The 57,671-nt window shown below is 40.0% G+C and carries 54 protein-coding genes (2 of these 54 only partly in view); 31 read left to right on the forward strand and 23 right to left on the reverse strand.

The genetic code is table 11. The annotated features are described in order from the left end of the window. The 5 genes from aceF to ampD all read right to left on the reverse strand — a co-directional run. On the reverse strand, nucleotides 1–1,555 hold the 5' portion of the coding sequence (gene aceF, locus ALFOR1_RS14350; RefSeq protein WP_104643359.1) for a pyruvate dehydrogenase complex dihydrolipoyllysine-residue acetyltransferase. The gene continues 356 nt to the left of window position 1, outside the view; 1,555 of the gene's 1,911 nt are visible here — the first part of the coding sequence; its start codon is at nucleotides 1,553–1,555; its stop codon lies beyond the left edge, outside the window. Nucleotides 1,556–1,565: 10 nt separating this feature from the next. Further along, nucleotides 1,566–4,232, reverse strand: a complete 2,667-nt coding sequence (gene aceE / locus ALFOR1_RS14355; protein ID WP_104643360.1) for a pyruvate dehydrogenase (acetyl-transferring), homodimeric type — start codon at nucleotides 4,230–4,232, stop codon at nucleotides 1,566–1,568. 90 nt (nucleotides 4,233–4,322) lie between these two features. Then, entirely contained in the window at nucleotides 4,323–5,072 is a 750-nt protein-coding gene (gene pdhR / locus ALFOR1_RS14360) for a pyruvate dehydrogenase complex transcriptional repressor PdhR (protein WP_058549407.1), read from the reverse strand. A 407-nt stretch (nucleotides 5,073–5,479) separates the two neighbouring features. After that, on the reverse strand, nucleotides 5,480–6,331 hold the full coding sequence (gene ampE / locus ALFOR1_RS14365; RefSeq protein ID WP_104643361.1) for a beta-lactamase regulator AmpE: 852 nt from the start codon (nucleotides 6,329–6,331) through the stop codon (nucleotides 5,480–5,482). 13 nt (nucleotides 6,332–6,344) lie between these two features. Beyond that, the gene (ampD, locus tag ALFOR1_RS14370) at nucleotides 6,345–6,899 is read right to left on the reverse strand and encodes a 1,6-anhydro-N-acetylmuramyl-L-alanine amidase AmpD (protein WP_104643362.1); all 555 of its coding nucleotides are present in this window, start codon (nucleotides 6,897–6,899) and stop codon (nucleotides 6,345–6,347) included. Nucleotides 6,900–7,138: 239 nt separating this feature from the next. Between ampD and nadC the strand changes: the two genes are divergently transcribed. The 7 genes from nadC (at nucleotide 7,139) to yacG (ending at nucleotide 14,137) form a co-directional block, all read left to right on the forward strand. Then, nucleotides 7,139–7,990, forward strand: coding sequence for a carboxylating nicotinate-nucleotide diphosphorylase (gene nadC, locus ALFOR1_RS14375; RefSeq protein ID WP_104643363.1), 852 nt, complete (start codon nucleotides 7,139–7,141; stop codon nucleotides 7,988–7,990). A gap of 498 nt (nucleotides 7,991–8,488) precedes the next feature. Continuing rightward, a complete protein-coding gene (locus ALFOR1_RS14380; RefSeq protein ID WP_269459735.1) occupies nucleotides 8,489–8,941 on the forward strand; it encodes a pilin in 453 nt (150 codons plus the stop codon). A gap of 120 nt (nucleotides 8,942–9,061) precedes the next feature. After that, nucleotides 9,062–10,291 (forward strand): type II secretion system F family protein, encoded by a 1,230-nt coding sequence (locus ALFOR1_RS14385; RefSeq protein WP_104643364.1) that lies wholly within the window; start codon nucleotides 9,062–9,064, stop codon nucleotides 10,289–10,291. Between the two features lie 217 nt (nucleotides 10,292–10,508). Continuing rightward, nucleotides 10,509–11,402 (forward strand): prepilin peptidase, encoded by an 894-nt coding sequence (locus ALFOR1_RS14390; protein ID WP_104643365.1) that lies wholly within the window; start codon nucleotides 10,509–10,511, stop codon nucleotides 11,400–11,402. Between the two features lies 1 nt (nucleotide 11,403). After that, nucleotides 11,404–12,045, forward strand: coding sequence for a dephospho-CoA kinase (gene coaE, locus ALFOR1_RS14395; RefSeq protein WP_104643366.1), 642 nt, complete (start codon nucleotides 11,404–11,406; stop codon nucleotides 12,043–12,045). Between the two features lie 126 nt (nucleotides 12,046–12,171). After that, nucleotides 12,172–13,848 carry a type IV-A pilus assembly ATPase PilB gene (gene pilB / locus ALFOR1_RS14400; RefSeq protein WP_104643367.1) on the forward strand — a complete coding sequence of 559 codons (1,677 nt, stop codon included), beginning with the start codon at nucleotides 12,172–12,174 and terminating at the stop codon, nucleotides 13,846–13,848. 58 nt (nucleotides 13,849–13,906) lie between these two features. After that, entirely contained in the window at nucleotides 13,907–14,137 is a 231-nt protein-coding gene (yacG, locus tag ALFOR1_RS14405) for a DNA gyrase inhibitor YacG (protein ID WP_058549398.1), read from the forward strand. A gap of 73 nt (nucleotides 14,138–14,210) precedes the next feature. Here yacG and ALFOR1_RS14410 read toward each other — a convergent pair whose 3' ends face one another. Further along, nucleotides 14,211–14,702, reverse strand: a complete 492-nt coding sequence (locus tag ALFOR1_RS14410) for a Spy/CpxP family protein refolding chaperone (RefSeq protein WP_104643368.1) — start codon at nucleotides 14,700–14,702, stop codon at nucleotides 14,211–14,213. Between the two features lie 175 nt (nucleotides 14,703–14,877). Between ALFOR1_RS14410 and ALFOR1_RS14415 the strand changes: the two genes are divergently transcribed. From ALFOR1_RS14415 to ALFOR1_RS14425, 3 genes are read left to right on the forward strand one after another with little or no spacing between them, the layout of a single operon-like run. Beyond that, nucleotides 14,878–15,570 carry a response regulator transcription factor gene (locus tag ALFOR1_RS14415; protein ID WP_058549396.1) on the forward strand — a complete coding sequence of 231 codons (693 nt, stop codon included), beginning with the start codon at nucleotides 14,878–14,880 and terminating at the stop codon, nucleotides 15,568–15,570. Next, complete coding sequence (locus ALFOR1_RS14420) at nucleotides 15,548–16,963, forward strand: ATP-binding protein (RefSeq protein ID WP_104643369.1); 1,416 nt, start codon at nucleotides 15,548–15,550, stop codon at nucleotides 16,961–16,963. Before ALFOR1_RS14415 ends, ALFOR1_RS14420 begins: the two co-directional genes overlap by 23 nt. A gap of 3 nt (nucleotides 16,964–16,966) precedes the next feature. Then, a complete protein-coding gene (locus ALFOR1_RS14425) occupies nucleotides 16,967–17,914 on the forward strand; it encodes an alpha/beta fold hydrolase (protein WP_104643370.1) in 948 nt (315 codons plus the stop codon). Here the strand turns inward: ALFOR1_RS14425 and ALFOR1_RS14430 are convergent. Beyond that, a complete protein-coding gene (locus tag ALFOR1_RS14430; RefSeq protein ID WP_104643679.1) occupies nucleotides 17,887–18,756 on the reverse strand; it encodes a cation diffusion facilitator family transporter in 870 nt (289 codons plus the stop codon). The two genes, ALFOR1_RS14425 and ALFOR1_RS14430, sit on opposite strands and share 28 nt — an antisense overlap. A gap of 154 nt (nucleotides 18,757–18,910) precedes the next feature. Between ALFOR1_RS14430 and trmL the strand changes: the two genes are divergently transcribed. Next, nucleotides 18,911–19,375: a tRNA (uridine(34)/cytosine(34)/5-carboxymethylaminomethyluridine(34)-2'-O)-methyltransferase TrmL gene (gene trmL, locus ALFOR1_RS14435; RefSeq protein WP_104643371.1), complete on the forward strand. Its 465-nt coding sequence runs from the start codon at nucleotides 18,911–18,913 to the stop codon at nucleotides 19,373–19,375. Nucleotides 19,376–19,445: 70 nt separating this feature from the next. Here the strand turns inward: trmL and gpsA are convergent, their stop codons facing one another. From gpsA to ALFOR1_RS14455, 4 genes are read right to left on the reverse strand one after another with little or no spacing between them, the layout of a single operon-like run. Next, the gene (gene gpsA, locus ALFOR1_RS14440; protein ID WP_104643372.1) at nucleotides 19,446–20,453 is read right to left on the reverse strand and encodes an NAD(P)H-dependent glycerol-3-phosphate dehydrogenase; all 1,008 of its coding nucleotides are present in this window, start codon (nucleotides 20,451–20,453) and stop codon (nucleotides 19,446–19,448) included. Between the two features lie 3 nt (nucleotides 20,454–20,456). After that, the gene (gene secB / locus ALFOR1_RS14445) at nucleotides 20,457–20,942 is read right to left on the reverse strand and encodes a protein-export chaperone SecB (RefSeq protein WP_058549391.1); all 486 of its coding nucleotides are present in this window, start codon (nucleotides 20,940–20,942) and stop codon (nucleotides 20,457–20,459) included. A gap of 36 nt (nucleotides 20,943–20,978) precedes the next feature. Beyond that, entirely contained in the window at nucleotides 20,979–21,236 is a 258-nt protein-coding gene (gene grxC / locus ALFOR1_RS14450; protein WP_104643373.1) for a glutaredoxin 3, read from the reverse strand. Between the two features lie 31 nt (nucleotides 21,237–21,267). Beyond that, nucleotides 21,268–21,699, reverse strand: a complete 432-nt coding sequence (locus ALFOR1_RS14455) for a rhodanese-like domain-containing protein (RefSeq protein ID WP_058549389.1) — start codon at nucleotides 21,697–21,699, stop codon at nucleotides 21,268–21,270. 532 nt (nucleotides 21,700–22,231) lie between these two features. Between ALFOR1_RS14455 and gpmM the strand changes: the two genes are divergently transcribed. Genes gpmM through ALFOR1_RS14475 form a run of 4 tightly spaced genes read left to right on the forward strand, consistent with a single transcriptional unit; the run spans nucleotide 22,232 to nucleotide 27,040 of the window. Continuing rightward, nucleotides 22,232–23,776, forward strand: coding sequence for a 2,3-bisphosphoglycerate-independent phosphoglycerate mutase (gpmM, locus tag ALFOR1_RS14460; RefSeq protein WP_104643374.1), 1,545 nt, complete (start codon nucleotides 22,232–22,234; stop codon nucleotides 23,774–23,776). A 3-nt stretch (nucleotides 23,777–23,779) separates the two neighbouring features. Further along, nucleotides 23,780–24,919 carry a murein hydrolase activator EnvC family protein gene (locus ALFOR1_RS14465; protein WP_104643375.1) on the forward strand — a complete coding sequence of 380 codons (1,140 nt, stop codon included), beginning with the start codon at nucleotides 23,780–23,782 and terminating at the stop codon, nucleotides 24,917–24,919. A 35-nt stretch (nucleotides 24,920–24,954) separates the two neighbouring features. Further along, nucleotides 24,955–26,220, forward strand: a complete 1,266-nt coding sequence (locus ALFOR1_RS14470; protein ID WP_104643376.1) for a S41 family peptidase — start codon at nucleotides 24,955–24,957, stop codon at nucleotides 26,218–26,220. 58 nt (nucleotides 26,221–26,278) lie between these two features. Then, on the forward strand, nucleotides 26,279–27,040 hold the full coding sequence (locus ALFOR1_RS14475) for a divergent polysaccharide deacetylase family protein (protein WP_104643377.1): 762 nt from the start codon (nucleotides 26,279–26,281) through the stop codon (nucleotides 27,038–27,040). A 260-nt stretch (nucleotides 27,041–27,300) separates the two neighbouring features. Here ALFOR1_RS14475 and rpoH read toward each other — a convergent pair whose 3' ends face one another. From rpoH to ftsY, 4 genes are all read right to left on the reverse strand, one after another. Further along, nucleotides 27,301–28,164, reverse strand: coding sequence for an RNA polymerase sigma factor RpoH (gene rpoH, locus ALFOR1_RS14480; protein WP_058549384.1), 864 nt, complete (start codon nucleotides 28,162–28,164; stop codon nucleotides 27,301–27,303). Nucleotides 28,165–28,460: 296 nt separating this feature from the next. Next, nucleotides 28,461–29,447, reverse strand: coding sequence for a permease-like cell division protein FtsX (ftsX, locus tag ALFOR1_RS14485; protein ID WP_104643378.1), 987 nt, complete (start codon nucleotides 29,445–29,447; stop codon nucleotides 28,461–28,463). Next, a complete protein-coding gene (gene ftsE / locus ALFOR1_RS14490; protein ID WP_058549382.1) occupies nucleotides 29,444–30,121 on the reverse strand; it encodes a cell division ATP-binding protein FtsE in 678 nt (225 codons plus the stop codon). The genes ftsX and ftsE overlap by 4 nt, the downstream gene beginning before the upstream one ends. A gap of 87 nt (nucleotides 30,122–30,208) precedes the next feature. Further along, on the reverse strand, nucleotides 30,209–32,290 hold the full coding sequence (gene ftsY / locus ALFOR1_RS14495) for a signal recognition particle-docking protein FtsY (RefSeq protein ID WP_104643680.1): 2,082 nt from the start codon (nucleotides 32,288–32,290) through the stop codon (nucleotides 30,209–30,211). Between the two features lie 206 nt (nucleotides 32,291–32,496). On the opposite strand from ftsY, the gene rsmD reads away from it, so the two are divergent. The 14 genes from rsmD to ALFOR1_RS14565 all read left to right on the forward strand — a co-directional run bounded on the left by rsmD (nucleotide 32,497) and on the right by ALFOR1_RS14565 (nucleotide 48,334). After that, complete coding sequence (gene rsmD, locus ALFOR1_RS14500; RefSeq protein WP_104643379.1) at nucleotides 32,497–33,102, forward strand: 16S rRNA (guanine(966)-N(2))-methyltransferase RsmD; 606 nt, start codon at nucleotides 32,497–32,499, stop codon at nucleotides 33,100–33,102. Between the two features lie 145 nt (nucleotides 33,103–33,247). Continuing rightward, nucleotides 33,248–33,463, forward strand: coding sequence for a 30S ribosomal protein S21 (gene rpsU, locus ALFOR1_RS14505; protein ID WP_002957797.1), 216 nt, complete (start codon nucleotides 33,248–33,250; stop codon nucleotides 33,461–33,463). A gap of 19 nt (nucleotides 33,464–33,482) precedes the next feature. Then, nucleotides 33,483–33,929 carry a GatB/YqeY domain-containing protein gene (locus ALFOR1_RS14510; RefSeq protein WP_007376027.1) on the forward strand — a complete coding sequence of 149 codons (447 nt, stop codon included), beginning with the start codon at nucleotides 33,483–33,485 and terminating at the stop codon, nucleotides 33,927–33,929. Nucleotides 33,930–34,183: 254 nt separating this feature from the next. After that, complete coding sequence (gene dnaG, locus ALFOR1_RS14515; RefSeq protein WP_104643380.1) at nucleotides 34,184–35,935, forward strand: DNA primase; 1,752 nt, start codon at nucleotides 34,184–34,186, stop codon at nucleotides 35,933–35,935. Nucleotides 35,936–36,059: 124 nt separating this feature from the next. Next, nucleotides 36,060–37,907: an RNA polymerase sigma factor RpoD gene (rpoD, locus tag ALFOR1_RS14520; RefSeq protein ID WP_058549379.1), complete on the forward strand. Its 1,848-nt coding sequence runs from the start codon at nucleotides 36,060–36,062 to the stop codon at nucleotides 37,905–37,907. 66 nt (nucleotides 37,908–37,973) lie between these two features. Next, the gene (gene prmA / locus ALFOR1_RS14525; RefSeq protein WP_104643381.1) at nucleotides 37,974–38,855 is read left to right on the forward strand and encodes a 50S ribosomal protein L11 methyltransferase; all 882 of its coding nucleotides are present in this window, start codon (nucleotides 37,974–37,976) and stop codon (nucleotides 38,853–38,855) included. A 280-nt stretch (nucleotides 38,856–39,135) separates the two neighbouring features. Next, nucleotides 39,136–40,107, forward strand: coding sequence for a tRNA dihydrouridine synthase DusB (gene dusB / locus ALFOR1_RS14530; protein ID WP_171038382.1), 972 nt, complete (start codon nucleotides 39,136–39,138; stop codon nucleotides 40,105–40,107). Nucleotides 40,108–40,126: 19 nt separating this feature from the next. Beyond that, nucleotides 40,127–40,417 carry a DNA-binding transcriptional regulator Fis gene (fis, locus tag ALFOR1_RS14535; RefSeq protein ID WP_002957804.1) on the forward strand — a complete coding sequence of 97 codons (291 nt, stop codon included), beginning with the start codon at nucleotides 40,127–40,129 and terminating at the stop codon, nucleotides 40,415–40,417. A gap of 325 nt (nucleotides 40,418–40,742) precedes the next feature. Continuing rightward, on the forward strand, nucleotides 40,743–42,329 hold the full coding sequence (purH, locus tag ALFOR1_RS14540; RefSeq protein WP_104643382.1) for a bifunctional phosphoribosylaminoimidazolecarboxamide formyltransferase/IMP cyclohydrolase: 1,587 nt from the start codon (nucleotides 40,743–40,745) through the stop codon (nucleotides 42,327–42,329). 101 nt (nucleotides 42,330–42,430) lie between these two features. Continuing rightward, complete coding sequence (locus tag ALFOR1_RS14545; RefSeq protein ID WP_104643383.1) at nucleotides 42,431–43,252, forward strand: class I SAM-dependent methyltransferase; 822 nt, start codon at nucleotides 42,431–42,433, stop codon at nucleotides 43,250–43,252. Nucleotides 43,253–43,268: 16 nt separating this feature from the next. Further along, nucleotides 43,269–44,552, forward strand: a complete 1,284-nt coding sequence (gene purD / locus ALFOR1_RS14550) for a phosphoribosylamine--glycine ligase (RefSeq protein ID WP_104643384.1) — start codon at nucleotides 43,269–43,271, stop codon at nucleotides 44,550–44,552. A 109-nt stretch (nucleotides 44,553–44,661) separates the two neighbouring features. Continuing rightward, nucleotides 44,662–47,202 (forward strand): EAL domain-containing protein, encoded by a 2,541-nt coding sequence (locus ALFOR1_RS14555; protein WP_104643385.1) that lies wholly within the window; start codon nucleotides 44,662–44,664, stop codon nucleotides 47,200–47,202. 22 nt (nucleotides 47,203–47,224) lie between these two features. Beyond that, entirely contained in the window at nucleotides 47,225–48,034 is an 810-nt protein-coding gene (locus ALFOR1_RS14560) for a DUF2797 domain-containing protein (RefSeq protein ID WP_104643386.1), read from the forward strand. 6 nt (nucleotides 48,035–48,040) lie between these two features. Continuing rightward, on the forward strand, nucleotides 48,041–48,334 hold the full coding sequence (locus ALFOR1_RS14565; protein ID WP_058549371.1) for a hypothetical protein: 294 nt from the start codon (nucleotides 48,041–48,043) through the stop codon (nucleotides 48,332–48,334). Between the two features lie 13 nt (nucleotides 48,335–48,347). On the opposite strand, the gene ALFOR1_RS14570 is transcribed toward ALFOR1_RS14565, so the two are convergent. The 6 genes from ALFOR1_RS14570 to ALFOR1_RS14595 form a co-directional block, all read right to left on the reverse strand. Then, nucleotides 48,348–49,265, reverse strand: a complete 918-nt coding sequence (locus ALFOR1_RS14570; protein WP_104643387.1) for a histone deacetylase family protein — start codon at nucleotides 49,263–49,265, stop codon at nucleotides 48,348–48,350. 93 nt (nucleotides 49,266–49,358) lie between these two features. Further along, on the reverse strand, nucleotides 49,359–50,900 hold the full coding sequence (locus ALFOR1_RS14575) for a serine hydrolase (RefSeq protein WP_104643388.1): 1,542 nt from the start codon (nucleotides 50,898–50,900) through the stop codon (nucleotides 49,359–49,361). A gap of 11 nt (nucleotides 50,901–50,911) precedes the next feature. Beyond that, a complete protein-coding gene (locus ALFOR1_RS14580) occupies nucleotides 50,912–51,406 on the reverse strand; it encodes a gamma-glutamylcyclotransferase family protein (protein WP_058549368.1) in 495 nt (164 codons plus the stop codon). A gap of 22 nt (nucleotides 51,407–51,428) precedes the next feature. After that, on the reverse strand, nucleotides 51,429–52,055 hold the full coding sequence (locus ALFOR1_RS14585) for a LysE family translocator (protein ID WP_104643389.1): 627 nt from the start codon (nucleotides 52,053–52,055) through the stop codon (nucleotides 51,429–51,431). Nucleotides 52,056–52,066: 11 nt separating this feature from the next. Continuing rightward, nucleotides 52,067–52,840 (reverse strand): hypothetical protein, encoded by a 774-nt coding sequence (locus ALFOR1_RS14590; RefSeq protein ID WP_104643390.1) that lies wholly within the window; start codon nucleotides 52,838–52,840, stop codon nucleotides 52,067–52,069. 9 nt (nucleotides 52,841–52,849) lie between these two features. Beyond that, nucleotides 52,850–53,332 (reverse strand): CreA family protein, encoded by a 483-nt coding sequence (locus ALFOR1_RS14595; protein ID WP_058549365.1) that lies wholly within the window; start codon nucleotides 53,330–53,332, stop codon nucleotides 52,850–52,852. Nucleotides 53,333–53,511: 179 nt separating this feature from the next. Here ALFOR1_RS14595 and ALFOR1_RS14600 point away from each other — a divergent pair, with 179 nt between their 5' ends. Continuing rightward, nucleotides 53,512–53,841, forward strand: a complete 330-nt coding sequence (locus ALFOR1_RS14600) for a 5-carboxymethyl-2-hydroxymuconate Delta-isomerase (protein ID WP_058549364.1) — start codon at nucleotides 53,512–53,514, stop codon at nucleotides 53,839–53,841. A 61-nt stretch (nucleotides 53,842–53,902) separates the two neighbouring features. On the opposite strand, the gene ALFOR1_RS14605 is transcribed toward ALFOR1_RS14600, so the two are convergent. Together ALFOR1_RS14605 and ALFOR1_RS14610 are read right to left on the reverse strand one after the other, a co-directional pair. Further along, complete coding sequence (locus ALFOR1_RS14605) at nucleotides 53,903–55,783, reverse strand: methyl-accepting chemotaxis protein (protein WP_058549363.1); 1,881 nt, start codon at nucleotides 55,781–55,783, stop codon at nucleotides 53,903–53,905. 170 nt (nucleotides 55,784–55,953) lie between these two features. Next, nucleotides 55,954–56,907 (reverse strand): LysR family transcriptional regulator, encoded by a 954-nt coding sequence (locus ALFOR1_RS14610; RefSeq protein WP_104643391.1) that lies wholly within the window; start codon nucleotides 56,905–56,907, stop codon nucleotides 55,954–55,956. A gap of 149 nt (nucleotides 56,908–57,056) precedes the next feature. Here ALFOR1_RS14610 and ALFOR1_RS14615 point away from each other — a divergent pair, with 149 nt between their 5' ends. Continuing rightward, nucleotides 57,057–57,671, forward strand: the 5' portion of a protein-coding gene (locus ALFOR1_RS14615) for a DUF4437 domain-containing protein (RefSeq protein ID WP_104643392.1). The gene runs 207 nt beyond the window's last position; the window shows 615 of its 822 coding nt (coding positions 1–615); its start codon is at nucleotides 57,057–57,059; the stop codon falls past the right edge of the window.

Below are 57,671 nucleotides of genomic sequence, written 5' to 3' on the forward strand. Positions count from 1 at the left end.
CTTTAAATACCGGAACAACTAAGCCATTAGGCGTATCTACTGCAACACCTACGTTTATGTACTTCTTAAGAATTAAGCTTTCGCCATCTTCAGAAAGTGATGCATTAAACGTTGGGAATTCAGCAAGTACTTTAGCTACCGCTTTCATCACAAATACAAGAGGAGTGATTTTAACGCCAAGCTTTTTCTTCTCGCTTAACACGTTTTGCTCTTTACGGAATACTTCAAGGCTTGTGATATCAGCTTCGTCAAACTGTGTAACATGTGGGATTTGTACCCAGTTACGGTGTAAGTTTTTACCCGATAGCTTTTGAATGCGAGATAGTTTCTTCTCTTCAATTTCGCCAAACTTAGCAAAATCTACTTTAGGCCACGGAATTAAACCAAGCTCGCTACCGCCCGCATTGCCTTTACCTGCTAGTAATTGGCCAGATTCAACTTGCTTAACTAAGTTTTTAACATAGTTTTGCACGTCTTCTTTTACTACACGGTTTTTACGACCTGAGCCTTTAACGTTTGCTAGGTTAATACCAAACTCACGCGCTAAACGGCGAACAACTGGCGATGCATGGGCATATGCGCTGTTGTTTTCAAAACCTTCATCGCTTGCTTTAGCCGAAGGTGCAGCTTGAGCTGGCGCAGACTCGGTTTTTGCAGGTGCTGCAGCTGGCTTTTGCTCTGCAGGTGCAGAAGCTTTTGCAGGTGCACTGCCGGCAACTTCAAATACAAAAATAAGCGAACCTGTTTTTACTTTATCGCCCGCTGCAATTTTAATTTCTTTAACTATGCCTGCAAATGGGGCTGGTACTTCCATTGCTGCTTTGTCGCCTTCAACGTTTAAGATAGATTGCTCTTCTTCTACGCTATCGCCAACAGCAACCATGATTTCAGTTACTTCAACTTCATCATCGCCAATATCAGGTACATTTACTTCTTTTGTGCTTGGCTGTGCACTTTGAGCAGTTTCTGCTGGTGCAGACTCTTGCTTAGGTGCATCTGATGCTGGAGCACTTGAACCGGCAACTTCAAAAACAAACACTAAAGAGCCTGTTTTTACTTTATCGCCCGAGGCTACTTTAATCTCTTTTACAGTACCAGCAAATGGTGCTGGTACTTCCATTGCGGCTTTATCGCCTTCAACGTTTAAAATAGATTGTTCTTCTTCAACAGTATCGCCAACGGCAACCATGATTTCTGTTACTTCAACTTCGTCGTCACCAATATCTGGTACCGTGACTTCTTTAGTTGAAGAACCTGAAGCCTCTGCAGGTGCAGCAGCTTCAGTTTTAGCCGGCGCTTCTGGCTCGCTTTGTGAACCAGTCTCTTCGCCTTCAAAAATCATAATTAGCGTGCCTGTTGTAACAGTGTCGCCTTCGCTTACTTTAATTTCTTTAACTGTACCTGCTTGTGCAGCAGGTACTTCCATTGAGGCTTTGTCGCCTTCAACGGTTAGTAGCGATTGATCAACATCTACTTTGTCGCCAACACTTACTAAGATTTCGGTTACTTCAACTTCATCGCCACCGATATCTGGTACATTAATTTCAATACTCATTGCAAACCTCTTATGCGTACAGTGGATTTAGTTTATTTGTGTCAATGTCGAACTTTTTAATCGCTTCAACAACCACTGACTTTTCAACTTCACCGCGTTTAGCAAGTTCAGATAACGTAGCAACAACAACGTAGCTTGCGTTAACTTCAAAGTGACGACGTAAGTTTTCACGGCTATCAGAACGTCCGTAACCATCTGTACCAAGCACCTTATAGTTGCTGCTTGGAATAAATGAACGTGCTTGTTCTGCGTAGTTTTTCATGTAATCAGTTGCGGCTACAGTTACTGAGTCGTTTAATACGCTCGTAATGTAAGCTGTTTTTTGCTCGCTTTCTGGGTTAAGCATGTTGAAACGTTCAACATCTTGACCATCACGCGTAAGCTCATTGAATGACGTTACAGAGTAAACGTCTGATGCAATTCCGTAATCATCACTTAAAATTGCAGCAGCTTTACGCACTTCAGTCATGATAGTACCTGAGCTTAATAGCTGTACGTTGGCTTTTTTACCTTCGTAGCTTTCAAGTTTGTAGATACCTTTACGAATACCTTCTTCAGCGCCTTCTGGCATAGCTGGCTGATGGTAGTTTTCGTTCATAAGCGTTAGGTAGTAGTAAATGTTTTCTTGGTCGTCACCGTACATACGACGAATACCATCTTGTACAATTACTGCTACTTCAAATGCGTAAGTAGGATCGTAAGAAATACAGTTAGGAACAGTGTTTGCAAGAATATGGCTGTGACCATCTTCGTGCTGTAGACCTTCACCATTTAGCGTAGTACGACCGGCAGTAGCACCTAATAAGAAACCACGTGCTTGTTGATCCCCCGCCATCCATGCCATGTCGCCAACACGTTGGAAACCAAACATAGAATAGTAAATGTAGAATGGAATCATTGGTAAATCGTTAGTGCTGTATGATGTTGCAGCAGCTACCCATGACGACATTGCACCTAGCTCGTTAATACCTTCTTGAAGTACTTGCCCTGATGTAGCTTCTTTGTAGTAAGAAACAATATCACGGTCTTGAGGGGTGTAGTTTTGGCCATGTGGGTTGTAAATACCGATTTGGCGGAATAAACCTTCCATACCAAATGTACGCGCTTCATCGGCAATAATTGGTACGATGTTTTTACCAATGCCTTTATCTTTTAATAAGATATTAAGTGCACGAACAAAGCCCATTGTTGTAGAAATATCACGCTTTTGCTCTTCAAGTAGCGGCTTAAATGCATCTACTTCTGGCAATTGTAATTTTTCGCTAAAGCGAGGAATACGAGTAGGCGTGTAACCTTTAAGCTCATCACGACGTGCGTGTAAGTACTTGTATTCTTCTGAACCTTCTTCAAGCGTTAAGTACGGAAGATCTTTAATTTGCTCTTCAGATACTAAGTCTTGTAAGCCTAAACGGTCACGTAAGTGTTCAACATGGCTCATGTCCATCTTTTTCACTTGGTGCGCAATGTTTTTACCTTCTGCTGCTTCACCCATGCCGTAACCTTTAACAGTTTTAGCAAGAATTACAGTAGGACGGTCGTTAGTTTGCTCGGCCTTTTTAAATGCAGCATAAAGTTTTGATGGCTCATGACCACCACGCTTAAGTGCAAAAATTTCGTCATCCGTCATATCTGCAACAAGTGCTGCTGTTTCTGGGTAACGACCAAAGAAATGCTCACGTACATACGCGCCATCTTTAGCTTTATATGTTTGGTAATCGCCATCAATTGTTTCGTTCATCAATTGTAGTAATTTACCTGTTGTATCTTTAGCAAGAAGGATATCCCAACCGCTACCCCATACAACTTTAATTACGTTCCAGCCAGCGCCTTTAAATAGGCCTTCTAGTTCTTGAATAATTTTACCATTACCCATTACTGGGCCATCTAGACGCTGTAAGTTACAGTTAATTAAGTAACATAGGTTGTCTAGCTTTTCACGTGCAGCAAACGAGATTGCGCCACGTGATTCTGGCTCATCCATTTCACCGTCACCTAAAAACGCATATACACGTTGGTTTTTAGTTTCTTTTAAGCCTCGTCCGTCTAAGTATTTTAAGAAACGCGCTTGGTAAATAGACGCGATAGGACCTAAGCCCATTGATACTGTAGGGAACTGCCAAAATTCAGGCATTAATTTAGGGTGAGGGTATGAAGGTAAGCCTTTACCATCTACTTCTTGGCGGAAATTATCTAGTTGAGCTGCGCTTAAACGCCCTTCAACAAACGCACGCGCGTAAATACCAGGAGAAATATGGCCTTGGTAATAAACTAAGTCACCGCCGTCTACGTCATTTGGTGCTTTGAAAAAGTGGTTAAAACACACTTCATAAAACGCAGCAGATGATTGGTAAGACGCCATATGGCCGCCTAAGTCGAGATCTTTTTTCGATGCACGTAGAACGATCATAATCGCGTTCCAACGTATGATCGAACGAATACGGCGCTCTAGGTTAACATCACCTGGGTAAGCCGGTTCTTGATCTACTGGAATAGTATTAACGTAGTTCGTGGTAATACCCGTTGGCATATCAACGCCGTCTAAACGGGCTTGCTCTAACACTTGCTCAAGTAAATACTGAGCTCGTTCAACACCTTCTTCGCGCACAACTGATTCAAGAGCTTGTAACCACTCTTGTGTTTCTAGCGCGTCTACGTCAATTTTATTGACTTCAGACATATGGAGGTTTCCTTATGTTTAAAATACGAATGTTGTTAATTTAATACAACGTATACTTAATTTTGTGTGTTCTAAGTACAGCGTATTAGCTTAATTTTGTTTTGTGCGTCTTAAACTACGTTCAATTCGCGAATGCTCTTTACCTGCTTCAAGTAATGCTTCTTCAATAAACGCTAAGTGCGCATTACTTGCTAAGCGGGCTTGTTCTGGATTGCCATCAATAACGGCATCCATTAATAAACGCCTGTGTTGGGCTAACTGACTGCTTATATCTGATTTTTTTAATAAAACAGTTAAATTTTGCAGTACATTTTGCTCAAGCAGCGCTTGCATACCTCTAACCAAATGCAATAAAACAACATTGTGCGAAGCTTCTGCAACGCTAAAATGAAAGGCATTTATTGCTTTTGCTTTTTGCTGTAAATCGTCATTAACTAAAGCAATTTTATCAAAGCTTTGTTTTACTTTGGTAAAGTCGGTGCTGGTTCCGCGCAGCGCTGCATAGTAAGCAGCAATGCCTTCGAGTGCATGACGAAATTCTAGTAAATCAAATTGCGATTCAGGATGTTTACTGATCAGTTCAAATAACGGATCGGTTAGCCCTTCTTCAAGCTGATTTTTTACAAACGTACCGCCACCTTGGCGACGCGTAACTAAACCTTTAGCTTCAAGTTTTTGGATTGCCTCACGCAATGACGGACGAGACACTTCAAACTGCTTTGCTAGTTCACGCTCTGGTGGCAACTTTTCACCTGGTGCTAAAGAGCCTTCAAGAATCATGTTCTCGAGTTGCTGTAAAATAACATCAGATAATTTTGCTGCTTTAATCTTTAAAGACATGAATCAACGTCCGCGTTGTATAAATACCAAAAGCCCTAAAAACATGGCGTAGAGTTGGATGACTTGCCCAAAAGGTAAATTGGTCATACCAAAAATTTTCAATAAGGTATCAAAAACCCTAATAGCTGTCAATTTACAGCCAGCTTGAGCAATTAAAGTAGCGTAACGCATTTTGAACGAAGATCAAACAATGCACAATTGAGGTCAACTTCCCTAAAAGTTAATAAGATGAAAACAAATGGTCTGACCAGAAAGAGTAGAGTTTTAGCTCTAGTTGAATTTATTAAAGAAATTAGTAGCAGGATGAAGTAACGAGGAGGCTGCAGTTATTTATACACACCTGATTACCTAAGAGTAAAGCAGCATGCGCGATATAATAGATGCGGGTTTACCCCGCATCTAATTATTTAAGATAGGCCGCCAAATAATGTAAGCAGTGCAATAAGTACTAAATAAAAGAGCACGTTACGCTTAACGAGCTTGATCATGCAGGTTGCCTCGTAAGTGCAACCGTAATAACGTTTTTCAACTTGTTCTGCAGCGAGGGCTGTACACGTTACAACTTCACGATTTGGTGATTTAAAGTTAAGTACATAACGTAGCCAGCAACTGGTACCTTTATTAAAATTACCAATGACTAAATAACCAAAGCTTGTAACTCTTGCCGGTAACCAATCAAGCCAAAATAATAATTTATGAATAAGCTTAAAGCGATTTGCAAAAATAACCTTGTGGTCTTCTCGTACTAAGTCGGCAAATGTTCGTACTAATGCATAAAGTACAGCACCTGGTGCACCTAATAATACAAACCAAAAAATTACCGCGCAGTAAAATCTAAAGTTTACCCACGCAAGTGTTTGCCCAAAAGTTTCGCCGCCTTCTTCATTTTCTAAATGTTTTTGCCCTATTTGTAATGCATACAATGAAGCCGCTGCTTGGTCATCACGTGTTAATGCATTTAAATACGACTTATATAAAGCACGCTGTTTAGCACAGCCAAAACAAACTAGTAATACCGCTATATTTACAGCCAATTGCCACAACACAAAATCAGATAGTAAATAAATAAGCCCGATGGCTATAACCGGTAAAAATAACCACACTAAAAAACCAGTGGCTGAACCAAATAAACCTTTTTCATCAAATAGCTTAGTAGAACGTTTTAAATAACCATTGGCGTAATAACTTATTTGCCAATAGTTAGACCGTGCACCTAAGCGCTCGAGTATTAGTGCAATTATTATTGAAACTAAAATCATGGAAATAACTCTCTTAACTTGGTTGCTGGAGCATATTTAAAAACAATTGCCAGTTAAAACTCTCGCCAGGGTCGGTTTTGCGCCCAGGTGCAATATCGCAATGCCCTACAATTCGCGAAGGTGTAATTTTTGGGTAGCGCTGCATTATAGCTTTACTAATAAGCGCCAATGTTTTGTACTGAGCACAAGTATATGGCGTTGTATCGGTGCCCTCAAGCTCAATACCAATACTAAAATTATTACATGCCGTAATACCATCAAATTCAGATTGTCCCGCATGCCAAGCACGCTTTGCAAAAGGTACGTATTGTATAATTTCGCCGGTGCGTTTAATAAAACAATGCGCCGACACGCGAAGCCCTTTTAAATCACTAAAACTCGCATGAGCATCACAATTAATAACCCCCATAAAAAGATCATCAACATAGGGGGTACCAAACTGCCCTGCGGGCAGTGAAATATTATGAATAACCAACAAAGAAATATCGGCTTCATCAAGGCGCTCATCAAAGTGTGTACAAGGGCGCTGCGCTATAGAAGTAACAACACCGTTTAAATCTATTCTCATAATACGCTTGTTAGTTAAATCCCAAAATATATAAGGTTGATGCTAAAGGAATTATATAAATAATGATAGCGCACTGCGCTTTGCGTAAATAAGCTAACTTAGCGCACTCATCCATCTAAATTTTATTAGTCATATTAAATAAGCAGCTTAATAAAAAACCTTCTCAGCTAAAAGCACTTCTATTAGTTATTTAAACATAGTAAAATTTGCTTAATTTATTAACACTTATGAGCCTTCATATGTCTATTTCGCACACGCTTATTACCCAACTTGTTTCTCTCGCCTTAGATGAAGATTTAAATTACCAAACTGCGCAAGATGGCGATATTACCGCTCAGCTGATCCCACAAAATGAGCAAGCAAACGCCAAAGTAATAACTCGCGAAGATTGTGTTTTTTGCGGCAAAGACATCATTATTGAAGTTTTTAAACAAGTAGACCCAAGTGTTGAACTGAACGTGCTTATAAATGATGGCGATACTGTTACAGCTAATAGCACTTTATTTACTGCCAAAGGTTCTGCTCGTGCAATATTAACAGCAGAACGTACCGCTCTTAACTTTGTACAAACCTTATCGGGCACAGCTACTACAACCGCTCATTATGTAAAAGAGCTAAGCGGCACCACTACACAATTACTCGATACCCGCAAGACAATACCCGGCCTTAGAGCACTTCAAAAATACGCAGTAAAATGTGGTGGCGGCGCAAATCATCGTATTGGCCTGTTCGATGCGTTTTTAATTAAAGAAAACCACATAGCAGCGTGCGGCGGTATTGATAAAGCAGTGGCTCAAGCTAAACAAAACCACCCAAACAAACCGGTAGAAGTAGAAGTAGAATCACTCCCAGAACTTAAACAAGCTATTGAAGCCGGCGCCGATATAATTATGCTCGACAACTTTAGCGTAGAACAAATTAAACAAGCTGTAGTTTTAACCAATAAACGCGCCAAATTAGAAGTTTCAGGCAACATGACCCTAGAAACGCTCAAAACTTACTCGCAAGCGGGTGTAGATTTTATATCAAGCGGCGCATTAACAAAAAACTTACAATCGATCGATTTATCTATGCGTTTTGAGCAATTTTAAAGCTATATTTAAATTTTAATAATGCTAATTAATTGACAAGCTAAGCAAAAAGACATTTAATAATCCGAAAGGCTTACTTTGTAACATTTTGTTAAATAAAATAGCTTTTTTAGGAAAAGTAATGTGCTAATTCCTAAAATAAAATGATACACTAATCCTGTTGTAGTATTTTATTAAAAAAAACAATCATAAATAATTAGATTTAAAAATCAGCCTAAATTTTTAAAAAAAAGAATTAAAAACTTAAGCAACTAAACTATTTTATTTATGTCTATACTGATTGTTGCTGCAACTAGCAGCAAATTTAGTAATGTTTATGTAATTAGTACTAAACATAATGAATTCACACCTAGCTTTTGTGTTTCATACCCTAAAGCTAAAGTGCAATAAAAATTTATTTTAAGTAAAACTGTAAAGTAAATCAGATAAATTAAGTTTGGTTGTTTTAACCACTTAACTGATTTAACTTACAAAAATCTATCCTTTAGGAGAGGAAACATGAAAACAATGACTCAAAAACAACAGGGTTTCACCCTAATCGAATTAATGATTGTAGTAGCAATCATCGGTATTCTTGCTGCAATTGCATTGCCTGCATATCAAGATTACACTGCTCGCGCACAAGCAACAGAGGGTTTAAGTGCTACATCAGGGCTACGTTCAGATATTGGTGTTTATATGTCTGAAAACGGTGGTGCAACCGGCATAGAAAATGATGCTGCCATTGGTGCGCAAGCAGATGCATTAGCTGGACGTTACTTTGCAGCTGAAGGTGTTGCTGTAGTTGCTGATGGTGTTGTTAACATTACTTTCAATGATGGCGCTCACTCAGGTGAGACTATGGCTTTGACACCTACAGTTGAAAATAGTGGTCAAATTTCACGTTGGGTTTGTAGTGGTTTAGATGCTCAATACCTACCTTCTGCATGTAGAGCTGCTGCTGTTGAATAAGTATATGTTTGTTTTTATAATTTAATTAAGAACATTAAACATTATATAAGAGAAAAACTTTAGAGTTTTTCTCTTATTCGATTTTATTACCTTTTAATATTGATTATGTTCAGGTCCATTATGTCAAAAAAACAAGAAAGGAAAGGACTCGATACGTTTTCATGGATTGGTGTAAGCGCCAGAGGTAAGCGACTTGAAGGTGAACTTACAGGTAATAGTGTTGCATTAGTCAAAGCACAACTTCGTAAACAAGGTATAACCCCCTCAAAAGTAAAACGTAAAGCAAAACCACTGTTTGGTATTCAAAGTGTTCAAAAAATCACCCCTAAAGATATCGCGCTAATTACGCGTCAGATTGCAACTATGCTGATGGCGGGAGTGCCACTTATTCAATCAATTGAAATGATTGGTAGTGGCTCCACCAACAAAAGCGTTACTAAGTTAATGGAAACGATAGGTGATGAAGTTAAAGCAGGTCAGCCACTTAACCAAGCGCTTAGAAAACACCCCCGTTATTTTGATGATTTATATTGCGATTTAGTAGCATCAGGCGAGCAATCCGGTGCGCTTGATAAAATATTTGACCGTGTTGCACTTTATAAAGAAAAGTCTGAAGCGCTGAAATCAAAAATTAAAAAAGCGATGTTCTACCCAATTGCAGTTTTGATTGTTGCACTTATTGTGACATCAATACTTCTTATATTTGTAGTGCCTCAATTTCAGGATATTTTTGAGGGGTTTGGCGCACAACTTCCCGCATTTACTCTATTTGTAATTGGTATATCTGAATTTATGCAGGAGTATTGGTGGGTAGCATTAATTACTATTGTTGCGGCCGGTTGGGCTTTTAAAGAAGCCAAGCTCAGAAGTTTAAAACTCAGAGATGCAACCGACAGAACTATATTAAAACTGCCAGTAATTGGCATGATTTTAAATAAAGCAGCCGTTGCGCGTTATGCTCGTACGCTTTCTACAACCTTTGCAGCTGGTGTACCACTTGTTGATGCGCTGGACTCAGCAGCAGGTGCATCCGGTAACGCAGTTTACCGCTATGCAATACTAGATATAAAAGCTGAGGTTAGCTCTGGTAACCAAATGAACTGGGCAATGCGTAACTCTAAAATATTTCCTGATATGGTTATTCAAATGGTAGCGATTGGCGAGGAGTCAGGCTCTTTAGATGGCATGCTTGCTAAAGTAGCCACTATTTATGAGCAAGAAGTTGATGATGCAGTAGACGGCCTTTCAAGCTTACTAGAACCACTTATTATGGCTGTTCTCGGTGTGTTAGTTGGTGGCTTGATTATCGCAATGTACTTGCCTATTTTCCAACTTGGCGCTGTTGTTTAATACCTTTAAAAAATATAAACACCTATTTAAAAACACACGTAGTCGCGAATTTACATCGCGCAGTAATTGTAACCGTCGCAGGGTAATAGTAACAGTCGCGGGGTAAACCAGCTGCTACGCTACCGTGGTATAAACTGCGTAGTCGCGTTTTTAATTACGATTTTATATCGCGCCCTCTTAATTGTATTATTAAAAAATTTTAGTTTCAGGTAAATAAATGCAAAGTATTATTGAAGTAATGCAAAGCCAATTGTGGTTTTATTTAACCACCGTTGGCTTAGTCAGTTTATGTGTAGGCAGTTTTTTAAATGTGGTTATTTACCGCTTACCACTCATGATGCAACGCGAATGGCAAAGCGAATGTAGGCTACTACTAGAAGATGAACTTACTGCCAATAAATCTAAGCAAGCTAACACCAGTGAGCCTTTTAACTTAGTAAAACCTAACTCTACCTGCCCAAAATGTAAAACAGCCATTAAACCTTGGCAAAATATTCCTGTTATTAGCTGGCTTTTGCTAAAAGCTAAATGCGCGAGTTGTAGTAACCCTATTTCAGTTCGTTACCCTGCTGTTGAGGCAATTACAGCCATACTAAGCCTTATTGTTGCTTATAGCTTTGGTGCTACAGAGCAAGCCCTTTTATATATTTTTGTAACATGGATTTTAGTAGCGCTAACCTTTATCGATATTGACCACATGCTGCTACCCGATCAGCTAACTTTACCGCTTGTTTGGCTGGCACTTATTGCCGCTGTTGCCGGAATTACAATTACGCCAAGAGATGCAATTATGGGTGCCGCTTTTGGCTATTTAAGCTTATGGAGTGTGTTTTGGTTATTTAAGTTACTAACCGGCAAAGAAGGCATGGGTTATGGCGATTTTAAACTACTCGCTGTATTTGGCGCACTTCTTGGTTGGCAATCACTTTTAACTATTATTCTGCTTTCGAGCGTAGTGGGTGCAATTATAGGTATTGCCCTTTTAAGCATTCAAGGTAAAGACAAAGCCACACCAATCCCTTTTGGCCCTTATTTAGCAATAGCGGGTTGGATAACACTATTGTGGGGCAGTCAAATTCAAAATATGTATTTTAATTTAATTGGCTATTAGTATGGGTGAGCAAACAGCTAAAATAAATAACTGGGTGCTAGGCTTAACGGGCGGTATTGGCTGCGGTAAAACAGCCGTTAGCAATATGTTTGAAGAATTAGCTATTACTGTTGTTGATGCCGATATAATTGCTCGTGAAGTAGTAGAGCCAAATAGTGAAGGGCTAAACGCTATTATCGCGCACTTTGGTAAAGATATTTTACTGCCCGATGGCACATTAAATAGAGCAGCACTGCGCACTAAAATTTTTACTAATCATGAAAATAAAAAATGGCTAAACGCACTGCTTCACCCACTTATTCGAAAAAAAATATTGGCCGATTTAAATAATGCAACAAGCCCTTATGTTGTATTAGTAGCCCCTTTATTATTTGAAAATAACCTCGATAGATATTGCAACCATACCTTACTTATTGATGTACCAACCTCTGTACAAATTGAGCGTACGGCAAAACGCGATAATACAACAATTGAGCAAGTAAAAAGTATTATTACTGCGCAAATGTCTCGTGAAGATAAACAGCAAAAAGCAGATGACATTCTAAATAATGACCGCGATTTAAAGCTCGTTCATGCAGAACTTGTTGTTCTTCATAAAAATTACCTACACTATGCTTTAAACAGTAAAACTAAATCCCATTAATAGTGTCATAACTCATATAAACTTATATTTTAGTTAGTAAAATCGCAGCAAAGAACGAAAGATAATGTAATCCCCTTCTTGTTTCTGATAAATTGCTTACTATTGAAGGAATAAAACAGGTGCGCAATGAATATTAACTCACCGTTATTGAGAAAATTTATTACCCTTGGCCGTATTGATGCCGACACGGTTAAAGCAAAACAAAACGAATTTGCCTCAACTGCTGAGCTTATTTCTAAATGCGGAAAAATCGATAGTCTAGATTTAGCTGAGCAATGTATTGATTTGTTCCGCGTACCCTATTTTGATTTAAAAGACTTTGACCCTGCATCTATTCCAGCTGATCTTGTAAAAGAAAAGCTGATCCGTAAGCACCATATTTTACCGCTTGTTCAAAAAGATAGAAAAGTATACATTGCCGCCTCAGATCCTACTGATTACGGTGCCTTTGAAAACTTTGAATTTAGTACGGGTTTATCGTGTGAAGTGGTGGTGGTTGATTACATTCAACTCGACAATAAAATAGAGCAGTTACTAGATGCCACTGGTAGCTTAAATTTAAGTGATGATGAGTTTAAAGAGTTTGCCGATTTAGATACAGAAAGCGCAAAAGAAACCGCTCCTAAAGATGATGACAAAGACGATGCGCCAATCATTGTTTACATCAATAAAATTTTAATGGATGCCATTAAAAAAGGCGCGTCAGATTTACACTTTGAACCGTACGAGCATAAATACCGCATTCGCTTTCGTATAGACGGAATTTTGCATGAAGTAGCCAGCCCACCTAATACGCTTTCTACTAAGCTTTCTGCACGTATAAAAGTAATGTCGAGGCTCGATATTGCTGAAAAACGTAAACCGCAAGATGGCCGGATTAAATTAAAAATTACTGAACGAAAAAGTATCGATTTTCGTGTAAGTACTATGCCGACCCTTTGGGGCGAAAAAATAGTAATGCGTATCTTAGACTCATCAAGCGCTATGCTAGGCATTGATGTACTCGGCTATGAAGAAGAGCAGAAAAAACTCTACATGGATGCCCTTGCTCAGCCACAAGGCATGATACTAGTTACAGGTCCTACAGGTTCTGGTAAAACAGTATCACTTTATACAGGCTTAAATATTTTAAACCAGCCAGAGCGAAATATTAGTACCGCAGAGGATCCCGTAGAAATAAACCTCGAAGGGGTTAACCAAGTACAAATAAACCCTAAAGCCGAGATGACTTTTGCAAACGCACTGCGTGCATTTTTACGTCAAGATCCTGATGTAGTAATGGTAGGTGAAATACGTGACCTTGAAACCGCTGAAATATCAATTAAGGCAGCGCAAACGGGTCACTTAGTGTTATCAACACTGCATACAAACTCTGCTCCCGAAACCATTACACGTTTATTAAATATGGGCGTACCAGCTTATAACGTGGCAAGCTCTATTAGCTTAATTATAGCCCAGCGATTAGCGCGCCGATTATGTCCTAAGTGTAAAACGCCAGAGCAACTACCGAGTGAAGAACTGTCTCGCCAAGGTTTTACAGCTAAGCAAATTGAAGATATGACACTCTACGCACCTAAAGGCTGTGATAGTTGTACCGATGGCTATAAAGGCCGTGTAGGTATTTATGAAGTAATGCAAATTACGCCAGAAATTGCACAAATTATTATGCGTGGTGGTAACTCACTAGAAATAGCAGAGGTTTCCCTTAAAGCTGGGTTTAATAATTTACGCCTATCGGGTTTACGAAAAGCCGCCGATGGTTTAACGCCTCTGGCTGAAATAAACCGCGTAACTAATATGTAAGTGTATAGCTCTAAGGGTTGCCTTTAGAGCTATAAATAAAAAATTTAGAGAGTAAAGTATGCCAACTATTGTTAACTGTCCAACGTGTAAAAACAAAGTTGAATGGTCTGAGCAAAGCCCACACCGCCCTTTTTGTTCAAAACGTTGCCAACTTATTGATTTAGGTGAATGGTCGTTTGAAAATAACAAAATTTCAGCGCCAATCACTTCGGCTGAACAGTTTAGCCAAGACATGATTGAAGATATTGAAGCCATGATGGCAAAAAATGAAGACGAGTTTTTTAAATAAGTTTAAGTGATTATATTGATAGAAAAAGCCAGCATTAAGCTGGCTTTTTAGTGTTTAATCTATAATTAAACGATTAGTCTCTTTGCTTACGGTGCTTTTTGCCCATGCGTTTTTGCATTTTAGCAAATTTTTCTTTTTGCTCTGCGTTAAGTACTTGCAGTACTTGGTGCTGAGTTTTTAGCTTAATTAAGCCAAACTGTTCGCCTTTATCGTGGCGAGCATTTAACAGCTCTTTTGCTGCATTTTCATCAAAGGTTGCCGCTGAAAGTAGCGCATCCATTTTAGCTTTATGTGCTTCGCGCATCGCTTTACGTGCTTCTTTATCGTCGCCTCGCAATGCTTTCATTTGCGTTTTTTGCGCTTCAAATATAGCTTCGAGCTTAGTTTGCTGCTCATCGGTTAAATCAAGCTTTTCGGCACCGCGCTCAGAAAGTAAAAAACGCGCTGGGGAATGGCCTTGCTTGTCATGCATGCCGCCTTTAGCTAATACGCTGCCTGCGCCAAGTGTAGCCGTTGCTAGACCACAAATAAGTACTAATTTTGAAAGTGTATTTACTTTAGTCATAATCATCACCTTAATATTGGATGGATTGAATTTGGTTGTGACTGCTAAGCCAGTGAGTTAACTATACATAACTCAACGCAAAGTAACGCAAAGCAGTGTAAAGGTTGTGTAAAGATTCACTTTTGCACAATTTTAGAAGTAAAATAACAATATGAGAATTGCCTAAGGGTTTGAAATGAAACTATTAATGATTGACGACGACACTGGCCTTTGTGAGCTTTTAAGTGAGTACTTGACTGCGCAAGGCTTTGAAATTCAAAGCGTACACGACGGTGCTCAAGGTCTAAAGTTAGCTCAAACAAACGACTACGCACTTATATTATTAGATGTAATGCTACCTACACTTGATGGTTTTGAAGTACTTAAACAACTTAGGCAAACAAAGCTTACACCGGTCATAATGCTTACCGCTAAAGGCGAAGACTTCGACCGCATTTTTGGCTTAGAGCTTGGCGCCGACGATTATATACCTAAACCTTTTAACCATCGTGAGCTACTAGCCCGTGTTAAAGCAATAACCCGCCGTATAGAGCATATTAATAGCTTAAGCGTACCCACTACCAATAATAAGCTGCTTGTTAATGGGATTACCGTAAACCTTGCTGCGCGCGAAGCTTCAATTAATAACTCCACACTGACTCTTACTGGCACCGAGTACGAAATTTTAGCGCTATTATGTAAAAACGCTGGCGAAGTTGTGAGTAAAGAACAAATAAGTGAGGAAGTTTTAGGCCGGCGCCTAGCCTCTTTCGACCGCTCTATTGATATGCATGTAAGTAATATACGTAAAAAAATAGCAGAGCATATACAAGCCGAGCGAATTAAAACCATGCGAGGTACGGGCTATGTCTTTATCCAAGGCGAATAATAACGTGTATTTTGCTTGGCTAAAACACCCTAGGCATTACTTATTTTTTAAAATATTTTTTTGGTTTTGGCTAACTATAATTGGCACTGTAGCGGCTCTTGTATTTTTGAGTAACATAACCGCAATTAATGCTGTAACCAACGAGCCACTATCTGGCCCGATGAAAAAAAACCTAATATACACAGCCAAAAGTGTAGAGCGATCAGTAATAAAGCATAAACGCAGCTTAAACGAAATATTAGTACATCCAAGACTCACAAAACGTAAGCTTTTATATTTAAGCGCTGCGCAAGGCGAAGATGCCCGCAGCAATAAAGAAGTACCGGAAAATATAGATCTTAGTTTATTAAACTTTACTCAAAATATGTCTCCACAAGTTATTTTTACCGAAAAATACCAGGCGTTCGGGCCTGTAAATATAAATGTGCCGGAAGGAAGTTTTTATCTATACGAAATAGATATAAACCATCAACCACCGCTACTTTTACGCTTTAAACTAATGCCTAATTGGATGAAGATATTTATTGCAATTGCGGCCTCACTGGTTTTGAGCTTTGTATTTAGCCGTAACTTAATCGCTCCTATAAATAGCCTAAAAAAAGCCGCTATAAAATTATCTGCCGGCGACTTAACCGCCAGGGCCGATATTCCATTAAACCGTAAAGATGAACTAGGCGTTCTTGGACGCGATTTTAACAGTATGGCTAATCAGTTAGAGCTACTTATTAGCTCACAAAAGCGTTTACTTGCCGATATATCGCATGAACTTCGCTCACCTCTAACACGTTTAAAAATGGCTACAGGGCTTGCACAAATGCAGGCTAACGAACCCAGCCAATCGTATTTATTACGTATAGAAAAAGAAGCAAACCAGCTTGATAAAATGATAGCCGACGTATTACAGGTTTCTCGTTTAGAGGCAAAAAGCCAAGCGCTTTCGCTGCAAAAGCAGTCTTTACAAGTTATTGTCGATCACGTAATTAATGATGCTCAATTTGAAGCTAAACAAAATAATAAACAGCTAAAAGTTACGGGTAGTGTGGCTGTAAATATTAATTGCGATGAGGCACTAATAGCCAGCGCGCTTGAAAACTTACTTCGTAATGCGATTAAATATGCTCAACACACCATTAGCATAACCCTAAAGCATTCAAATGCCATTTATATAGAAATATGTGACGATGGGTCAGGTGTACCTAATGAGCAGCTAAGCAAGCTTTGTGAACCGTTTTTTAGACAATCAGATGCTCGCGATCGCGTAAGTGGAGGGACTGGCCTAGGGCTTGCTATTGCTAAAAATGCCATTACCGCGCATGGCGGAAATTTAGTCTTATCGAATAAAGAACAAGGTGGCTTGTGTGCTAATATAACCTTGCCATTAATCAAAGAGTAAAACATGTTTTATAGTTCAGAAGCCCAGCTTGAGAGTAATCAAGAGGCCATTAATGTTTTTTATACTTCACATTTAACTAAAAGCTACTTAGATACACCTGCAGGAAAGCTATTTTACGCATACGCAATCCCTGACAATGCTGCAACTGCTGTAGTAATTAGTACGGGCCGTGTTGAAGGCCTAGAAAAGTATAAAGAACTGATATGGGAGCTGTATTGTAATAATTTTGCTGTGTTTATTATGGATCATCAAGGTCAAGGGCGCTCTTACAGGCATCTTAAAAATAAGCATAAAGGCTTTGTAAAACACTATAATAACTACAGCAGTGACCTAAATAACTTTGATCAGCAAATAGTTTCAAAGCATTGGCAGGGTAAAAAAGTCATGCTGGCTCATTCAATGGGTAGCGCGATAGCGATTGATTACTTAGCAAAATTTGAAAACAGCTATAAAGGCGTGTTTTTGTCTGCGCCTATGTTTGATATTTTTACAAAAGACGTACCAAAAATACCAACGCAATTTATTGTTAAGTTAGCCACTTTGCTTGGCCTACACTCTTTTTATGCTTTTGGACAAGGCAACTATAATCCAATTCCATTTACTGAAAACGTACTTACTAGCAGCGAGGAACGTTACACCTACTTTAGGCAAACCTATAAATTAGAACCTAACATACAATTAGGTGGCGTTACGTTTGGCTGGCTAGCAGCTACGATAGCGTTTTTAAAGTCTATTGATAAGCTAAACGTACCAATCCCTTTGTTTATAGCAAGTGCAGCTAGCGATACAGTGGTTAATAACGAAGCACAGTATAGCCTTGCAAAAAGGCATGCTCATGCAACAATCGAGAGTTTTGAAGATGCAAAACACGAGCTACTTTTTGAACGTGACGAGATTCGAAAGCCGCTATTAACTAACTTTTATCAGTTTTGTGAGTCTGTTACTTCTTGAACAGTGCTAGGATTTACTAAAACAGAAAGTGGATCGAGGTGGATGAGTATATCTACCTCAGATTCAAAACGTGCACTTATCATGGCTTCCACTTCATCAGCCACATTATGGGCACGTATTAAACTTAAGTTATCATCTAGCTCTAAATGCATTTGGATGAACTTAATTTTCCCGCCTTGGCGAGTTCGAATACCGTGTACACCATGCACATCGGCATGTTCTTTAGCTATATCGAATATGCTTTGCTTTTCATCATCTGGCAGCTCTTTATCCATTAAATGATCGGCACTATCACGCGCTATATCCCAACTGTTATAAAGTAAGTAGCCCGCCACCCCAATTGCAAAAAGGGGATCGGCATAAAGTACGCCATAATAAGCGAGTAAAATAGCCAATAGCACGGCAGCATTTAATATTAAATCGCCTTTGTAATGTACTGAATCGGCTTTTATAGCAATAGAGTCGGTGTACTTAACTACTTTATTTTGTACAAATACAATTACCAGCGTACACACAATTGCAAAAATACTTACCCATACGCCCAATAAAGAATGCGTTAACTGTATTGGATTAAATAAGCGTTCAATACCATGAAATGCAAGTAAACAACCTGATCCTGCAATAAATGCTGCCTGCCCTAATCCTGCAAGCGCCTCAGCTTTACCATGCCCAAAACGGTGATCGTCATCGGCTGGTCGCAGTGCATAACCTAATACCAAAAAACTCATGGCTGTGGCTGTTATATCCATTAACGAATCAGTCAATGAGCCAAGCATTGAAGCAGAGCCTGACGCAAGCCATGCCCATGTTTTTGCGCCAATCATTAAGCTCACCATAACCATGGTGACAATACTTGAGGTTTTAACCCAAAATTCGTAGCTGCGGTTGTGCACGCGTATATCCGTTAATCACTGTATTCAATGCATTGAGTATATCATTTTTTTAAAAGGTTTCGTGTATACTGCTGCGCTCAACCGATTACTAAAAAGGCTCATTATGCTGGATATTGTTTTATACCAACCTGAAATTCCACCTAATACAGGTAATATTATTCGCCTATGTGCAAATACAGGCTATGCGCTGCATTTAATTGAGCCTTTAGGGTTTGAGTGGGACGACAAGCGTGTAAAACGTGCAGGCCTTGATTACCACGAATTTAGCCACGTACAGCGTCATGCATCATTTGAAGCCTACCTAGAAAAGTGCAAGCCAAAAAAAGTGTATGCATGTACAACTAAAGGCAGCCAGTTTCATCATGAAGCTAGCTACGAAGCGGGAGATTGTTTAGTCTTTGGCCCTGAAACACGTGGCCTGCCTGATGAAATGATTCAAGCATTGCCAAACGATCAACGCGTACGCATTCCGATGCAGCCAAACAGCCGCAGCATGAACTTATCTAACGCGGTCGCCGTATTTGTGTATGAATCTTGGCGCCAGTTGGGCTTTCCTAACGCGCAATAAACACCTTGTACCAAACAACAAAAAACCGACATAACGTCGGTTTTTTAGTTTAAGTATACTTTGTATAGATTTATTCAGAACGCTGCTCTCGGCCTAATAGCGCCATTGCGGCTTCTTTCATGTCTTTATTTTCATAAAGTACTTTATAAATTTGCTCAGTGATTGGCATTTCTACGCCAGCACGCTGCGCTAATAAATACACTTCTTTGGTATTTCTAAAGCCTTCGACTACTTGGCCAATAGACTCAATTGCTGCCTCTACACTTTCACCTTTACCAAGTGCTAAACCAAATCGACGGTTACGTGATTGATTATCTGTACAGGTTAAGATTAAATCGCCAAGGCCTGCCATACCCATAAAGGTTTCTGGCTTTGCACCTAGAGCGCAACCTAAGCGAGTTAACTCTGCAAGCCCACGAGTAATAAGCGCGGTTCGCGCATTTGCACCAAAGCCCACACCGTCCGAAATACCGGCACCAATAGCAATGACATTTTTAACCGCACCACCTAGCTGTATACCAATAAAGTCGTCATTGTTATACACACGAAATGAGCGGCCACAATGAAGTAAATCAGCTAATTGCTGAGCAAACTCAGGCGACGTAGACGAAACAGAAATAGCGGTAGGTAAACCCATTGCCATTTCTTTAGCAAATGTAGGACCAGAAAGCACGGCAAGCGCAACTTCGTCACCTAACTCTTGTAAAGCTACTTCTTGCAGTAAGCGCCCTGTATTTGGCTCAAGGCCTTTAGTAGCCCACGCAATCTCAGCACCCTCTTGTAATGCAGGTTTAATTTGTTGAAGTGTGTCGCCAAATGCATGGCTTGGTACCACAACAAGTACAATTTTGCTGCTAGCAACGGCTTGATGTAAGTCGGCTTCAAGAGTAAGAGTGTCTGGGAAAGGAGCATCAGGTAAGTAACGTTGATTTTTCCGCTCAGCTGCAAGCGTGGCAACGTCGTCGCTATTTCTACCCCAAAGAGTCACGTTATGACCATTTCGGGCTAAGCAAATAGCAAGGGCGGTGCCGTAAGACCCCGCCCCTAATACAGTAACAGCTGTAGTTGCTGTACTCATAGATTATGCGTCTGCTGTAACCTGGTCTGTTTGCGCAGTACGTTGTTGCATGTATTGTGCAAACAATGCGTCAAAATTAACTGGCGCAAGGTTAAGCTGTGGGAAAGTACCACGATTAACTAAATTTGATACTGCTTCACGAGCATACGGGAATAACACGTTAGGACAAAATGCACCTAGCATGTGTGCAAGTTGCACTTCTTCAACTTCAGCAATAGTAAAAATACCTGCTTGTTGAATTTCACATAAAAACGCAGTTTCTTCGCCAATAGATGCGGTTACAGTTAACGCTAGAACAACTTCAAACACGCCTTCATCTAACTTGTTAGAGCGAGTATCTAGGTCTAGCTTAACTTCTGGCGTCCATTCTTTTTGAAAAATAGCTGGTGAGTTTGGCGTCTCAAACGATACATCTTTAGTGTAAATGCGTTGAATAGTAAATTGTGCGCCTTCTTGTGCAGCTGCTGCGTTTTGAGTTTCTTCGTTCATTGTTTTTCCTAACTTGTTCGTTATTATAATTTAAGTTTAAGCGTTTAGCTTAGCGTCAAGTTTACCTTGCGCTTCTATTGCCATCATGTCGTCGCAGCCACCGATATGTTCATTATTAATAAAAATTTGCGGTACTGTGCTTGCGCCGCCTGTTTTGGCGATCATTTCATCGCGAAGTTCAGGCTGTACACCAATATCAATATTTGTATATTCCACGCCTTTGCTATTTAAAAGCGAAAGAGCGCGCTGACAAAATGGACAATACGCTTTGGTGTATAAAACAACATTACTCATAATAAATCCTCTATCGGTCTAGCTAAACTGATTAGCGACCTGTTGTAGTTGGTAGGCTCGCTGATTGCCACGCACCCATACCGCTTGCCAATACATAAACCTCTTCAAAACCAGCTTTATGCATCGCAGTTGCAGTACCTTGGGCAGTCATACCTGTGGTACATACCAATATAATGGGTTTGCTCTTGTACTTTTCAAGGCTTGAAAAGTCAGATTGTTTCGCTTTTTCAGGGCTCAAGTGCACAGAGTTAGCAATATGGCCTGCCGAAAACTCTTTTTGAGCGCGAATATCAACAACTTTACCGTCTTCACGATTAATTAAAAGCGTAAGTTGTTGAGGGTTAATTTGACGGATTGCTGAAAATTTACTTTTAATCAAACCGCTTACAATAAGAAAAACAAGACCAACCCAAGCAAGGCTTAAAATGGGATGATTTGTAATAAACTCAATATATTGATCCATTCTACTTCCACTATGAAATTATGTTCTAAACCTAGGGCGTGTTGACCTTTGTGGATTGAAATTTGTTCAATCTAGGGGCGATTAAATCGCGGCGCGAGGTTTGTAACCTAGTGGGCTAAGTAAAAACCGAGCAACAAAGAGGTAATAGTCCCTAGAAAAACCCAACGGGCAGCGCATGTTCGGGACTTATGCTACGTTATCGCCTATTTATGGGGAGTAACCACACTTCATAGGCTCTGCCTTGCCTAAAAACCAAACATACTGCTGCAAATTCAGCCACCAAAGTGCAACACGCCCTAATATTTTAGGTATTTTGTACTTTAGCCCCGCAAGTATACCCAAACCAAGTTAAAATGCGAGTTTGACACAGTTTAAAAAACGATAAAGCACCCCATATATGAAAGTAAGTAAAAAATTTAATATCTTGTTTTCAGTGCTGATCCTATCGCTAAAACGCGGTATGCTAAAACGAACCAGATAACCCTTTCGGTACACAGTACCCATCAACAGGTGCTAATTTTCAGGAGCTATTATGACAGAGCATAAAAAACCACTGGTATTAATGATTTTAGACGGTTGGGGACACCGCGAAGATGAGCAAAGTAACGCTATTCTTGCAGCTAACACACCGGTATTAGACGAATTATGGGCAACCCGCCCACACACATTAATATCAGCTTCGGGTTTAGATGTTGGCCTTCCTGACGGGCAAATGGGCAATTCAGAGGTTGGCCACGTGAACTTAGGCGCCGGGCGAATCGTTTATCAAGATTTCACTCGCATTACCAAAGCAATTAACGATGGTGAGTTTGACTCAACACCCGCATTAGTTGAAAACATAGATAAAGCAGTAAACGCAGGTAAAGCGGTTCATATTATGGGCTTATTGAGCCCAGGTGGCGTACATAGCCATGAAGATCACATTGTTGCCAGTATCAAACTTGCAGCAAAACGTGGCGCTAAAGAAGTATATTTTCATGGCTTTTTAGATGGTCGTGATACACCACCGCGCAGCGCTAAAGCCTCAATAGAGCGCATCGAAGCGTTATTTGCAGAGCTAAAATGTGGCCGTTTAGCCTCACTTGTAGGGCGTTATTATGCAATGGACAGAGACAACCGCTGGAACCGAGTAGAAAAAGCATATGACGTAATGACCCTAGCAAAAGGTGATTTTAATTTTAATAACGGTGTAGACGCACTTAATGCCGCATACGAGCGCGACGAAAACGATGAATTTGTAGCCGCTACAACAATTACTCCAGCGGGTTTTGAGCCTGCGGCAATTAACGATGGCGATACTGTTATTTTTGCTAACTTTAGAGCCGACAGAGCCCGTGAAATAACTCGCGCATTTGTTGAGCCTGAATTTGACGGCTTCACCAAGAAAAAATCTCCAAAACTTAGCGCATTTGTAATGATGACAGAATACGCAGCCGATATTGATGCACCTGTTGCTTTTGGCTCGTCAGCACTTGTAAATGTGTTAGGAGAGTGGCTAGAAAAAAATGACAAAACGCAGCTACGTATTTCTGAAACAGAAAAATATGCACACGTTACGTTTTTCTTTAGTGGTGGGCGCGAAGACGAATTTAAAGGTGAAACACGCGAGTTAATTCCTTCACCACAGGTAGCAACTTACGATCTACAACCTGAAATGAATTCAGAAATGCTTACAGATAAACTCGTAGAAGCAATTAAAAGTGGAAAATACGACGCTATTATTTGTAACTACCCTAATGGCGACATGGTAGGTCACTCTGGCGTGTTTGAAGCTGCCGTTAAAGCCTGCGAAGCTGTAGATACGTGTATTGGTCGTGTTGTTGATGCATTAGAGGAGTTTGGTGGTGAAGCATTAATTACTGCCGATCATGGTAATGCAGAGCAAATGGCTAACCTTAAAACAGGTCAAGCCCATACAGCTCATACTAGCGAGCCAGTTCCATTTATTTACGTAGGTCGCGACGCTGAGCCTATGCAAGGTAAAGCACTAAGCGATGTAGCACCAACAATGCTTCATTTAATGGGTATGGAGCAGCCTAACGAAATGACTGGCACACCTATCATGATGTTGAAATAACATATGAATAGATGTATTAACCGGTTAATACAGTGCGGATTAATACTTACTTCATTAGTAACTGCTTATGCAGTTGCTAATGAAGATCGCACTAAAAAAGACTTATCAGAAGTACAAAATGCACTTCAGCAAAGCCAAGCTGAATATAACGCACAAAGAAAAAAAATAGCCTCATTACAAAAAAAACTGAAAAGCCATGAACTTGATATAGCTAAAAACGCAAAAGCACTCAACATGGCTGAACAATCTGTAAAAGAAACCAAAACACAGCAAAAGCAATTACAAAATAAAGCTGATGAACTCGACGAACAACATGCAGAATTTCAAAAGGTATTAGCCGCACAATTAAAAAGTGCTTATATGGCCGGTGGCGATGACTACTCTAAAATGTTGCTAAACCAAGAAGACACCGCTAAATTTGAGCGTACACTTAGTTATTATAATTATTTGAATAAAGCCCGTATTGAACAAATTGAAGAGCTAAAGCAGCTTCAACAGCAAATAGCACAAAACCAACAAGAGCTTGTTAAAACACAACAAAAATTAGAGCTTTTATATGAAGAACAAAAAAGACGTCAAACCGCATTAGTAAATGCTCAAAGCGAGCGACAAACCAATCTAAAAAACCTACAAGCCCAACTAACAGGTACAAAAAACTCTATTAACTATTTAAAAGAGAACCAGCAAACGCTGATCACAACGATTGAAGAGTTAGAGCAAGAAAAAAATCAAAAAATAGAGCTTATCGGGCTTAACAAGAGCAAAGGTAAATTACCTTGGCCAAGTAAGGGTAAATTAGAGCACACGTTTGGACAGCGCAAACATGGTGGTATTGATTGGAAAGGCGTACTAATTGGCGCAAAAGAAGGCACAAACGTAAATAGCATTCAAAACGGTCAAGTTGTGTTTGCTGATTGGTTAAAAGGTTTTGGCTGGGTGATTGTGGTTGACCATGGAGAAGGCTTTATGAGCCTATACGGCCATGCTCAAACGTTATTACGAGATGTTGGCGACATGGTTCGCGAAGGCGAAACACTTGCATTAGTAGGTCAAAGCGGCGGACAAGCAAGTTCTGGTCTATACTTTGAAATACGCCACAAAGGACGCGCAGTAAATCCTGTAAAATGGTGCAGACGCATTTAATTGAATAAACCGCTGCACCGCATTAGGAGCAGCTGATGACAACCAAAAAAAACGCATCAAATACAGTCATTAAAAAAAATACAGGCTTTTTTATAAGCCTGTGTTTGGTTATATTACTTACCTTATTAGCTTTTAATACACACGTATATGCAAGCTCTGTAAAAGAACTTAAAAGCCAACAAATAGATGAAATCCTCTTTAATATTCATGCCTACTACGTAGAAGATTTAGCATTACAAAATAGCGACCATATCAATTATAACAACAAACAATTTGAGCGTTTGTATTCAAAGCTCGACCCCTACTCTAAATATTTAGACGAGCATGAGCTTACGTCGTTATTTGATAATACAAACGGGCGTTACACAGGTATTGGGATTGAAGTTAAAAACGTTGATGAAAAAATGACTATTATTGACGTAGTTAATAACTCGCCGGCTAAAATAGCGGGAGTTTTACCTGGTGATAAAATAATAAGCGTAAATAATAACAGCGCGGATAATCGTACAATCGACGAAGTGGCAACACTCATACGCGAAAGTAAATTTGCAAATATAGATCTAACTGTAAAGCGCGATAACACTAAAGAGTTAATCACTTTTCATGTTGCTCGCCGTCAAATAAACCTTGAAAGCGCAACCAGCGAGCTTTTAGACTCTGGTACTGGCTATTTAGCTATTAATAACTTTTCTAATCATACTTTACATGAAGTGGCCTTGCAGGTTGCAGCTTTACAAAGCCATTTTGGCTACCCGCTTAAAGGTTTAGTAATTGATTTACGCGATAATCCAGGCGGTACATTAAAAAGCGCGGTAGCAGTATCTGACCTATTTTTACAAAGTGGGACTATTGTTACTACCAAAGGGCGCTTTTATGACGCTAACCAAGCCTTTTACGCTAAGCGAGGTGATATTTTAAAAGGTGCGCCTATTGTTGTACTTATTAATGAAAACTCAGCCTCAGCTGCCGAAATACTCGCGGCTGCACTTAAAGACAATAAAAGAGCAACAATTGTAGGCAGCCAGTCATTTGGTAAAGGTTCTGTCCAATCGTTAATCCCCCTAGGTGATGGCAACACAGCACTTAAACTCACTACAGCTAAATACTATACCCCCCTCGGCCAATCTATTGATGGCATAGGGATAACCCCTGATGTGGCGATTAATCAAACAAGTCTTTCACAAACTAATAAAGCCGTTATAATAAAAAATGAGCAAACTAACAGTAACGCGCAATTACTCACGGGTAACTTAGCCGATCAGCAATTAGTTAAAGCAAAACAATTACTCAGCATGCAATAAAGCAGCTTTATTTAAAGCAACCTACTGAGATTAAAAAAAGATAATAAAAACTATAAACGTGAAAATAATAAAATGGTTAATACTGTTTATTTGCTTAGCCTGCACAAGTGTTAGTGCCAAACAAATAGCAATAGTAATAGATGACATAGGTTATCATCAACGGGACTTAGAATTCCTTTCCTTACCAGGGCAATTGACGTATTCAATTTTGCCTCACACACCTTATTCTCAAATTTTTGCAACGCTTGCGAGCCAGTCAAATAAAGAACTGCTGTTACACGTTCCTATGCAGGCACTGAACGGCAAAGAGCTTGGCCCAGGCGCATTAACTTTAAATATGAATAAAGAACAATTACAACAAACTTTAGGAACTGCTCTAGCCAGCTTACCCCAAGTCAAAGGCGTTAATAATCACATGGGCTCAGCGCTCACACAAAAAAGCCAAGCCATGAAGTGGACTATGGAAGTACTAAAAAAGCGTCACTTATACTTTTTAGATAGTCGCACCACTGATTTAAGCCAAGCACAAAATGCTGCAAACTTTTTAGGTGTAGAGAATATTGGCCGTCACGTATTTTTAGACAACATAACAACGCCCGAGCAATTGCAATTTAGGCTCGATGAATTAAAACACAAAGCTGAAAAGCATAACTTTGCAATTGCAATTGCCCACCCCTACCCAGAAACAATTAAGTTTTTACGCCATGCTTTACCACAACTGACAGAGCAAGGGTTTGAGCTCGTGCCCGTTTCGCAATTAGTAGAAAGAAAATATATACAGTTAGCGCAAGCTGAGAATAAAGGAATAAGTGCTCGATAATATGCACTTTAATAATGCAGTCGTTCATATGCCAAGCAAAGAGCTAATTTATATAATCCTTTAATAACCTCTGTGCAGTGGCGCTGGCTAAATAAACTATCAGTTTACCTGCATTAAGAACATTTACAGGTATTCTCAATTACCTAGGTAAGTAGATTTAATTATCTAACTTTATCAGCGAGTAGTTTTAAACCTCCGCTATAAAGCAAAAAGCCCCACATTTTCATGCAGGGCTTCTAAATTTTACAGCTTGAGCAGTATTAGCTCATAGCGCTTTGCAGCTTTTTCATTGCTGTTTTTTCTAGCTGGCGAACACGCTCAGCCGATACGCTGTATTTTTCAGCAAGCTCTTGTAATGTTGCTTTGTCGTCAGATAACCAACGAGCACTTACAATGTCTTGAGAACGCTCATCTAGCGTTTTAAGTGCGCTAAATAAACGAGTATGAGACTGCTCTTGCCACTGCTGCTGCTCTACGTCATCAGCTAAATCGGCAGAACCATCTGTTAAATATTGTACTGGAGAGTAAGTACTTGTAGGCGCGTCATCATTATCGTCGCCTGTTAGGTCAAAGCCCATGTCTTGGCCGCTCATGCGCGATTCCATTTCACGTACTTCTTTTTCACTCACACCTAGCTCACTAGCAACAGTGCTAACCTCAGCTTGATTGAACCAACCTAAACGCTTTTTGTTTTTACGAAGATTAAAAAACAATTTACGTTGTGCCTTTGTGGTTGCAACTTTAACTATGCGCCAGTTTTTTAAAACAAACTCATGGATTTCGGCTTTAATCCAATGCACTGCGAACGACACTAAACGTACACCTACTGTAGGGTCAAAACGTTTAACCGCTTTCATCAGGCCTATATTACCTTCTTGAATAAGGTCAGCTTGTGGTAAGCCGTATCCCGAGTAGCTTTTAGCAATATGTGCTACAAAGCGTAAATGCGACATAATGAGTTGCTTAGCAGCGCCAAGATCGCCTTCTTCCTGAAGCTTTTTAGCAAGCTCTTGCTCTTGCTCAACTTTAAGCATAGGAATAGTGCTTACCGCTTGAAGGTAACCGTCCATGCTTGCGCTTTGTTGTCCGACTGTAAGTGCCATTGCGTATAAATCTTTACTCATTTTTCACCTCGGTGATAAACATTTGAAACCATCTTAGCACTCTTTCCCCAAGAGTGCTAACCCCAATTTAAAACTTTTTTAAAGTATAAATCAAGTAGTTTTTTGGTATGTATTTAGTCTACTACAAGCGACTGAATAAGTGATGAATTAAGGGTTTGCAAGCAATTAGCTCTGTCGCAACACGCTATTTACAACTCATTACTTTAAAGGAGGATAGTACACAAATATGACAGTTTTAATAAACTAAGGATGTATCCAACTTGATACTCTACGCGTATCAAGTTGAATTGGTTCACTTATACCTTATCGGGTTCTATTTCTTTAATATAGCGATTTACAGATAGGTACGAGCCAATAAAGCCCAAGCTCGTAGCAAGTAATACTAAAAAGCCGAGCTCGCTAAGCGATAACCCAATAAGCGAAAAACTTGTTTGATACACGCCTGCAACACTGCTTACTGCGCTCGAAAGCCACCACATCATTAACCCAACACATATAAAAGCAAATAAACCACCTATTACGCCGTACCATATACCTGTCCATAAAAATGGCGCATGTATAAATGTATTCGTTGCTCCTACAAGTTTCATTACTTGGATTTCTTCTTTTTTGTCCATAATAGACAACCGAATAGTATTACCAATTATAAGTGTCACAGAGGTAAGTAATAATAGTGCGATAGTTATTACACTTTCTTTAAGTAAATCAAGTAGTGCATTTAAGCGCTCTAACCATGCTATATCAAGCTTCCCAAAGTCAACTTCACGTTCACTCTCAAGCTTTGTCAAAAGTACCTTAGCGGCATTTGGCTGCCTGTTACGTTTTGTTGGCGTAACCAGTACCACGTCTGGTAGTGGGTTCTTGTCTAGGTATTCTAAAGCCTGACCAAATCCAGATACGTCTTTAAACTCAGTAAGTGCTTTTTGCTTTGAAATAAACTCAACGCTTTCAACCTCTGGATATAACGCTAAGCGCTTTACTAAAGTTTGCGTTTCTTGGGCACTCATACTTTCTTTTACAAATAATGAGATTTCGCTGGCTTCTTCAAAGCCGCTACTGACTTGCTGTACGTTTTTAACAACTAAGTAAAGTGTAGCTGGCAAAGTTAGGCTCAATCCAAGTACTGCAATGGTCATCATTGAAGCAAGTGGTGTACGCCACATTTCACCTAAACTATGTACGCCTTGGCGAAATATATTAAGTATAAAAAAATATCCACCCGCTAATATCGATTTTTGTTGCTTATCGTTACTATTTTGACGACCTTTAAAAAGTAAACTCATAATGCTCCCTCAGCAAGCGGATCTTCAAGCATACGACCGTCTTTTAAAGTTAGGCTTCGGTACTTCATACGCGCCACTAAACCAAGATCATGTGTGGCAATAAGCACTGTTGTACCGTGCTTATTAAAGTCTTCAAACAACTTTAATATTTCCATTGAAAGTTCAGGGTCGAGGTTACCAGTAGGTTCATCAGCTAATAATATTGGCGGGGAGTTTACAATGGCTCTGGCAATACCTACTCGCTGCTGTTCACCACCAGAGAGCATAGAAGGATGACATTTTATTTTATCTATCAAGCCCACTTTATCAAGCGCGCCATGCACTCGTTTTGCTATTTGCTTATGGTGAGTGCCCTCAATAATTAAAGGTAATGCTACATTATCAAAAACGGTATAGCGCTCTAACAAACGGTGGTTTTGAAAAATAATACCAATATCACGACGAGCATAAGGAATTTGACGCGAGTTAACTTTATTTAAATCAACTCCATTAATAAACACGTTACCTGCAGATGGACGCTCCATTAAACTAATTAGCTTAAGTAACGTACTTTTACCGGCGCCACTGTGGCCCGTTAAAAAAGCGAGTTCGCCAGGCTTAATATGAAAATTAACCTTTTCAAGTGCACGATGCCCACCAGGGTAAGTTTTACTTACTTGCTGAAAATTTATCATCTTTTTATTATGCCAACGCCATTAGCTTATTAATAACGCTGGTAATCCTCGCAATTAAAAAGGGAGCAAGCTCCCTCTTTTGGTAAATTAAACGTCGTCCTCATCTTGGCTAAATAACGCATCAATAAAGTCATCGCTTTTAAAAGCGCGTAAATCATCAATACCTTCACCAACACCAATGTAACGAATTGGAATATTAAACTTATCGGCAACCGCAAAAATAACACCGCCTTTTGCAGTACCATCAAGTTTTGAAAGTGTAATACCAGTTAAACCAACACATTGATTAAATAAGTTTACTTGGCTAATAGCGTTTTGACCTGTACCAGCATCAATAGTAAGCATTACTTCATGAGGTGCATCTGGGTCAATTTTTTTCATTACACGGGCTATTTTTTCAAGCTCTTGCATTAAATTATCTTTATTTTGCAAGCGCCCAGCTGTATCGGCAATTAATACATCAACATTACGTGCTTTCGCGGCTTGAAATGCATCAAATACTACCGACGCGCTATCTGCACCTGTGTGCTGTGCAATAACCGGAATACTGTTCCGCTCACCCCAAACTTGTAATTGTTCTACAGCTGCGGCTCTAAACGTATCTCCCGCGGCAAGCATGACCGACTTACCTTCGTTTTGAAATTGCTTAGCTAACTTACCAATCGTGGTTGTTTTACCAACTCCGTTCACACCTACCATTAAAATAACAAACGGCTTTTTATCTTTATTAATAACCAAAGGCTGCTCAGCAGTTTTTAGCATCGCTGCCATTTCTTGCTTCATTAGCTCATATAGGGCATCACCATCTTTAAGCTGCTTTCGGTTTGCTGCATCAGTTAAGCTATCGATTAACTTCATGGTGGTATCAACACCTAGATCAGCGGTGAGCAGCTGTGTTTCAAGATCTTCAAATAACTCATCATCAATTTTTTTACCACTAAAAATAGAAGCAAAGCCAGAACCTATATTTACACGAGTTTTTAATAAGCCCTTTTTAAGACGAGAGAAAAACCCTTCTTTTTTTGGTTTTTCTTCTTGTTTTGCTTCATCTACAGCAAGTTCAGCAGTAAGGCGCTCTTGCTCTAAACGTTCATTTTCAGCCTCTTCAGCTACAAGTCGTTCTTGCTCTAAACGTTCATTATCGGCTTTTTCAGCGGCAATTCGTTCTTGCTCTAAACGCTCATTCTCGGCTTCTTCAGCGGCAATTCGTTCTTGCTCTAAACGTTCATTCTCGGCTTCTTCAGCGGCAAGTCGCTCTTGCTCTAAACGTTCACTCTCGGCTTTTTCAGCGGCAATGCGTTCTTGCTCTAAACGCTCATTCTCGGCTTCTTCAGCAGCAATGCGCTCTTGCTCTAAACGCTCATTCTGTGCTTTTTCAGCGGCAATGCGTTCTTGCTCTAGACGCTCATTCTCAAATTTTTCAGCGGCAATGCGTTCTTGCTCTAAACGCTCATTCTCAACTTTTTCAGCGGCTATGCGTTCTTGCTCTAAGCGTTCATTCTCAACTTTTTCTGCGGCTATACGTTCTTGCTCTAAACGCATTTGAGCTTCTTGCTCAGCTAGGCGCTGCTCTCGTTCCTGTCGTTGTATTTCAGCATCAGCCTGCTCTTTTGCAAGCAATTGTGCATTTGCTTTATCTATTGCAAGCTTTTCTGCATTTGCAGCTTCTTGCTCTTGGAGACGAACTCGTTCTAATCGCTCCGACTCTGCTTTGTCAGCTGCAATGCGCTCCTGTTCTAAGCGCATTTGTGTTTCTTGCTCAGCTAGCCGTTTAGCTTGTTCTTGCTTTTGCGCTGCTGCATCTGCATCTTGCTTTGCTAATAATTCGGCATTAGCTTGCTCTATAGCTCGTTTTTCGGCTTGTTCTGTTTCATATATGCGTTCTTTCTCAAGCTTTTGCGCTTGCTCTTGAGCTAGCTTTTCTTGAGCTAAACGTTCAACTTCAGCCTGCTCACTAGCTATACGCTCTTGCTCTAAACGCTTAGTCTCTGCTTCTGCTTGTAAACGCTCAGCCTCGGCCTGCTCTGCAGCTATACGTTCTTGCTCAGCTTTTTCGGCTTGCTCTTGCGCTAATGCTTGTTGTTTATCAGCTTCTGCTTTTTGCTCTGCTTCTTTTTTATCTGACTTGCCAAAACCGAGCCACGACATGAATTTACTTTTTTTTGCCATACTTGCTAATAACCACTTATAAAAATCTGATAAACTAAAATTTGAAATAGCTTGGCGATGCCTAGCAATCGATGCTAGTAAAACAACCATTCAAAACGTAAGTGTTCAATAGTAACACTTTTAATACGGTTGAAAAATGAAGCTACACGTAATCTGCTGCAATATTATCTGAGCTAGATACCATATACCATTTTTTAGTGAGCTAAATGAGAAATAAAACGACACAAAATAAAGCTATTAGCAAATCCAGCGATGGTTTTATTAGAGTTATAAGCGGCCAATTTAGAGGCCGTAAATTGCCAGTAAAAAACGTAGAAGGTTTACGCCCGACCACCGATAGAATTAAAGAAACGGTGTTTAACTGGTTAATGCAAGATACCCGCGACGCTCATGTACTTGATTGTTTTGCGGGTTCTGGCGGGCTCGGTTTTGAAGCGCTCTCTCGTTTTGCAAAAAGCACCATATTTATTGAGTTAGATAAATTTGCGGCCAAACAATTAGAACTAAATATCAGCACCTTAAAGCTTGAAAATGCACAGGTAAAACACACTAATTCTTTGAGTTATTTAGAACAGAAAAATACAAATGAAACATTTAATTTAGTATTTGTTGACCCGCCATTTCGCAAAGATTTAGCACAAACAACATGCGATTTATTAGAAAAAAACCAATGGCTAAGCAGCGAAGCACTCATTTATGTGGAAGTAGAAACCGAGTTAAGCACGTTTCAAAAACCCGATAACTGGCTGTTAATAAAAGAAAAAAAGGCGGGACAAGTGTTCTGCAGGCTATATCAACGTCAATCAAATTAATACTATTTTAGATGATGCGTTTCTGTTAATATTATCCTTTACATGTGGTGTTGCTTCGGATTACAATACCGCACCATTTTTGAACCACTTGATCAATGTTTGATCAACTTGAGCAACGCTCATAATTTAGGTAGGTGAATTTTTAATGCCAGTAATTAAAGTAAGAGAGAACGAACCGTTTGACGTAGCACTTCGTCGCTTCAAGCGTTCATGTGAAAAAGCAGGTATCCTTTCAGAAGTTCGTCGTCGCGAGCACTATGAAAAGCCAACAGCTGAGCGTAAGCGTAAAAAAGCTGCTGCAGTTAAACGTCACATGAAAAAACTTTCTCGTGATAACGCACGTCGCGTTAAATTATACTAATATATTAGGTCTTGTATAAATGAGCCTTTTAATAACGCTAAAAGATGCGCAAAAAGATGCGATGCGAGCTAAAGACAAACAACGTCTTAACCCTATTCGTATGGTACTTGCTGCAATCAAGCAACGTGAAATTGACGAGCAAATTACACTAGACGACGCGGGTATTACCTCAGTTATAGTGAAGCTTGTTAAACAACGTCGTGACTCTTACACTCAGTACAAAGATGCTGGGCGTGATGATTTAGCTGATATTGAAGCCAATGAAATAGTAGCACTTGAAACTTTTTTACCTCAACAATTGAGTGAAGAAGAAATAATTGCTCTCATTGATGCGGCTATTGCTGATACTAACGCAGCAGGTATGCAAGACATGGGTAAAGTAATGGGTATAATCAAAAGCAAAGCTGAAGGTCGCGCCGATATGGGCAAAATCTCTGGTTTAATTAAGCAACGATTAACTGCCTAATATACGCCCACATACATTAAAGTATGATTGAAGCAAACCGAGCCTAGCGCTCGGTTTCTTTGTTTTTAGCTTTAATTAACCTAACAACAAGCTAATTAGATACGCTTACATGCTTCAATTTAACTATTGAAATTTATGTGTACTGCCCTATTTATTTACAGTATGTTTTGGTAAGTTAAATAGGCTTTATTTGGCACTAAACGTACATTTCGTTTTCGTTATTCTTCTTATTATCTCAGGACCTTATTTTACTAATGGCTGGAAAGATCCCACGTAATTTTATAGACGATTTACTTGCCAGAACCGACATTGTCGAACTCATCGACTCTAAAGTTGGCCTTAAAAAAGCCGGTAAAGATTACCAAGCCTGCTGTCCATTTCATAACGAAAAATCGCCCTCATTTACCGTATCGCAAGACAAGCAGTTTTATCATTGTTTTGGCTGTGGTGCGAATGGCAATGCAATATCGTTTGTTATGGAATACGACAAACTAGAGTTTGTTGATGCCATTGAAGAACTTGCCAGTTTATTAAACTTAGATGTACCACGAGAACAAGGCAGCAACTCAGCTCCAGAGCGCACAGCAGCCCAAAAACGCTCAGACTACGATTTAATGCTGCACACTGCGCGCTTTTATCAACACCAATTAAAGCACCATAGTAACTCAGCAGCTGTAATTGAGTATGTTAAAGGACGTGGTTTAAGCGGTGAAACTGTTAAAAAGTTTATGATTGGTTACGCCCCAAGTGAGTGGGATGGATTATGTTTACAGCTTGGCCGTAACAAAGAACAAAAAGAGCAATTAGTAGAGCTAAAGCTTGCCTCTGAAAAAACACCTGGTAGACAGTTTGATTTTTTCCGCGACCGCTTAATGTTTCCTATACGCGATAAACGTGGGCGCGTTATTGCCTTTGGCGGACGTGTAATGCAAGCCGACCAAGGCCCAAAATACTTAAACTCGCCAGAGACCCGAATTTTTCATAAAGGCTTTGAGCTGTACGGGCTATATGAAGCAAAGCAAGCTCATAAAAAACTTGACCATGTAATGATTGTAGAAGGTTATATGGATGTAGTCGCGCTTGCCGAGCAAGGAATTGAATATGCTGTTGCCGCACTAGGCACCGCAACTACAAGCGAGCACATGCACACTTTGTTTAGAACCACAGACAAGGTAATTTGTTGTTATGATGGCGACAGAGCAGGCCGTGATGCTGCATGGCGAGCTCTTGAAAACGCACTTCCCTATTTAAACGACGGTAAAGCATTACAGTTTGCATTTTTACCTGACGGTGAAGACCCTGACTCGCTAGTACAAAAAGAGGGGAAAGAGCAATTTGAACAACGCCTTAGTCAAGCAGATGACTTTACCAAGGTACTGTTTAATAAACTTAGCCAAGAAGTTGATTTAACGCTCGACTCAGGTAAAGCTAAATTACTAAGTACTGCGCTGCCTCTTATTGAAAAAATTCCGAGTGAATTTTATCAAGAAAATATTTTGGAACAATTAGGGCGCTTGATTGGTCGAACTCGAGAGCAGCTTAATAGCCGCTTAAAAACACCAAAGCAGCAACACTCTATTGAACGAAAATTTAAAATAACGCCTATGCGCCAAGCAATTGGTATATTAATTCAGCACCCTGATTTAGCCAAAAGTGTGCCGTACTTACCCGAGCTTGCGCAAATGAATATTGCTGGCATTGGTTTGTTATTACGATTGCAAGAGCAAGCTTTACAAAAAGAGGAAGTAACTACAGCTCAGTTATTAGAGTTCTTTAGAGATACAGATGATTACGAGCCATTAATTAAGCTTGCAACATGGCAACATCAAATAAATGAAGAGCGTTTAGAGACTGTTTTTAAAAATACTTTTAAATTTATTGAAGATCAGTGTTTAAATTATCGACTCGAGACCCTATTAATAAAGGACAAGACACAAGGTCTTAATAGCGACGAAAGACTTGAATGTCATTTGCTAATGACAGCGTTAAAAGCCACTAACAGCTAGTCAGATTTGATTTAAACTGTTATACTGTGCTATTCACTGCGTCACATTATTCTAGTTGGCTTTAATGCAAACTACATGATGGCGCCTGTTGTATCAACTTATCAGAGTGGAAGAAACAATCTCTATGGATCCAACTCCTCAGTCACAATTAAAACTTCTGATTCAAAAAGGTAAAGAGCAAGGCTACTTAACTTTTGCAGAAGTAAATGATCACCTTCCACAAGACATTATAGACTCAGATCAAGTAGAAGATATCATTAGCATGATTAATGACATGGGTATCAAGGTTAGCGAAAACGCGCCTGATGCCGATGAATTAATGATGCAAGAAACAACGACAGACGAAGACGCAGCAGAAGCTGCCGCTGCAGCACTTGCAACTGTAGAAAAAGAAATCGGCCGCACAACGGATCCGGTTCGCATGTACATGCGTGAAATGGGTACTGTTGAACTTCTAACACGTGAAGGCGAAATTGTAATCGCTAAGCGTATTGAAGAAGGTATCAACCAAGTACAGATTTCTGTTGCAGAGTACCCTGAAGCAATTACTTACCTACTAGAACAGTGGGATAAGTTTGAAGCTGAAGAAATGCGCTTAAGCGATATTATCGTTGGATTTATTGATCCTAACGAAGATGATGCGCCAATATCAGCGACTAACATCGGTTCAGAGTTAAGTGAAAAACAACTTGATGACGACGATGAAGACGATGACAAAGACAGCGACGATGATGAAGACGAAGAAGAAGTAGATACCGGCCCAGATCCTGAAGAGGCACGTGTACACTTTGAAAACTTACGTGATTTATATAATAAGGCACGTGATACGTTTGACTCTAAAGGTCGTTCGCACCCTGAGTCTCAAGCCGCTATTTTTGAAATTGGCGAGCTGTTCAGAACATTCAAATTAGTACCTAAACAGTTTGATCGCATGGTTAATAACATGCGTGAAATGATGGACAGAGTTCGTATTCAAGAACGCCTAATCATGAAACAAGCGGTACAAATTGCTAAGTTACCTAAGAAGACCTTCATTAAGCATTTTGCTAATAATGAAACTGATGCTTCTTGGATTGACGTAGAAATCAGTGCTAACGAAAAGCATTCGGCTAAACTTGAAGAAGTTAAGCCAGAGATCATTCGTAGCATCAATAAACTATCTGTTATTGAACAAACAACAGGTTTAAGCATAGAGCGTATTAAAGACATTAACCGTCGAATGAGCATTGGTGAAGCGAAAGCCCGCCGTGCGAAAAAAGAAATGGTTGAAGCTAACTTACGTCTTGTAATCTCAATTGCTAAAAAATACACAAACCGTGGCTTACAGTTCTTGGATTTAATCCAAGAAGGTAACATTGGCTTAATGAAAGCGGTAGATAAGTTTGAATATCGCCGTGGTTATAAGTTCTCTACTTATGCTACATGGTGGATACGCCAAGCAATTACTCGCTCAATTGCTGACCAAGCAAGAACAATCCGTATTCCGGTACATATGATAGAAACGATTAATAAACTTAACCGTATTTCTCGTCAAATGTTACAAGAAATGGGTCGTGAGCCAAATCCAGAAGAATTAGCAGAACGCATGATGATGCCTGAGGATAAAATCCGTAAGGTACTTAAAATTGCAAAAGAGCCAATTTCAATGGAAACACCAATCGGTGATGATGAAGATTCGCACTTAGGTGACTTTATCGAAGATACCACTATTGATTCGCCAATTGACTCGGCAACAATGGAATCTCTTCGTGGCGCAACTAACGATGTACTAGCAGGCCTTACAGCTCGTGAAGCTAAAGTACTACGTATGCGTTTTGGTATTGATATGAATACCGACCACACCTTAGAAGAAGTAGGTAAGCAATTTGACGTAACACGTGAGCGTATTCGTCAAATAGAAGCGAAAGCGCTGCGTAAATTACGCCACCCTTCTCGCTCAGATTTACTGAAAAGCTTTTTAGACGCTAAATAATTTAGCGCTTCATATAAACTAAAAAGGCCGCTGTAGCGGCCTTTTTTCTATTTCAAGGAAACAATCATGGCTTGGATCCAAATCCGTATCAATGCCAATGCTGCAACCGCAGATGCAGTAAGTGACTTACTAATGGAAGCAGGCAGTGCGTCTGTTACTTTTATAGACGCTAAAGACACCCCTATTTACGAGCCTAAAATTGGCACCGCTGTGTTTTGGGCTGATACTACCGTAATCGGTTTATTTGAAGCTAATCACGATATGAACGCTGTAATTGCCTTATTAAAGCGCCACGATGAAATTAAAGACTCGCTAGTATATAAAATTGAGCAACTAGAAGATAAAGACTGGGAGCGTGAATGGATGGATAACTTCCACCCTATCCAGTTTGGTGAAAAGCTATGGATTTGTCCTAGCTGGCGCGACATCCCAGATCCTGATGCTGTTAATGTATTACTTGATCCAGGCCTTGCGTTTGGCACAGGCACGCATGCAACAACAGCACTTTGTTTAAAATGGCTAGAAAGCCAAGACCTAACTGGTAAAACCGTAGTGGACTTTGGGTGTGGCTCAGGCATCTTAGGGATTGCTGCTATAAAGCTTGGCGCTGAGCGCATGATTGGGATTGATATTGATCCGCAAGCACTTGAAGCAAGCTTAGATAACGCTAATCGTAACGGCGTTGCCGATAAGCTAGAAGTGTACTTACCAGAAAACCAGCCAGAGTTTACGGCCGATATTGTAGTGGCTAATATTTTAGCGCAACCACTGAGAGAGCTACACAGTGTAATTTTAGGTTTGCTAAAGCCAGGTGGCAAAATTGCCATGTCAGGTATTTTAGAAGAACAAGCTCAGTCAGTAGCTGATATTTATGCACCCTTTATTGAGCTCGATGATATTGCCATTGAAGGTGATTGGACACGAGTTAGCGGCACTAAAAAAGCCTAACAACTGACACGCGAAATTTAGAGTATTAACTCAAAACTCGCATGTAAAGCCTGTATTTAACAGGCTTTACTATTTTTTTACATATTATTTTTTTTCTAATTATTGTGTAAAAAATAAAACCTGTATAAATTTCAAACAAATTAACCTACTTGTCATGCGGTTATCAAATGTCAATACGAAAAGGGCAAAAAAAAGTCACTTTTGTTCAATTTATAGCCTTTGATTTTTCCTAAAAAAACCGTAAACTTAGCGCCCCTTGAAAAGAGGCCTATTGAATACAGTGCGTATCGGTTCATACCAACTTGAGAATAATGTAATAGTCGCGCCAATGGCAGGTATTACAGACAGACCATTTAGACAACTTTGTCGCCGCTTAGGTGCGGGGCTAGCTGTGTCTGAAATGCTATCGTCAAACCCTAAGGTTTGGAAAACTGAAAAGTCGATGAACCGTATGGATCACAGCGGTGAATCGGGTATACGCGCGGTGCAAATTGCAGGAGCAGATCCTGAGCTTATGGCGCAGGCCGCACAATTCAATGTTGCAAACGGTGCACAGATCATAGATATCAATATGGGGTGCCCAGCAAAAAAAGTGAACAAGAAACTCGCAGGCTCTGCCTTATTACAGTTTCCTGAACTTGTGGAAGAGATAGTTGATGCAGTCGTTAATGCTGTTGATATCCCGGTCACACTTAAAATCCGAACTGGATGGGATCAGGACAACCGTAATGGTGTAGAGATTGCGAGAATAGCTGAGCGTTATGGCATAGCGTCACTTGCCGTACATGGGCGTACACGCGCATGTATGTATAAAGGTGAAGCAGAATATGACACGATTAGGGATATAAAACGCTCAGTGTCGATACCTGTTGTTGCAAATGGTGATATTACATCACCAGAAAAAGCAAAGCAGGTTTTGGACTATACGGGTGCAGATGCCATTATGATTGGCCGAGCCGCCCAAGGTCGCCCTTGGATATTTAGGGAGATAGACCACTATTTGCGAACTGGAGAACACTTACAGCCGCCTGCTATTTCAGAGGTACGCAGTATTTTAATGGAGCATTTAGAAAACCTCCATGCGTTTTACGGTGAGCCAATGGGAGCGCGAATTGCTCGCAAACATGTATCTTGGTATTTGCAAACCCATGACAGTGATGGTCAGTTTAGGCGAGTATTTAATGCGCTCGACAACCCACAGGCACAGGTTGACGCATTAAAGCAATACTTTAAAACACTAGCAGCTAACTAAGAAAGAAAGAGATTAAATAATGTTCGAACAAAACGTGACTTCTCCATTTATCACAAACCCTCATGTTCAGTCACACGAGAAACCGCAGCCATTGCGTGATGCAGTAAAAAAAGCTGTTCACCACTATTTAAAGCAGCTTAACGGTCAAGATGTGCAAGACGTTTACGACCTTGTTCTTTCAGAGCTAGAAGCGCCATTACTTGAAGAAGTAATGACATATACACGTGGCAATCAAACTCGTGCGGCAATTTTACTAGGTATCAACCGTGGTACTTTACGTAAAAAGCTTAAAAAATACGGCATGAACTAATACCAATTATATTGAAAGCGTAAGCATTCTAACGCGCTAAACAAGCCCATAACGGCGTTAAAAATTTCTTATGTAGAATAACTACACTTTAAAATTTTTGCCTTGTTATAGACTTGTTTTTCTATCGTTATAACTGCTTACTAATCCAATACAATTGGTATAATGCAAAAAAAGCACCTTAGGGTGCTTTTTTTATGCGTACAATTTAGTAGAGATGTTGCAAAATGCTCACGCTTATTGGCGCTTTATAAGTCGTTTTTTGAGTAGTAATCAGTTAAAATGCCCGCTTCTAAGCTAGCTCATTAACTGAGGAAATCAAACTACAATGGATACTCATCGTCCCATTCGTCGCGCACTTTTAAGTGTGTCTGATAAAACCGGTATTGTTGAATTTGCCCGCGCACTAGAAGCGCAAGGTGTAGATATTTTATCAACTGGCGGTACATGTAAACTCCTTGCTGATAACGGCATAAAAGTGACTGAAGTTTCAGATCACACAGGTCATCCTGAAATCATGGATGGTCGTGTTAAAACCCTTCATCCTAAAATTCACGGCGGCATTTTAGCTCGTCGCGGACAAGATGAAAGCGTAATGGCAGATAACAACATTTCTGCTATCGACATAGTTGTAGTTAACTTATACCCCTTTGCGAATACTGTCGCTCAAGAAAACTGCAGCCTTGAAGATGCCATTGAGAACATTGATATTGGCGGCCCTACAATGGTTCGCGCAGCCGCTAAAAACCATAAAGATGTAACGATTGTGGTAAACGCGGGCGACTACAACCGTGTTATTAGCGAAATGCAAAACAACAATGGCTCAACAACGTATAAAACACGTTTTGATTTAGCCATTGCCGCATATGAGCACACTGCTCAATACGATGGCATGATTGCTAATTACTTTGGCAAAATGGTTCCTGATTACACTGAAGAAGCCGCCACCGATACTAAATTCCCACGTACTATCAATATGCAGTTCACTAAAAAGCAAGATATGCGTTACGGTGAAAACTCACACCAAGATGCTGCTTTTTACGTTGAAAACGATGTAAGCGAAGCGTCAGTTGCAACAGCTACTCAGCTACAAGGTAAAGCGCTTTCGTTTAATAACATTGCAGATACCGATGCTGCACTTGAGTGTGTTAAAGAATTTGATGTACCTGCGTGTGTGATTGTTAAACACGCAAACCCGTGTGGTGTTTCAATTGGTGATGACATCCTACAAGCATACGAGCGTGCATTTAAAACAGACCCAACATCAGCGTTTGGCGGCATTATTGCCTTTAACCGCGAGCTTGATGCAGCAACAGCACAAGCCATTGTTGATCGCCAATTTGTTGAAGTGATTATTGCCCCTAGCATTTCAAGCGAAGCAGCAAAAATTGTTGAAGCTAAAAAGAACGTACGCTTATTAGAGTGTGGACAATGGAGCGGCAAAGCAACGGGCCACGACATTAAACGTGTAAACGGCGGTGTTTTAGTACAAGATCGTGATTTAGGCATGGTAACCCAAGGCGACTTAAAAGTAGTGTCTAAGCGTCAGCCTTCTGAGCAAGAACTTAAAGATTTACTATTTTGCTGGAAAGTCGCTAAATTTGTTAAATCAAATGCGATTGTTTATGCCCGCGACGGTATGACTATCGGCGTAGGCGCAGGCCAAATGAGCCGTGTTTACTCAGCTAAAATAGCGGGGATTAAAGCCGCCGATGAAAACCTAGAAGTACCGGGTTCAGTTATGGCGTCGGATGCGTTTTTCCCATTCCGTGATGGTATTGATGCAGCAGCAGAAGCTGGTATTACCGCTGTAATTCAACCTGGTGGCTCAATGCGCGATGAAGAAGTTATCGCCGCAGCTGACGAAGCAGGCATGGCTATGGTGTTTACTGGCATGCGTCATTTCCGCCACTAATCACACAAAGGGTTAAACACAGCGTTTAACCCTTTTTGTTTGCAATCAATTCACGTATTCTGGTTAATCTAACACCTAATTTTTATGTTAAGGAACAAACGATGAAATTTGCACTAAAGTCACTACTTGTTGCCTCGCTTACGCTTACATCAACTATGGCGCTTAGCCATAACCATGAGTCGAGTCTGAGCCATGCAGTTCAATCAAGCGAACGTAGCGCTAAAAATAGCGCCCGTGATGAATATCGTCACCCTGAGCAAACATTGGCATTTTTTGGTTTTAAACCAACAATGACCGTTGTTGAAATTGCGCCAGGTGGTGGTTGGTACAGTGAAATTTTAGCTCCAGCCCTTAAAGAGCAAGGCTTATATTACGCTGCGCACTTTCCTAGTGATTCATCTGTAGGTTACTACCAACGTTCTCTAGCTGCCTTTAAACAAAAAGTGGCTGAAGATGAGCGCTTTAGTAAAGTAGAAATTTCTGAATTTGCCCCTTTAACACACACTGATATAGCCCCAGCGGGTACAGCCGATATGGTATTAACCTTTCGCAATGTACATAACTGGTACATGGGTAAAGACACTGAAGGCGCATTAAGTGCATTTAAGTCTTTTTACACAGCGCTAAAACCAGGTGGCACATTAGGTGTCGTTGAACATCGCTTAGATGAAAGCCGTGCTGATGAGGATCAAAAATCAACAGGCTACATGAAGCAAAGCTACGTAGTCGACTTAGCTAAAAAAGCTGGGTTTGAACTGGTTGCAACAAGTGAGATTAACGCGAATCCAAAAGATACAGCTGATCACCCTAAGGGCGTGTGGACGCTACCACCTAGCTTACGACTTGGCGAAAAAGACGCTGATAAATACAAAGCTATTGGTGAAAGCGACCGTATGACGCTGAAATTTAAAAAACCGCTTTAAATAGGAATAGTACGCCATGAATGTATTAGTCATTGGCAGCGGCGGCCGCGAACACGCACTTGCGTTTAAGGCCGCTCAAAACAGTAAAGTTAACACCGTGTTTGTAGCGCCAGGTAATGCAGGTACTGCACTTGAGCCAAAACTAAAAAACGTAGCAATTAACGTTGAAGACCTAGATGGCTTATTAAGCTTTGCACAGCAAAACAATGTGGAACTCACCATTGTTGGTCCTGAAATACCGCTAGTTTTAGGTGTTGTAGATAAGTTTCGTGAACATAACATGGCTATATTTGGCCCAACAGCGGGCGCAGCTCAGCTTGAAGGCTCTAAGTCGTTCACTAAAGACTTTTTAGCACGTCATGATATACCAACCGCCGATTACCAAACGTTTGAACAAATTGACCCTGCCCTTGCTTATTTAAAAGAAAAAGGCGCGCCAATTGTAATTAAAGCTGACGGTTTAGCCGCAGGTAAAGGCGTTATCGTCGCAATGACAGAGCGCGAAGCTGAAGACGCTATTCGCGATATGCTTGCCGGTAATGCCTTTGGTGATGCAGGCAGCCGCGTAGTAATTGAAGAGTTTTTAGATGGCGAAGAAGCATCTTTTATCGTTATGGTTGATGGCAAAAACGTTTTACCGTTTGCAACTAGCCAAGATCATAAACGTGCTTACAATGGCGATGCCGGTCCAAATACAGGTGGCATGGGTGCTTACTCTCCTGCGCCAGTTGTTACCGACGAAATCCACCAGCGCATTATGGACGAAGTGATCTTCCCTACGGTAGAAGGTATGGCAAGTGAAGGCCACCCTTACACTGGCTTTTTATACGCTGGTTTAATGATTGACGAAACGGGTACGCCTAAAGTTATTGAATACAACTGTCGTTTTGGCGACCCTGAAACACAACCTATGATGTTACGCCTTCAATCTGATTTAGTAGAACTAATTGAAGCGGCTAACCGTGTAGAGCTTGATAAAACCACTATCGAATTTGACTCACGTGCGGCAGTAGGTGTTGTACTTGCAGCAAAAGGCTACCCAGGTGATTACCCTAAAGGTGATGCTATTTCGGGCCTTAAAGTTAATTACCCTGCTGATGAAAAAGTATTTCATGCGGGTACTAAGCAAGATGGCGAAAACGTTGTTACCGCAGGCGGACGCGTATTATGCGCAACAGCACTTGGTAATACCGTAACTGAGGCTCAGCAGCGTGCATACGAGCTGGTAAAACAAATTAGCTGGGAAGGTATGGAATATCGTACTGATATTGCCTACCGCGCTATTGCTCGCGAGCAGTAACCTCGTACCAATTTATTGGTATAACCAGTTAATTTAACTACAAAAGCGCAGTTTATCTGCGCTTTTTTAGTGCTACACTATTTAAAAGAGTTTTTAAAAGTACGCAGCGTTGGAATTAAAAACATTACGTTATCATGCAGTTGCTGTCGCTATTCTGATTTTAATTTTTTATATTATCAGTACATTAGCGTCAAACCTTGTGGTGCCTACACGTTACACCATAGATAAAACTGCGCCTGTATACTTAGATTACGCTTATTACCTAGACGACACTAAATCGCTTACTTTTGACGATGTTATTTCCCAGCCCGAATTACTCACCCATCAACCTCTAACTGATATACCGTGGAGCTTTACTCAACAAAACTATTGGCTGTTTGTTGATTTAGAGAATAAAAGCTTACACAAGCAAAATATAGTGGCCCATTTTGATAACCCAATGGTTGATCACCTGAGTATTTATCGCCTCACTAAAAATAATAAATTAATAGATACCTATAAATTAGGCGACAAAGAAGAAGCACTCACTTTATTTCAGTACAGCGTACCGCATATACGCTTTTCACTTGCTAGCAAATCATCTGAGCGCTTAGTCCTTAAAATAGATACCTTGGGAATAAGTAAAACCCCCGTAAGCCTCTACCGCGATAAAGAATTTATCGACCTAATGCGTTCGCAAACAGGAATTTGGGGAATATTTGCAGGCGTTTTGCTTATGGCTGCACTTTATAATTTAGTACTTTATTTTGGAATTAAAGACCGTGTTTACCTTATTTATATAGGTTACATACTCAGCGCACTTACCCTGATGGGCACGGTACTTGGATTTGGCTTTTATTTATGGCCAATGCAATGGCAGTTGTATTTTCATGAGCAGGTCGTATTTAGTAACTATGCCATAGCATTTTTTACTCTTGCTTTTTGTACTATGTTTTTGCGTTACCATAAAGATAATTGCTGGCGATACAAAATGAGCGTTTGGCTACTTACGTTTATGTTTGTAATGGCTATAGCCAGCTTATTTATACCTGAATATATAGCCGCGCCAATGTTTTTTTGTGTCATGGCGCTTTTGTATATCGTTTGCGTTATTTTAATTTATAACAAATTACGCAGTGGTTTTAGATGGGCAAAGTTTTACGTGTTCTCGTGGGTGCCACTGATATTTGGCGCGGCTATACAGCCAATGGAGCTTACAGGCTTTTTACCGTATAGCTTTACTACACGCCACGCCCTGCTAATGGCCATATTGTGTGAAGTTATTTTAATGGCTATGGCCCTTGCCGATAGGGTGCGCTTTCAGCGAGAACGCTCGCTTTATCATGCAACTCACACACAGCAAACCAAATTGCTCAACAGCGCTAAATTAAAACAAGCGTTTATGGCTTTACAAACTCAAGAGCGCTCAACTACTTTGTGCTTAATTAAAATTCGCCACTTTAACTCATTAAATACAATTATTACCCCCTCTCAAGGCTATGCCCTTATAAAGCACATAGCTAAAGAGCTAGAGCTTGAATTAAGTCACGAGCGTGAGTTTGCTAACTTAGATGTAGATTTAAACACTAGCCCTCGTATTGCCGACTTAAGCAGTGGTGTATTTGCTTTTATATCTACAAAAACTCAGCCTCAAAACATGCTTGAAGAGCTTTTAAGAAATATAATTAGTAGCCTTCCAAAACAATACGAAATTAAAGGGTTAAACCTTCAGCTAAATTACAGTATAGGTATTAGCAACGCCGGACAAAGTAACGATTTTGAGTACTGGCTTAAGCGTGGTTATTTAGCACTTAAACAAGCTAAAAGTAGCCTTGATAACGTCAGCTCCGCCTCTAATGGTAATAAATTAATGATGGATGTCGCTTTAGCAGCTAAATTACAAAAAGCGATAAAAACAAATAGCATAGCTCTTTATTATCAACCTCAAATTAATTTATTAGACAATCAAGTCAGTGGCGCAGAGGCATTATTACGCTGGCCCGATCCTGAATTTTGCCATTTGTCTATTGAAGAACTGATCATACTTGCAGAGCACACCGGCATAATTAACGAGCTGACTCTATGGGTTGTTGAGCAAGCCTGTAAAGACATCATCGCATTTACGCAAAACGGGCACCCTAATCACACCATTAGCGTAAACCTCAGCGCTAAAAATTTAACGATTAATAACCTAGCCGAAAAAGTAGAAAACCTACTTATAAAATATCAGGTACCCGCTCACCTATTAAAATTTGAGTTAACCGAATCAGCATTTGTAGATAGCCAAGAAGCACTAATACAGCTTGTTGATGAGTTAAGTGCACTGGGAATCAAAGTTGTATTAGATGACTTTGGTACAGGCTACGCATCTCTTAATTACCTAGTTAACTATCACTTTAGTGAGCTCAAAATAGACAAGTCTTTTGTGCTTGATTTACCTAATAACGCCACCCATCAAGTTATTGTGCAAACAGCCATTGATATGTCACATAACCTAGGCTTATCAATCACTATTGAAGGAGTAGAAACCCAAGAAATCCACCAGCTCCTTAAAACAATGAACGCAGATAGAGCTCAAGGCTATTTATACGCAAAAGCACTCCCATACACCGACTATTTACACTTCTTAAAAAGCCAATATAGCTTAAAAATGTTAGACTCCTCTTTTTAACATCTTTAGGGGCCAAGTAAAGATGCAAGGCACTTTGCGTAAATTAAAATCGAGCTTAACAGAGCCGGTTCAGTATCACCTTCCGGTTGGCGACGAGCTGGTTGATTTAAATGCATACATAGGTAAAGAACTCACGCTTACTTTTAGCGGTACTATTTTATGCTCTAACTGCGGTAAAAAAACTAAAAAGAGTTATTCACAAGGTCATTGCTTTGTATGTATGCGTAAGCTTGCTAGCTGCGACATGTGTATTATGAAGCCAGAAACCTGCCACTACGGTCAAGGTACATGCCGAGAGCCACAGTGGGGCGAAGCAAATTGTATGATCCCACATTACGTCTACTTAGCTAATACCTCGGGATTAAAAGTAGGCATTACGCGCCATACACAAATACCTACACGTTGGGTTGACCAAGGTGCTACTCAGGCTTTACCTATTTTTAAAGTACAAACACGTTTGCAGTCGGGCTTGGTAGAGGTTGCATTAGCAGAGTTTATTGCCGATAAAACTAATTGGCGCAATATGCTAAAAGGCCAAAACGAAGCAATAGACTTGAAAGCTGCCGCCGCGGAGCTTATTCCACAAATCAGCGATAAACTAAACGAATTAAGTGAATTATTTGGGGCAACAGCTATAGAGCAACTTGATGAAGACGTGGTTGACCTAAACTTTCCGGTTACAGAGTATCCTACTAAAATCAGCTCGTTTAACTTTGATAAAAACCCTGTTGTAAGTGGTGTTTTACAAGGCATTAAAGGCCAATATTTAATTTTTGATAATGGCGTTATTAATATCCGTAAATTTACCTCGTACGAAGTAACCGTAGGCTAACACGCTATGCTAAACAGCTTCCCACAGTTATTGGTTATTTATAATGAGCTTGAGATAGCGCATAACCAACAAGAGCAACAAGAGTGCTTACACAGTGTTACGCAAAGTGAGCTAAACGACGTACGCGTACTTAATAAACAAGGCGACTTCGTTGATTTACAAGGTACTGCTTGCCCTGCCCCATCTGGGGAGCAACTAGCACAGCTGGTAACTACCTATTTATTAAATGAAGGGCAATGTTGCTTAGGCAAAATTAAAACGCTAAGCACTACGCAGGCGTTTGATTTACTAGGGTTATAAATTTTCTCTTTATTTAAAGCTCAGTGAGTACTTTAATATGCGCTACAGCACTTCTTCCTAAAGCTGATAGCGCATAACCGCCTTCAAGGTATGATATAACCCCCCTGCAACCACTGTCTTTAACAGCGTTACACAACTGCTGTGTTAGCCAAATATAGTCATCTTCTACAAACTTTAAACTTGCCATATCATCTTCTAAGTGTGCATCAAACCCTGCACTTATAAATAACAGCTCAGGTTTAAATGCTTTCAATTTGGGTAACCACTGAGTATTAAATACCTCTTTTAAGTCGTCGCCATTACTGGCTATTGGTAAAGGCGAATTAACAATATGATTATTATTTTTTACCGCTGTATTTGGGTAAAACGGGTATTGAAATAACGAGCAAAGTAATACGTTTTCATCGTCAATAAAAATGTCTTGCGTGCCATTGCCATGGTGCACATCAAAATCGGCAATCGCAATACGTTTAATCCCTTTGCTTTGCGCGTACTTAACAGCAATGGCTAAGTTATTAAATACACAAAACCCAGATGATGAGTTTTTGTTTGCGTGATGACCAGGCGGGCGAACAGAACAAAAAGCAGCATCTAGCTTATCTGCAAGTATTTCATCTACAGCTAACAGCCCAGCGCCTACAGCGCGCTCAATTGCTTTTAATGAATCAGGGCATAGCCATGTGTCGCCATCGAGGTTATTTAATCCCTCTTGTGGAATTAAGCGCTCCACAAGATTAACTAACGACTCATCATGCGCTAATAGATAATCCTCGCGCTTTGCTTTAGGTGCTTGTAAATGAGTAAGCCCTACATCTACACCACTGGCGAGTAGTCGGTCGGTAATAGCATCTAAGCGCTCTGGACACTCGGGATGGTCGTCAATCATTTTATGTTTACGGCAATGAGGGTGTGAAATAACTGCAGTACGCATAAAATGCTCCTAAGCAAACTAGTATGAGCGTTTAATATAACAAAGCCACCTAGTGGTGGCTTTGCGACTTTGGTGTATAGCAAGATTAAATTACTATTTAGCTTTTAAATTTAGGTTTCTAAAATCAAAGCTAAAGTCGGTAACCGCTGTTGATACCGCGTGTATTTTGGCGCTATTCACACGATTTTGTGAGCTCATTTCAAAACGAATAAACGCATCGGCTTCTAGTAGCTTTTCATCCCACTTAACAATAAATGTATTACCCGTGTAATGCTCAAGGGTGCCTTTTAAGCGTTTGGTATGTGTAAAATCAATGCGTAATTTGCCATCTAACTGCTCAACAATTACATCACCGTACCAATCATCATGTAAGGTGCCAGTGTAATTGATATTAGGTAACTGTGGCTGGTAGTCTGCTGGCGCATCGGGCTTAGCATTCGCATAAGCTTTTTGTTTACTGGCAAAATGCTTATCAGCTAAATCTTCTACCCAGTCTTTATCTTCAAGTTCTAGAGCATCTTCAAGCACTTCATGAGTAACCGCCGAAAGCGCACTAAATGCTTGCTGATTAGATAAAATGACAATACCAAGCTTTTTCTCTGGTAGTAACGTGACTTGCGATACCATACCTAAAATACCACCACCGTGACCTAGCTTTTTAAAGCCGTGGTAATCTTCAATGCTCCAACCTAGCCCATATCCTCTAAATTGCTGATGATACGCTTCAAATGCACTTTTAGAGGCCATAGAGGTAATATGCGGATGCCACATTTGCGCTTGTTGCTTTTCGCTAAATAGCTGCTCGCCGTTTGGCATTTTACCACCCGCTAATTGCGTGCGTAGCCATTGGCTCATATCGCTTACGCTAGATGCAATAGCACCTGCACCTCTAAAATCTTCTAAGTAATTAACAAAAAATGGGTTGAGCTTGCCATCCATCGGAATATGACCAATTGCCCAATTTTTATTACTTTTAGGAATACGCGAAAAGCCCGCACGAGAGTTATCCATATGTAGCGGCTTTAATATATTTTTTTCGATGTAATCGTTCCAGCTTATACCCGACACACGCGCAACAACTTCACCTGCGGTGACAAACATTAAATTGTTATAAGCATATTGGCTGCGAAAGCTGCTTGCAGGTTTTAAATACTTTAACCCAGCTAAAATATCTTCTATAGATTTATCGGTGCTTGGCCAAATCATTAAATCGCCTTGCCCAAGGCCTAATCCACTGCGGTGACTTAATAAATCACGAATACGCATTTCACGGGTTACGTATGAGTCATATAATCTAAATTCAGGTAAGTGATCGATTACTCTGTCATCCCAACTCAACTTACCTTCATCAACTAATTTAGCCAGTGCGGCGCTGGTAAATGCCTTTGTGTTTGAAGCAATACCAAATAGCGTGTCTTTGTTTACTTGTGCGTTAGTATTTAAGTTACTAACACCAAAACCTTTAGCAAATACTACTTGATCGTCTTGCACTACCGCTACAGCCATACCGGGTACGTCAAAGCGTGCCATTGAGGTTTTAATTACCTCTTCTAAATTATTGGTATTTATTTGTGCCCAACTGCTAAAGGTGGCACTTGCAAGCAAGGCAAAGCTGGCTAATTTAGTTAATGTCATGGTTATCCTTATTATTTTTGATGAACTGCAAATTCAATATCGGCACGCTCTTTATTAGTATCGCTTTTATGCGGCCGGTTAAGTATTGCATCACTGTATTCTTTTGGTACGCCCGCCTCAAGTGCTCCGCGATGAACGTGCTGAATATACCAATCGTATGGCAGTACATCGTTATCGTACGTATTGGCTATATAACAATGCGCCTCTATTTGCTCGCCATCTAAAAGTGTTGGCTTAATTGCAACGCAATCGTATCCTGGGCCTTCAATAGTATCTAAAACTGCTTTTTCTGCTTCATTAACTTCATAAACAACGCCATACACTAACGCGTTTTTATCATCGCTTTTTTGAATACTGCATTTACCCGACCCATCTTTAAATAACATATTAAAGGTAAGCTCGTAACCTTTTAATACCGCTGTACCAACACGTTTAGCTTGCGGTAAACGTGCAAGTAAGCGGTTGGACGACATATTTGATCCAAACGAAAAGTTATAAATAGGCATGTTTACTCCTGCTCTTATTAATTTAAATTACAACGCGAATAGCTAACGCTATTAAACTAACGCCAATACCGCGGTCAAACCAATAACCACTTTTTTGAAAAAAGCCCCGAACACCCGGCTTTGAAAGCACTAAAGAGAGCATTGAGAACCACACCCAGGTGGCCAATGCCATATAAACGCCATACGCTATTTGCACGCTAGTAGGTGTCGTTACACTAATTACTAAGGTAAATAACGACATAAAAAAGAGGGTTGCTTTAGGGTTTAGCGCATTAGTTAAAAAGCCACGCCTAAAGGCAAGCCACACGCTTTCTTCAAGCACGGTTTTGTTTTCTATAGCATCGCTTGTATTTTCAGGCGGTTTTGCAGCTCTTAACGCTTGCACACCTAAATATGCCAAATAAGCACCTGCGAGGTATTTAAGCGCTATAAATAAATTAGGTGATTGCGTTAAAATAAGTGCAACGCCTAATACGCAATAGCCAACGTGCAGCAAAATGGCTACCCCAACGCCGGCACTGGTCCATAAAGCATTACGCCTACCTTGCTGTACACTTTGTTTAAGTACCACAGCAAAGTCCGGTCCTGGGCTCGCTACTGCAAAAAAGTGTGCAATAGCAATAAGCAAAAATTCATCTAAGTAATTCACAAGTATCCAATTTAATTTGGTGCATAGGCGAGTAATAACGGATTAGCTGAGTTGTCTACTAAGGCTTTAATTTCTTTCTGAGCCTTTTTAAATTGGCTTCGTAAATGCGGCTTTAAATGTTTTTTAGACTCTTTATCGTTTTTAAAGTAGCTAATTAACGCGTGCATAAATACGGTATGGGTTTCGCTTAATTTAGCCTCGCGGTTAGCATAAGGGTTATAGCACGAGCCACATCCACCTTTAAATTGATACACTGTATTGCTCATCATTACACCAAAACCTAAAAAGCATGCCACTGCATCAGCTGCTTGTGGCAGGTAGTCTTTACCACCTGGCGGTAGCACCGCAACATGGTGTATGAGTATGGTAGCTAACGTACCTGCAAAGCTTGCTACTAAATCTTGTGGCTGATTTATTTGATTAGGATTAAACGAGACATTAATCGCATGGCTTGGCGGTACTATAAGCTGGCTTGTATCACCTCGTAGTTGCTCACTAAATTCAAAATGAGGAAATACTTGTGGCTGCAATTGCTGTGGTGCTACTAGCTGTATTGGCCATTTGCTCATACCAGCGTAATCGCGCACACGGGTAAATACGTTGGTGGCCATTTCTTCTATACTCGACACCGAGTCAGGGAAGTATTTAGCCGTTGGCAATATTATTTGAGTATGCTTTGTAAAAAAACTGGCATCAAAGTTTTCTACCGCCCAAATAAAAGTATCAATTAACCACTGCTGCTCTGCCTGCTCAAGCAGTGGCTTTGTTTTAAATAACGCTAACATAATCTGCTCTTATTCTTGTTCAAGCGCCCAATCCCACGCTTGGGTATTGTAAAGCGGTACTGTTGATAGTGCATGATGATGACTACCACTGGATTCTTTTGTTGAGTACGATAAGTACAGCAACGTACGGTTTTGTGCATCGTAAATACGGCGTACTTTTAGTGATTTAAATAAAATACTTTTAGATGATTTAAATACCACCTCACCCGACTTACTGCGATCTATAGCTTGTAATTGATCGCCCGTAATCGGCCCCGTTTGACGACACGCTATAGACATATCGGAAGGATCGGAAAAATCTAAATCTGCCTCAATATGGCTAATATGACATGTAACACCTTTTACTAGCGGGTCTTGCTGCGAATTTACCACCACATCTTTAGTAGTAAATAGACCTAAGCTCACCGATGCAACATCGTCAGAGCAAGCACTTAATGTAACAACTGCACTTAGTAGCACAGCTAAGCGTTTAAAATTTTGCGGTAATTTCATATTAATCCTTAATTTTGCTTTATAAGCTAAGCGAAGGTTCACGTGTCTGTTTTTATACTACCATCAAAAATAATTACTTTAGAGTAAAGATTTTCAATACCTCAGGGGTTAGCGCACTACGCTGTATTTGCTACAATTGCGCCCACACCCATGCAGTAACTTACAATAGGAAATGCTCAATGCCGCATATTATTATTGAACACTCAGAAGACCTTCCTGTTCTCCCTCAAGTACTTGTAGAAAAAGTACATAATGCAACTTTTCAAAGTGGCTTATTCGATTTAGAAACGATAAAAACCCGTGCCATTGCTTACCAACAATATCAACTAGGTGCAGGTAAAGAAGGATTTATTCATATTGCGGCACATATTATGTCAGGGCGTTCTATTGAGCAAAAGCAAATGCTTAGTGAAAGCCTGCTAGAGTGTTTAAAAACCTACTGTCGCGACTCAGACAGCCTAAGCGTTAATATTTACGATATTCAACACGAGATCTACCGTAAAAATTAAACAAAAAAAAGCGCGTTATAACTGAGTTACAACGCGCTTTATAGTTTAAAGCTTTAACTTTTTATAATGTAAATTTACCAAGCAACTCTTTTAATATATTCGACTCCTTATTCAAGCCATTACATAATTGCTCTGAATTTTTCATATTTTGCTTTGTTTGCTCTGCCGAGTCAGAAATCATCACCACATTTTGACTTATTTCAGACGTAGCTAACGTTTGCTCACGTGTTGCTGTAGCAACCGAGCTGTTTAGCTCACTTAAAGTCACTATTTCCTGCGATATACCAGTTAATGTACTGCCTGTAACTTTTAATCGCTCTGCGTTTTCAAGGGTATTTTTACTGCCAAGTTCAATGGCTGATACCGTGCTAGAAGCTTTAGTATTTAATGAATCAATCATTTCGTTTATTTGCTCTGTAGACTCAGCAGTACGCATAGCCAGCGTACGTACTTCATCAGCAACTACAGCAAAGCCTCGGCCATGCTCTCCAGCTCGCGCAGCTTCTATGGCAGCATTAAGCGCTAATAAATTGGTTTGCTCAGATATAGCCTTAATTACATCAAGCACTTGCGTAATAGATTTTATTTCACTAGAGAGCTCAGTAACGGAAGCAACCGAGGTCGCCATGGCAGTTTCTAGTTGCTCCATGTGTTTTATGGTGCCATTAACAAATTCAACCCCTTTGTGAGTGGTTTCCTCTGTAGTAGTTGCTATATCAGATGCATTACTAGCGCTGTTTGAAATATCTTGTACGGTTACTTCCATTTCATTCACCGCAGCTGCAACCGTTTGTGTGCTTGATGATTGCACTTCAGCCAAATTAGCAGCCCCTTGGACTTGTACTAGCACACTTTCAGAGATACTTTTTACATGATTAGCAGAGTCAGACACTTGCTTAAACATACTATGCAATTGCTCTAAAAATAAATTAAAGTTTGCTGCCAGCTCAGATATTTCATTGTTGTCGTCTGTAGGTAACCTAGCAGTTAAATCACCATCTTTTTTAGTTAACGAATTAACCGCTGCAGTTATGTTTTCAATAGGTTTAAAAATTTGCGCAACTAATACCCTAGCCAGTACAAAGCCGATAATGGCAATAATAACGCCAAATAATAAATTACTATTAATGGCACTATTAATAGGCCCATAGAGTTGATTCTCTGGTATTTCGGCCACTAAATGCCAACCTAATGATTCTATAGGTGTGCTTGAAACAACATAATCTTCATCGCCAATTTGTTTATTTACAATGGCACCGTTTTTAATCTCATTAATATTAATTTTTTGACCCATTAGATCTCTATCACTGTGAAGCATCACCTCGCCATCATCAGAGACCAAATAAACTACACCGGCTTCACCAATGCGGTATTCATTAATTAAATTGATCATAGAATCGAGCGAGCGGCCAACACCAGTAATTGCTGTACGTTCACCGCCTATTTCTAATGCGTAATTAATAAATACCACCATAGTATTTGTGGTTTTATCAATATCCAGCGCTATCTCGAAGGGTTTATTTGATGATAAAAATTGATCAAACCAAAGGTCTTCGCTTCTGTCTATTTTTCTCGAAATACCAGTATCTGTGTAATAGTTATTGGTGTTTTTTGAAATAATATAAGCCATAACGGCTTTGTTATCTTTTTTGATACTTGCTAAATAGTTAATGTAATCGGCTTGTGTTTGCTCAGACTCGCCATTACTTAGCCACTGTTTAACAAACAAATTTTGTGCTATTTCTTTAGCAACAATAATGGGGGTAGACAGCTCAAGCTCAATTTTGCTTTTCACTTCGCTAAGTGCTGTAGGTAAGTCTACTTTTGCGAGTTTATCGCCTATATGACTTTGGATACTATTTGAAAATAAAAATGTAGAAACAGCTAAAGGAACAACAATAGCTAAAATAAGACTTATATAAACTTTTTGCTTAAGTAACATACGATACCTATAAAATGAACAAAGGATTGAACTCACACTCGCTTACAGTAAATATAGGATCAGCTGCGCAATAAGCCCAATAATTAGAAAAATAGAATGTTAAAAGAGGAATGTGCATTTTAAATAAATACGAGGAGCGAATAAAACATCAAAAATACGCGTATTAAAGTTTATAGCGATTCTGGCCACTCTTTAGCATCAATAATACCCTTAGCTATTAGCTGATCTCTTAATTCATTAATTGTGTGTTTTAACTCATCCCGAATTAACCTAACAGCAGGGGTAATAAGCTGCCTACTAGGGAGTACTAGCCACATTTCGGTAAGCGGCACTTTGTAGTCACTCATTAGCCTTTGAAGCCTTCCGCTTAATAAATCTTGAGCGACATCAATTGCTGATTTTTTGGCAATACCGGTTCCATCAATACACCAACGCCTTACAATATCGCCATCGTTAACTGCGCGGTCACTATTCATTTTAATTTTGAATTTTTGATCGTCGTTATAAAGCTCCCAACCATCGTGAACTACTTCATATAACTTATATAAAAGAGCATTATGATTAAGTAAATCTTCGGGTGTTAACGGCTCACCGTGCTTGGCAATATAACTTGGCGATGCGCACAACACGTGAGGAATATCACAAATTTTAAAACCATATAAATTGAGCTCTTTTACTGCATCTTTAGTGATTGCCCTCAGAGCAACATCAACTCCATCACGGTAAAAGTCGGCACGGCTATCACTAGCTTGTAATCGCAAAGTTACTTCGCTGTATTTATCCATAATGTTATTAAGTAAAACACGCATTAAATTACGGCCCATTTCTGAGGAAACCGCCATGCGCACTTCACCACTTATCGACTGCTGCTCTTCGTGAATAAGTACTTGGCCTTGCTGCAGTAATTCGAGTGCTTGCTGGCATAACGGTAAATAACGCTCACCCTCAGACGTAAGACGTATTTGCCTTGTGGTACGTACAAAAATCTGAGCGTTAAGTGCTTTTTCAATACGTTTTATAGATACGCTTGCAGCCGATGAACTCATATCTAATTGGTTTGCAGCCGCCGTAATAGATTGCAGCTCTGCCACTTTAAGCAATACTTGTAAGTCAGCAATTTTCATCAAAACCTCTTACTGTTTAGCTACGTAATTAAATATTAACTATAAAGCTATTATCCACGTTTTTGCGAAAGTGTATTGAACATTTGCCCGTTTATTGGGTGAATTTTAAACCGTACTATACACGCATACCAACTTAACGGAGCATACCTATGAAACTATTATTAAACGCATCAACACTTGCACTTGTAGCAACACTTAGCTCATCGCCTGCTTTTGCTCAGCAAAACGCATCAAAAGTAGTTGCTGCTAGCAATATTGATTGGGGTTACCTAAACCCACTTCGTGGCGATAAAAGCCCTGGCGCAGCCGATCTTTGGGGTAACCGTACAACAGATAATGCAACAGGTATGCTAGTTCGCTTTAAAAAAGGATTTGAATCTCCACCACATATTCATAACATTACCTATCGCGGTATTGTTATTGAAGGGCAAATGCATAATGACGACCCAGCCGCTGAAAAAATGTGGATGCCAGCAGGCTCATTTTGGACACAGCCAGCAGGTGAAAACCACACCACTGCTGCCAATGGCAAAACTAACTTAATATACCTCGAAATAGACTCAGGCCCATATTTAGTAAAGCCAACAAAAGAGCAATTTGATAATGGCGATCGCCCATTAAATCTACATAAAGACAACATTGTATGGTTAAACGATAGTGATTTAAACGACATAAACGTAGACGGTGTTAAATCTACTTATGTATGGGGAAGTACAGCCAATTTGAATGGCTCAATGATTAAACTTCCTGCTGGCTTTAAAGGT

This window comes from Pseudoalteromonas carrageenovora IAM 12662, from assembly GCF_900239935.1.
GTDB lineage: Bacteria > Pseudomonadota > Gammaproteobacteria > Enterobacterales > Alteromonadaceae > Pseudoalteromonas > Pseudoalteromonas carrageenovora.

Bases quoted from the DNA above. Each gene is read 5' to 3' on its own strand.
- aceE (WP_104643360.1), bottom strand. From the start codon at position 4,232: ATGTCTGAAGTCAATAAAATTGACGTAGACGCGCTAGAAACACAAGAG.
- pdhR (WP_058549407.1), bottom strand. From the start codon at position 5,072: ATGTCTTTAAAGATTAAAGCAGCAAAATTATCTGATGTTATTTTACAG.
- ampE (WP_104643361.1), bottom strand. From the start codon at position 6,331: ATGATTTTAGTTTCAATAATAATTGCACTAATACTCGAGCGCTTAGGT.
- ampD (WP_104643362.1), bottom strand. From the start codon at position 6,899: ATGAGAATAGATTTAAACGGTGTTGTTACTTCTATAGCGCAGCGCCCT.
- nadC (WP_104643363.1), top strand. From the start codon at position 7,139: ATGTCTATTTCGCACACGCTTATTACCCAACTTGTTTCTCTCGCCTTA.
- ALFOR1_RS14380 (WP_269459735.1), top strand. From the start codon at position 8,489: ATGAAAACAATGACTCAAAAACAACAGGGTTTCACCCTAATCGAATTA.
- ALFOR1_RS14385 (WP_104643364.1), top strand. From the start codon at position 9,062: ATGTCAAAAAAACAAGAAAGGAAAGGACTCGATACGTTTTCATGGATT.
- ALFOR1_RS14390 (WP_104643365.1), top strand. From the start codon at position 10,509: ATGCAAAGTATTATTGAAGTAATGCAAAGCCAATTGTGGTTTTATTTA.
- coaE (WP_104643366.1), top strand. From the start codon at position 11,404: ATGGGTGAGCAAACAGCTAAAATAAATAACTGGGTGCTAGGCTTAACG.
- pilB (WP_104643367.1), top strand. From the start codon at position 12,172: ATGAATATTAACTCACCGTTATTGAGAAAATTTATTACCCTTGGCCGT.
- yacG (WP_058549398.1), top strand. From the start codon at position 13,907: ATGCCAACTATTGTTAACTGTCCAACGTGTAAAAACAAAGTTGAATGG.
- ALFOR1_RS14410 (WP_104643368.1), bottom strand. From the start codon at position 14,702: ATGACTAAAGTAAATACACTTTCAAAATTAGTACTTATTTGTGGTCTA.
- ALFOR1_RS14415 (WP_058549396.1), top strand. From the start codon at position 14,878: ATGAAACTATTAATGATTGACGACGACACTGGCCTTTGTGAGCTTTTA.
- ALFOR1_RS14420 (WP_104643369.1), top strand. From the start codon at position 15,548: ATGTCTTTATCCAAGGCGAATAATAACGTGTATTTTGCTTGGCTAAAA.
- ALFOR1_RS14425 (WP_104643370.1), top strand. From the start codon at position 16,967: ATGTTTTATAGTTCAGAAGCCCAGCTTGAGAGTAATCAAGAGGCCATT.
- ALFOR1_RS14430 (WP_104643679.1), bottom strand. From the start codon at position 18,756: ATGGTTATGGTGAGCTTAATGATTGGCGCAAAAACATGGGCATGGCTT.
- trmL (WP_104643371.1), top strand. From the start codon at position 18,911: ATGCTGGATATTGTTTTATACCAACCTGAAATTCCACCTAATACAGGT.
- gpsA (WP_104643372.1), bottom strand. From the start codon at position 20,453: ATGAGTACAGCAACTACAGCTGTTACTGTATTAGGGGCGGGGTCTTAC.
- secB (WP_058549391.1), bottom strand. From the start codon at position 20,942: ATGAACGAAGAAACTCAAAACGCAGCAGCTGCACAAGAAGGCGCACAA.
- grxC (WP_104643373.1), bottom strand. From the start codon at position 21,236: ATGAGTAATGTTGTTTTATACACCAAAGCGTATTGTCCATTTTGTCAG.
- ALFOR1_RS14455 (WP_058549389.1), bottom strand. From the start codon at position 21,699: ATGGATCAATATATTGAGTTTATTACAAATCATCCCATTTTAAGCCTT.
- gpmM (WP_104643374.1), top strand. From the start codon at position 22,232: ATGACAGAGCATAAAAAACCACTGGTATTAATGATTTTAGACGGTTGG.
- ALFOR1_RS14465 (WP_104643375.1), top strand. From the start codon at position 23,780: ATGAATAGATGTATTAACCGGTTAATACAGTGCGGATTAATACTTACT.
- ALFOR1_RS14470 (WP_104643376.1), top strand. From the start codon at position 24,955: ATGACAACCAAAAAAAACGCATCAAATACAGTCATTAAAAAAAATACA.
- rpoH (WP_058549384.1), bottom strand. From the start codon at position 28,164: ATGAGTAAAGATTTATACGCAATGGCACTTACAGTCGGACAACAAAGC.
- ftsX (WP_104643378.1), bottom strand. From the start codon at position 29,447: ATGAGTTTACTTTTTAAAGGTCGTCAAAATAGTAACGATAAGCAACAA.
- ftsE (WP_058549382.1), bottom strand. From the start codon at position 30,121: ATGATAAATTTTCAGCAAGTAAGTAAAACTTACCCTGGTGGGCATCGT.
- ftsY (WP_104643680.1), bottom strand. From the start codon at position 32,290: ATGGCAAAAAAAAGTAAATTCATGTCGTGGCTCGGTTTTGGCAAGTCA.
- rsmD (WP_104643379.1), top strand. From the start codon at position 32,497: ATGAGAAATAAAACGACACAAAATAAAGCTATTAGCAAATCCAGCGAT.
- rpsU (WP_002957797.1), top strand. From the start codon at position 33,248: ATGCCAGTAATTAAAGTAAGAGAGAACGAACCGTTTGACGTAGCACTT.
- ALFOR1_RS14510 (WP_007376027.1), top strand. From the start codon at position 33,483: ATGAGCCTTTTAATAACGCTAAAAGATGCGCAAAAAGATGCGATGCGA.
- dnaG (WP_104643380.1), top strand. From the start codon at position 34,184: ATGGCTGGAAAGATCCCACGTAATTTTATAGACGATTTACTTGCCAGA.
- rpoD (WP_058549379.1), top strand. From the start codon at position 36,060: ATGGATCCAACTCCTCAGTCACAATTAAAACTTCTGATTCAAAAAGGT.
- prmA (WP_104643381.1), top strand. From the start codon at position 37,974: ATGGCTTGGATCCAAATCCGTATCAATGCCAATGCTGCAACCGCAGAT.
- fis (WP_002957804.1), top strand. From the start codon at position 40,127: ATGTTCGAACAAAACGTGACTTCTCCATTTATCACAAACCCTCATGTT.
- purH (WP_104643382.1), top strand. From the start codon at position 40,743: ATGGATACTCATCGTCCCATTCGTCGCGCACTTTTAAGTGTGTCTGAT.
- ALFOR1_RS14545 (WP_104643383.1), top strand. From the start codon at position 42,431: ATGAAATTTGCACTAAAGTCACTACTTGTTGCCTCGCTTACGCTTACA.
- purD (WP_104643384.1), top strand. From the start codon at position 43,269: ATGAATGTATTAGTCATTGGCAGCGGCGGCCGCGAACACGCACTTGCG.
- ALFOR1_RS14560 (WP_104643386.1), top strand. From the start codon at position 47,225: ATGCAAGGCACTTTGCGTAAATTAAAATCGAGCTTAACAGAGCCGGTT.
- ALFOR1_RS14565 (WP_058549371.1), top strand. From the start codon at position 48,041: ATGCTAAACAGCTTCCCACAGTTATTGGTTATTTATAATGAGCTTGAG.
- ALFOR1_RS14570 (WP_104643387.1), bottom strand. From the start codon at position 49,265: ATGCGTACTGCAGTTATTTCACACCCTCATTGCCGTAAACATAAAATG.
- ALFOR1_RS14575 (WP_104643388.1), bottom strand. From the start codon at position 50,900: ATGACATTAACTAAATTAGCCAGCTTTGCCTTGCTTGCAAGTGCCACC.
- ALFOR1_RS14580 (WP_058549368.1), bottom strand. From the start codon at position 51,406: ATGCCTATTTATAACTTTTCGTTTGGATCAAATATGTCGTCCAACCGC.
- ALFOR1_RS14590 (WP_104643390.1), bottom strand. From the start codon at position 52,840: ATGTTAGCGTTATTTAAAACAAAGCCACTGCTTGAGCAGGCAGAGCAG.
- ALFOR1_RS14595 (WP_058549365.1), bottom strand. From the start codon at position 53,332: ATGAAATTACCGCAAAATTTTAAACGCTTAGCTGTGCTACTAAGTGCA.
- ALFOR1_RS14600 (WP_058549364.1), top strand. From the start codon at position 53,512: ATGCCGCATATTATTATTGAACACTCAGAAGACCTTCCTGTTCTCCCT.
- ALFOR1_RS14605 (WP_058549363.1), bottom strand. From the start codon at position 55,783: ATGTTACTTAAGCAAAAAGTTTATATAAGTCTTATTTTAGCTATTGTT.
- ALFOR1_RS14610 (WP_104643391.1), bottom strand. From the start codon at position 56,907: ATGAAAATTGCTGACTTACAAGTATTGCTTAAAGTGGCAGAGCTGCAA.